Source organism: Citrobacter sp. Awk 2, from assembly GCF_028069815.1.
Classification (GTDB): domain Bacteria; phylum Pseudomonadota; class Gammaproteobacteria; order Enterobacterales; family Enterobacteriaceae; genus Citrobacter.
In genome coordinates this window covers 1-45,262 of record NZ_JANEWL010000031.1, presented here as the reverse complement: position 1 = coordinate 45,262, position 45,262 = coordinate 1, and the positions used below count along the sequence as shown (strand labels likewise).

The 45,262-nt window shown below is 51.4% G+C and carries 39 protein-coding genes; 20 read left to right on the top strand and 19 right to left on the bottom strand.

The annotated features are described in order from the left end of the window. The first annotated feature begins 103 nt into the window (after positions 1-103). Positions 104-874: a glycosyltransferase family 25 protein gene (locus NNO02_RS10405; RefSeq protein ID WP_271454741.1), complete on the top strand. Its 771-nt coding sequence runs from the start codon at positions 104-106 to the stop codon at positions 872-874. A 128-nt stretch (positions 875-1,002) separates the two neighbouring features. On the opposite strand, the gene rfaC is transcribed toward NNO02_RS10405, so the two are convergent. The 3 genes from rfaC to rfaD form a co-directional block, all read right to left on the bottom strand. After that, a complete protein-coding gene (gene rfaC, locus NNO02_RS10400) occupies positions 1,003-1,962 on the bottom strand; it encodes a lipopolysaccharide heptosyltransferase RfaC (RefSeq protein ID WP_271454740.1) in 960 nt (319 codons plus the stop codon). 3 nt (positions 1,963-1,965) lie between these two features. Further along, complete coding sequence (gene rfaF, locus NNO02_RS10395; protein WP_271454739.1) at positions 1,966-3,012, bottom strand: ADP-heptose--LPS heptosyltransferase RfaF; 1,047 nt, start codon at positions 3,010-3,012, stop codon at positions 1,966-1,968. A gap of 79 nt (positions 3,013-3,091) precedes the next feature. Continuing rightward, positions 3,092-4,072 (bottom strand): ADP-glyceromanno-heptose 6-epimerase, encoded by a 981-nt coding sequence (gene rfaD / locus NNO02_RS10390; RefSeq protein WP_048227317.1) that lies wholly within the window; start codon positions 4,070-4,072, stop codon positions 3,092-3,094. 303 nt (positions 4,073-4,375) lie between these two features. On the opposite strand from rfaD, the gene NNO02_RS10385 reads away from it, so the two are divergent. The 3 genes from NNO02_RS10385 (at position 4,376) to tdh (ending at position 7,899) form a co-directional block, all read left to right on the top strand. Continuing rightward, a complete protein-coding gene (locus NNO02_RS10385; protein ID WP_271454738.1) occupies positions 4,376-5,527 on the top strand; it encodes a glycosyltransferase in 1,152 nt (383 codons plus the stop codon). Positions 5,528-5,667: 140 nt separating this feature from the next. Next, the gene (gene kbl, locus NNO02_RS10380; protein ID WP_061066827.1) at positions 5,668-6,864 is read left to right on the top strand and encodes a glycine C-acetyltransferase; all 1,197 of its coding nucleotides are present in this window, start codon (positions 5,668-5,670) and stop codon (positions 6,862-6,864) included. Between the two features lie 9 nt (positions 6,865-6,873). Beyond that, positions 6,874-7,899 (top strand): L-threonine 3-dehydrogenase, encoded by a 1,026-nt coding sequence (gene tdh, locus NNO02_RS10375; RefSeq protein WP_005120462.1) that lies wholly within the window; start codon positions 6,874-6,876, stop codon positions 7,897-7,899. A 67-nt stretch (positions 7,900-7,966) separates the two neighbouring features. On the opposite strand, the gene rfaY is transcribed toward tdh, so the two are convergent. After that, a complete protein-coding gene (gene rfaY, locus NNO02_RS10370) occupies positions 7,967-8,653 on the bottom strand; it encodes a lipopolysaccharide core heptose(II) kinase RfaY (protein ID WP_271454737.1) in 687 nt (228 codons plus the stop codon). A gap of 247 nt (positions 8,654-8,900) precedes the next feature. Between rfaY and NNO02_RS10365 the strand changes: the two genes are divergently transcribed. Further along, positions 8,901-9,935 carry a glycosyltransferase gene (locus NNO02_RS10365; RefSeq protein ID WP_271454736.1) on the top strand — a complete coding sequence of 345 codons (1,035 nt, stop codon included), beginning with the start codon at positions 8,901-8,903 and terminating at the stop codon, positions 9,933-9,935. Here NNO02_RS10365 and NNO02_RS10360 read toward each other — a convergent pair. Genes NNO02_RS10360 through gpmM form a run of 3 tightly spaced genes read right to left on the bottom strand, consistent with a single transcriptional unit; the run spans position 9,922 to position 13,734 of the window. Beyond that, positions 9,922-10,893, bottom strand: a complete 972-nt coding sequence (locus NNO02_RS10360; RefSeq protein WP_271454735.1) for a divergent polysaccharide deacetylase family protein — start codon at positions 10,891-10,893, stop codon at positions 9,922-9,924. The two genes, NNO02_RS10365 and NNO02_RS10360, sit on opposite strands and share 14 nt — an antisense overlap. A gap of 3 nt (positions 10,894-10,896) precedes the next feature. Then, positions 10,897-12,156, bottom strand: a complete 1,260-nt coding sequence (gene envC / locus NNO02_RS10355) for a murein hydrolase activator EnvC (RefSeq protein WP_271454743.1) — start codon at positions 12,154-12,156, stop codon at positions 10,897-10,899. Positions 12,157-12,189: 33 nt separating this feature from the next. Beyond that, on the bottom strand, positions 12,190-13,734 hold the full coding sequence (gpmM, locus tag NNO02_RS10350; RefSeq protein WP_271454734.1) for a 2,3-bisphosphoglycerate-independent phosphoglycerate mutase: 1,545 nt from the start codon (positions 13,732-13,734) through the stop codon (positions 12,190-12,192). A gap of 249 nt (positions 13,735-13,983) precedes the next feature. On the opposite strand from gpmM, the gene NNO02_RS10345 reads away from it, so the two are divergent. The 5 genes from NNO02_RS10345 to cysE all read left to right on the top strand — a co-directional run bounded on the left by NNO02_RS10345 (position 13,984) and on the right by cysE (position 17,151). Then, complete coding sequence (locus NNO02_RS10345) at positions 13,984-14,415, top strand: rhodanese-like domain-containing protein (RefSeq protein ID WP_005120473.1); 432 nt, start codon at positions 13,984-13,986, stop codon at positions 14,413-14,415. A gap of 52 nt (positions 14,416-14,467) precedes the next feature. After that, positions 14,468-14,719: a glutaredoxin 3 gene (gene grxC / locus NNO02_RS10340; RefSeq protein ID WP_003024152.1), complete on the top strand. Its 252-nt coding sequence runs from the start codon at positions 14,468-14,470 to the stop codon at positions 14,717-14,719. A gap of 45 nt (positions 14,720-14,764) precedes the next feature. After that, a complete protein-coding gene (gene secB / locus NNO02_RS10335) occupies positions 14,765-15,232 on the top strand; it encodes a protein-export chaperone SecB (RefSeq protein WP_003024155.1) in 468 nt (155 codons plus the stop codon). Continuing rightward, a complete protein-coding gene (gene gpsA, locus NNO02_RS10330; RefSeq protein WP_137382092.1) occupies positions 15,232-16,251 on the top strand; it encodes an NAD(P)H-dependent glycerol-3-phosphate dehydrogenase in 1,020 nt (339 codons plus the stop codon). The genes secB and gpsA overlap by 1 nt, the downstream gene beginning before the upstream one ends. 78 nt (positions 16,252-16,329) lie before the next feature. Further along, the gene (gene cysE, locus NNO02_RS10325) at positions 16,330-17,151 is read left to right on the top strand and encodes a serine O-acetyltransferase (protein ID WP_003024160.1); all 822 of its coding nucleotides are present in this window, start codon (positions 16,330-16,332) and stop codon (positions 17,149-17,151) included. A 180-nt stretch (positions 17,152-17,331) separates the two neighbouring features. Here cysE and trmL read toward each other — a convergent pair whose 3' ends face one another. The 8 genes from trmL to NNO02_RS10285 all read right to left on the bottom strand — a co-directional run bounded on the left by trmL (position 17,332) and on the right by NNO02_RS10285 (position 29,229). Further along, complete coding sequence (gene trmL / locus NNO02_RS10320; protein ID WP_003827329.1) at positions 17,332-17,805, bottom strand: tRNA (uridine(34)/cytosine(34)/5-carboxymethylaminomethyluridine(34)-2'-O)-methyltransferase TrmL; 474 nt, start codon at positions 17,803-17,805, stop codon at positions 17,332-17,334. Between the two features lie 46 nt (positions 17,806-17,851). Then, positions 17,852-19,192 carry an MFS transporter gene (locus tag NNO02_RS10315; RefSeq protein WP_271454733.1) on the bottom strand — a complete coding sequence of 447 codons (1,341 nt, stop codon included), beginning with the start codon at positions 19,190-19,192 and terminating at the stop codon, positions 17,852-17,854. Between the two features lie 199 nt (positions 19,193-19,391). After that, entirely contained in the window at positions 19,392-20,582 is a 1,191-nt protein-coding gene (gene lldD / locus NNO02_RS10310) for a quinone-dependent L-lactate dehydrogenase (protein ID WP_271454732.1), read from the bottom strand. Further along, entirely contained in the window at positions 20,579-21,355 is a 777-nt protein-coding gene (gene lldR, locus NNO02_RS10305; protein ID WP_271454731.1) for a transcriptional regulator LldR, read from the bottom strand. Before lldR ends, lldD begins: the two co-directional genes overlap by 4 nt. After that, positions 21,352-23,007 (bottom strand): L-lactate permease, encoded by a 1,656-nt coding sequence (gene lldP / locus NNO02_RS10300; RefSeq protein WP_271440356.1) that lies wholly within the window; start codon positions 23,005-23,007, stop codon positions 21,352-21,354. Before lldP ends, lldR begins: the two co-directional genes overlap by 4 nt. Before the next feature lie 289 nt (positions 23,008-23,296). Further along, complete coding sequence (locus tag NNO02_RS10295; RefSeq protein WP_271454730.1) at positions 23,297-27,697, bottom strand: YadA-like family protein; 4,401 nt, start codon at positions 27,695-27,697, stop codon at positions 23,297-23,299. Positions 27,698-27,740: 43 nt separating this feature from the next. Next, complete coding sequence (locus NNO02_RS10290; protein ID WP_271454729.1) at positions 27,741-28,382, bottom strand: DUF3251 domain-containing protein; 642 nt, start codon at positions 28,380-28,382, stop codon at positions 27,741-27,743. Positions 28,383-28,866: 484 nt separating this feature from the next. After that, positions 28,867-29,229 carry a YibL family ribosome-associated protein gene (locus NNO02_RS10285; protein WP_271440359.1) on the bottom strand — a complete coding sequence of 121 codons (363 nt, stop codon included), beginning with the start codon at positions 29,227-29,229 and terminating at the stop codon, positions 28,867-28,869. Between the two features lie 292 nt (positions 29,230-29,521). Here NNO02_RS10285 and NNO02_RS10280 point away from each other — a divergent pair, with 292 nt between their 5' ends. After that, on the top strand, positions 29,522-29,728 hold the full coding sequence (locus NNO02_RS10280; protein WP_137382084.1) for a hypothetical protein: 207 nt from the start codon (positions 29,522-29,524) through the stop codon (positions 29,726-29,728). Between the two features lie 11 nt (positions 29,729-29,739). Here the strand turns inward: NNO02_RS10280 and mtlR are convergent, their stop codons facing one another. The 3 genes from mtlR to mtlA all read right to left on the bottom strand — a co-directional run bounded on the left by mtlR (position 29,740) and on the right by mtlA (position 33,527). Continuing rightward, positions 29,740-30,330: a mannitol operon repressor MtlR gene (gene mtlR, locus NNO02_RS10275; protein WP_271440361.1), complete on the bottom strand. Its 591-nt coding sequence runs from the start codon at positions 30,328-30,330 to the stop codon at positions 29,740-29,742. Next, complete coding sequence (mtlD, locus tag NNO02_RS10270) at positions 30,327-31,475, bottom strand: mannitol-1-phosphate 5-dehydrogenase (RefSeq protein WP_271454728.1); 1,149 nt, start codon at positions 31,473-31,475, stop codon at positions 30,327-30,329. The genes mtlR and mtlD overlap by 4 nt, the downstream gene beginning before the upstream one ends. Positions 31,476-31,613: 138 nt before the next feature. After that, positions 31,614-33,527 carry a PTS mannitol transporter subunit IICBA gene (gene mtlA / locus NNO02_RS10265; RefSeq protein ID WP_202037423.1) on the bottom strand — a complete coding sequence of 638 codons (1,914 nt, stop codon included), beginning with the start codon at positions 33,525-33,527 and terminating at the stop codon, positions 31,614-31,616. A gap of 529 nt (positions 33,528-34,056) precedes the next feature. On the opposite strand from mtlA, the gene NNO02_RS10260 reads away from it, so the two are divergent. From NNO02_RS10260 to NNO02_RS10220, 9 genes are all read left to right on the top strand, one after another. Continuing rightward, positions 34,057-34,419, top strand: a complete 363-nt coding sequence (locus tag NNO02_RS10260; protein WP_271448755.1) for a DUF3302 domain-containing protein — start codon at positions 34,057-34,059, stop codon at positions 34,417-34,419. A gap of 2 nt (positions 34,420-34,421) precedes the next feature. Then, entirely contained in the window at positions 34,422-35,558 is a 1,137-nt protein-coding gene (locus tag NNO02_RS10255; protein ID WP_137382079.1) for an HlyD family secretion protein, read from the top strand. Positions 35,559-35,656: 98 nt separating this feature from the next. Beyond that, positions 35,657-36,265 (top strand): glutathione S-transferase, encoded by a 609-nt coding sequence (locus tag NNO02_RS10250; protein ID WP_271454727.1) that lies wholly within the window; start codon positions 35,657-35,659, stop codon positions 36,263-36,265. 98 nt (positions 36,266-36,363) lie between these two features. Beyond that, on the top strand, positions 36,364-37,755 hold the full coding sequence (gene selA, locus NNO02_RS10245) for an L-seryl-tRNA(Sec) selenium transferase (protein ID WP_271454726.1): 1,392 nt from the start codon (positions 36,364-36,366) through the stop codon (positions 37,753-37,755). After that, positions 37,752-39,596, top strand: a complete 1,845-nt coding sequence (gene selB, locus NNO02_RS10240) for a selenocysteine-specific translation elongation factor (RefSeq protein ID WP_271454725.1) — start codon at positions 37,752-37,754, stop codon at positions 39,594-39,596. The genes selA and selB overlap by 4 nt, the downstream gene beginning before the upstream one ends. A gap of 188 nt (positions 39,597-39,784) precedes the next feature. Continuing rightward, the gene (gene yiaY, locus NNO02_RS10235) at positions 39,785-40,936 is read left to right on the top strand and encodes an L-threonine dehydrogenase (RefSeq protein WP_271454724.1); all 1,152 of its coding nucleotides are present in this window, start codon (positions 39,785-39,787) and stop codon (positions 40,934-40,936) included. Positions 40,937-41,028: 92 nt separating this feature from the next. Further along, positions 41,029-42,567 (top strand): aldehyde dehydrogenase AldB, encoded by a 1,539-nt coding sequence (gene aldB / locus NNO02_RS10230; protein ID WP_271454723.1) that lies wholly within the window; start codon positions 41,029-41,031, stop codon positions 42,565-42,567. A gap of 210 nt (positions 42,568-42,777) precedes the next feature. After that, positions 42,778-43,107 (top strand): DUF3302 domain-containing protein, encoded by a 330-nt coding sequence (locus tag NNO02_RS10225; RefSeq protein ID WP_271454722.1) that lies wholly within the window; start codon positions 42,778-42,780, stop codon positions 43,105-43,107. Positions 43,108-43,112: 5 nt separating this feature from the next. Next, positions 43,113-44,249: an HlyD family secretion protein gene (locus NNO02_RS10220; protein ID WP_271454721.1), complete on the top strand. Its 1,137-nt coding sequence runs from the start codon at positions 43,113-43,115 to the stop codon at positions 44,247-44,249. 16 nt (positions 44,250-44,265) lie between these two features. On the opposite strand, the gene NNO02_RS10215 is transcribed toward NNO02_RS10220, so the two are convergent. Then, a complete protein-coding gene (locus tag NNO02_RS10215; RefSeq protein ID WP_271454742.1) occupies positions 44,266-45,216 on the bottom strand; it encodes a LysR family transcriptional regulator in 951 nt (316 codons plus the stop codon). Positions 45,217-45,262 lie beyond the last annotated feature (46 nt).

The following is a 45,262-nucleotide window of genomic DNA, read 5'->3' as shown; positions in this document are numbered from 1 at the left end:
GCTACATAGAATAGTTAATTAAGTTTATTTAGCTGGCCAGTAATTGTTAATCTTTATTTCACGATGACTGTGCTGGCTTAATTATATTAGAGGGTTTGAACTCATGCACGTGCTGGTCATTTCGCTTCCTTTTGACGATGCCCGAAGAAAACGCGTATCAGATATAATGAATGAATTAAATATTGAGTATTCGTTCGTTGATGCTATCTATGGGAAAAATTTGTCTGCCGAAGAAAAGCGCAAGATACCGTTAACTGACTTTCAGCACAGGGAAAACCACACGCCTACTGATGGTGAACTGGGTTGCTCACTAAGCCATATGAAGGCTTTTAAACAGTTTGGGCAGAGTGGACAAGATTGGGTTTGTATTCTTGAAGATGACGCAATTATCGATCAGAATTTTAAGGAATTTATATCGACTGTCGATGAAAGTGTTCTCAATAAAGACGCGTTATATCTACTTGGTGGGCAGGATGGTTTAAGGTATAAGAATAAAGTTGTCTTAAATTTGCTTAAACTCAAGAAAATTGGTGACCAGACCTTCGGCAAAGTCATATTTGGTCATGGATATGTTTTGCGAGCCTGCGGTTATTTAATGAATTCTGTAACAGCTCAAAAACTTGTTTCCCGTTTTGAAAATAACTTTTTCATTATAGATGAATGGGCATATCTGATGCGCCAGGGCTATTTTTCTGATATATACCTGGCAAACTTTGTCCATCACCCTGAAGAGTTGTCCGGGAGCTGGTTAGAGAAAGAGCGTAAAGAGATAAAGAGTCACAAGAAAAAGCAGAAATCACTTTTCAGACGTAAAATTTCCTCTTCATATTGGCATGCCCGACGAATTATTCTTGGGTTATGTTGGTGGAAGTAGATGAATGCAGCAATGCTTAATCGTGGATGAAATACGATATAGAGCATAGTTTTAGTCAGCCGCAGATATGTTAAATAGCAAAGCGATTGTATAAGAACGAATTTAACATATCTCCGATACCTGAATAATTACAGCAGCGCTATGTGAGAATAAACCTGAGTGGGTTCAAGCAAAGCAAGCTTTCCTTCCGGGGCACGACATGTGACCTGATTCTTCCCGTATCCCCCAATCAACCCCGGGTCCGTAGGGCCATATAGCGTAACATTCGGCCGATCCAGTGCGGCGGTCAAGTGGCTTAATCCGGTGTCAACGGATACCACAAACTTAGCGCCGGCTAATATCCGGGCGACATCCCCAAGGCTCATTCGCGGTAAAACGTCTACGTAATCAAATCCCTCTGCCAGTCGTCTGGCTCGCGCTTCTTCATGCGGAGCACCCCAGGGGAGCTTAATACGTATTTCTGCATGATTGAATAAGCCAATGAGCTCCCGCCACTTCGCTTCCGGCCAGTGCTTGTCATCACGAGTGGTGGCGTGCAGGAAGACGGCATACTGCCCTGCATCGGCATCGCGTTCGCTCAGAAAATGCTGTGCAATTGCGTAATCACCCTGCGACTGGGGTTTGACATATCCCAGACTTTTCGCGAACAGCTCACGAGTACGTTCAACAGCATGCTGTTGTTTGGCGATATAATGCTTACGGTTATAAAACAGACTTGCCAGCGGTTCACGCGCGGTACTCCAGTCCATACCATGCTTAATGCCGTGTGCCAGACGTGTGACCAGCGCGGCGCTTTTTACCAGCCCCTGTGCATCGATAACCACGTCATAGTTCTGTAAACGCACCGCATCGCGAAAGGCTTTGCGCTCTGCTTTAATGGGGGCGGAAAACCAGGCTTTACGCCAGCGGCGAATCGCCACCGGTATCACACGGTTAACGGCCGGATGCCAGGAGGGGATTTGAGCAAACCCTTCTTCCACGACCCAATCAAACTGAATATCCGCAATGGCCTGCTGCGCATCTGTTAATGCGGGCAACGTATGCAGCACATCGCCCATTGACGATGTTTTAACGATCAGAACCCGCATCCGTCAGATTTCCTCTTGTAACAACAGGTCATTCAGTTCTTCCAGTACGCGCTGAGGCGTGATGTCAATCAGGCTCTGGTGATACCCTTGTGCAGAATCCCCCTTACGTACCTTGTGATACCCCGTAATCAGGCGAATCACGCGAGCTTTGTGGGAGAGTGGTGGAGTGAAATCCGGGCTGCTGGGGCCATACAGAGCGACCAGCGGACGATTTAGTGCGGCAGCCACGTGCATCAAACCGGAGTCATTGGTGACCACGGCTTTGCAGGCGGCGAGAAGAATAACGGCCTGCTCCAGTTGCGTTTCACCAGCCAGGTTCCGACACCATGCCTGCTGTTCAACGCTCAGCGCAGCCAGAATCTCATTGCCAGCTTCATGATCCTTAGCCGAGCCAAACAGGACAATCTGATGACCTTCGTCGATCAACTGCTTTGCCAGTTCAGCATAGTGGTAATGTGGCCAACGTTTCGCTGGACCAAATTCTGCACCAGGGCAGAAGCCGATGACTGGACGTTCAGCCGAGAGGGAAAATTGGCTACAGGTAAGTGACTTTTCGCCTTCACTGACCTGCAGTTGTGGCCACAGCAGCGGCTGTGGTAAATCTTTGGCTGTGAGCATCACGCCTTTATCGTACGCTAACGCGACATAGCGCTCGACCATCAGCGGCCAGGCTTCCTTATCCAGTACACGTGCATCGTTCAGCAGACCATAGCGCATCTCGCCACGCCAGCCGGTACGATGAGGAATACCCGCGAAGAAGGGTACCAGTGCGGATTTAAATGAGTTCGGCAGGACGTACGCGCGATCGTAGCGTTTATCACGCAAACTGTGGCCCAGTTTGCGGCGCTCGCCAATCTCCAGTGCGCCGTGTCCAAGCGGCATGGCGATAGCATCGTTGACTTCAGGCATGCGCGATAATAACGGACGGCACCATGCAGGTGCCATCACGTCGATTATTGCCTGGGGATAGCGCGCCTTGAGCGTGCGATAGAGACTTTGCGACATCATCATGTCGCCCACCCATGACGGGCCTACCACCAAAATCTTCATTCACTTCATCCTTCAAGCTGTCTCTGCGTTGGCTGCCTGCGTTCACTCCGGTCACTTACTCTTGTAAGTGACCGGAGATTCACTTAGTTGCCGCCTTGATACCGCTCGAATGATTTTGTGAATTTGTAGCGTTGTCGCGGTTCAGCCAGGCCATATATTCCGTCACGCCTTCGGCAACGGTCTTGAACGGTTTGTCATAGCCCGCAGCGCGCAGGTTAGTCAGATCCGCCTGAGTAAATGCCTGATAGCGTCCTTTCAGTTTTTCCGGGAACGGAATGTACTCAATGCTGCCTTTTTTGTGGTATGCCAGCGTGGCATCCGCGACGGCCTGGAAAGACTCTGCGCGACCAGTACCGAGGTTAAAGATGCCGGAAACGCCGTTTTCCAGGAACCACAGGTTTACTGCTGCAACATCGCCGACATAGACGAAATCACGTTTGAAGTTTTCACTGCCTTCAAACAGCTTGGGTGTTTCGCCGTTGTTGAGCTGAGTATTGAGATGGAAAGCTACGCTCGCCATGCTGCCTTTGTGACCTTCACGTGGCCCGTAGACGTTGAAATAACGGAAGCCAACGATTTGAGAATTTGCTTCTGGCAGGATCTGGCGTACATATTCGTCGAACAGGAATTTTGAGTAGCCATAGACGTTCAGCGGCTTCTCATATTCACGAGATTCGATAAAGTCAGAGGTACGACCGCCGTACGTTGCTGCAGAAGAGGCATACAGGAACGGAATTTCACGCTCCAGACAGTAGTGCAGCAGCTCTTTGGAGTACTGATAGTTGTTGTCCATCATATACTTGCCATCCCACTCGGTAGTGGAAGAGCATGCGCCTTCGTGGAAAATTGCTTCGATATCGCCGAAATCTTCTCCAGCCATAATCTGGATCAGGAAGTCTTCCTTATCCATATAGTCAGCAATATTCAGATCCACCAGATTCACAAACTTGGTGCCGTCTTTTAGGTTGTCCACCACCAGAATATCGGTGATGCCTTTGTCATTCAGGGACTTAACGATGTTGCTGCCGATAAAGCCCGCGCCGCCGGTAACGATGATCATAAATGTAACCTTCGAATTATGGAGTCAGAGACAATCTCAGACACGAATACCTCTAATCATATCACTACATGGCGTCGGCTTCAGCAGTACGTCGCGTCATGTGGCGTGCGGCATTTGTGTTGGGTATTGCTTTCGCTGTTTATATTCTTGATTGAAATGGTCTAGGCAGAGTGGTGTATGATTCCCGTTGTGAATGGGTGTTCAGGCGCGCGGTGCCGGCTTTTTCGGAGCCATCAACGAATGAATAAGCAAGGCAGAGCACGGTGTTGGGGCTGACAATAGTCATTGGAATGAAAATAACATATGCAACTTAAGAAGATAATTATTACAGGTTACGAGATCAGTGGACTTGGAGGGACAGAGACCGTTTGCCTTAATTTGGTGAAGCTGCTGCGAATGCAAAGCCCCGATATCGATATCTCTTTTGTTTTTCTTAAGAAAAATAATGGTGGTCATGTCAATGATGAGTGGCTTGCAGGGCAGCGCTATTGTCGTCTTTCTTCTAATATAAAAATAACGAAATTAAGACGGTTGAGTTTTGCTTACTCCTTGCGGAAAATCATCAATCGGGAATCTCCTGATATAATTATATCTCTGGATACACTTTCATGCTATATCAGCCACGTTGCAAGAAAATATACTCACAAGCAGGTTAAGATATTCTCATGGTTTCATTTTTCTATATTTGATTTTTATAAGAATAATTATAAGAAGAAAATAAAATATATAAATAAAGCTGATTATTATCTTTCCATCAGCTCTGGAATAACCCGACAACTTGTTGAAATGGGCATAGACAGACAGCGTATCGCGACGATATTCAATCCTGTTACTCGGCATGATGTCAGCATTCCTACTCCCAAGACTCATGCCCGCTTTGTCTATGTAGGTAGGGTTGTTGCCGATGGCCAAAAGAATATTCGAGGCCTTTTCAATGGATTGGCGGAGCTGCAAGGAGCATGGTCTTTGGACGTTATCGGCACCGGCCAGGATGTTGAGACACTAGTTGCACTGGCAAAAACACTGGGGATTAGCGAAAACATTCACTGGCATGGTTGGCAGAAATCACCGTGGGAATATATTCAAAATACGCTAAAAAATATTACCTGTTTATTATTAACTTCTCATTTTGAAGGTTTTGGTATGGTTTTGGCTGAAGCCAGCGCTCACGGTGTTTATGCCATTAGCTCTGATTGTGAAACGGGGCCTGCAGACATTATCAAAGAAGGGATAAACGGTAATTTATACCCGACTGATGAACCAGAAAAATTTGTTTCCTTGCTGCAGGAAATCGTTGATGGCAAAGCGTTGCCTGCCGGCGAGCAGATTCAGCAGGCGATTGAGGAATTCTACGAAGATAACTATATCATTAAGGTTAATAAGGCCTTTGCTATGGCAGGATTTACTCTGGCACCGTCATCAGCGTCTCAGGTCATTGATGACGGAACAACGTAAGCCAGGCCTGTCATTCCTGAAAGGTTATGTGGGTACACGTGATTTATGCTGCATTTTAGACAAGTCATGATGAGTCATCTCGTACAAACCAATAGCATTGGGTAATATGTGCTGAAATTTGCCCAGTCTGGAGAATTGCAATGCGTGGGAATTTTTATAAGCAGTTAACGAACGATCTGGAAACCGCACGCGCGGAAGGGTTGTTTAAAGAAGAGCGCATTATTACGTCTGCTCAGCAGGCTGATATCACCGTGGCTGACGGAAGCCATGTTATTAACTTTTGTGCGAACAACTACTTAGGGCTGGCTAACCACCCGGAACTGATTGCAGCGGCAAAAGCGGGTATGGATTCTCACGGATTTGGTATGGCCTCGGTGCGCTTTATTTGTGGCACTCAGGACACCCATAAGCAACTGGAGCAAAAACTGGCTGCGTTCCTGGGTATGGAAGATGCCATTCTTTACTCTTCTTGCTTTGACGCCAACGGCGGCCTGTTCGAAACGCTGCTGGGAGCAGAAGATGCCATTATCTCTGACGCCCTGAACCACGCCTCTATTATCGATGGTGTGCGCCTGTGCAAAGCGAAGCGTTTCCGCTACGCCAACAACGATATGCAGGAACTGGAAGCGCGTCTGAAAGAAGCGCGTGAAGCAGGTGCCCGCCACGTATTGATCGCCACCGATGGTGTGTTCTCAATGGATGGCGTTATCGCTAACCTGAAAGGCGTTTGCGATCTGGCAGACAAATATGATGCGCTGGTGATGGTAGATGATTCTCACGCGGTAGGCTTTGTGGGTGAGAACGGCCGTGGCTCTCATGAGTATTGCGACGTGATGGGTCGTGTGGACATCATCACCGGCACGCTGGGCAAAGCACTCGGTGGCGCATCGGGTGGTTACACTGCGGCACGTAAAGAAGTTGTTGAGTGGCTGCGTCAACGTTCTCGTCCGTATCTGTTCTCTAACTCACTGGCTCCGGCCATTGTTGCCGCTTCCATTAAGGTGCTGGAGATGGTTGAGGCGGGTAGTGACCTGCGCGATCGTCTGTGGGCGAATGCGCGTCAATTCCGTGAGCAAATGTCCGCAGCAGGCTTCACGCTGGCAGGGGCCGATCACGCGATTATTCCGGTAATGCTGGGTGATGCGGTTGTTGCGCAGGCGTTTGCCCGCGAACTGCAAAAAGAGGGGATTTACGTTACTGGATTCTTTTATCCAGTGGTTCCAAAAGGCCAGGCGCGTATTCGTACCCAGATGTCTGCGGCACATACCCCTGAGCAGATTACGCGTGCAGTCGACGCGTTCACACGCATTGGTAAACAACTGGGCGTAATTGCCTGAGGATGTGAAATGAAAGCGTTATCCAAACTGAAAGCGGAAGAAGGCATTTGGATGACCGACGTTCCTGAACCGGAAGTCGGCCATAACGATTTGCTGATTAAAATCCGTAAAACAGCCATCTGCGGGACTGACGTTCACATTTATAACTGGGATGAGTGGTCGCAAAAAACCATCCCGGTTCCAATGGTTGTAGGGCATGAATATGTCGGTGAAGTTGTTGGCATCGGTCAGGAAGTTAAAGGCTTCAAAATCGGCGATCGCGTTTCTGGTGAAGGCCATATTACTTGCGGACATTGCCGTAACTGCCGCGGTGGCCGTACTCACCTGTGCCGCAATACGACCGGTGTCGGCGTAAACCGTCCAGGCTGTTTTGCTCAATATCTGGTGATCCCTGCGTTTAACGCCTTTAAAATCCCGGACAATATCTCCGATGATTTAGCTTCCATATTCGATCCGTTCGGTAACGCAGTACACACGGCGCTGTCATTTGATTTAGTTGGCGAAGATGTGTTGGTTTCCGGTGCGGGTCCGATTGGCATTATGGCTGCTGCGGTAGCGAAGCACGTTGGTGCACGCCACGTAGTGATTACCGATGTTAATGAGTACCGTCTGGAGCTGGCGCGTAAAATGGGCATTACCCGCGCAGTCAACGTCTCGAAAGAGAACTTGACCGACGTGATGGCCGAACTGGGGATGACCGAAGGGTTCGATGTGGGTCTGGAAATGTCTGGGGCGCCGCCAGCGTTCCGCACCATGCTGGACACCATGAACCACGGTGGCCGTATTGCCATGCTGGGGATCCCGCCATCAGACATGTCGATAGACTGGACGAAAGTTATCTTTAAAGGTCTGTTTATTAAAGGTATCTATGGTCGCGAAATGTTTGAAACCTGGTACAAGATGGCGGCACTGATCCAGTCCGGTCTTGATCTGTCGCCGATCATTACCCATCGATTCTCGATTGATGAGTTCCAGCAGGGCTTTGATGCCATGCGTTCAGGCCAGTCCGGGAAAGTGATTCTGAGCTGGGATTGAGTGCGCAGCGTGCATTCAATGTTAATTACGGCCAGATATCGCTATCTGGCCGTATAAACCATAGATTTTATTTTCCGCGGATCTTTCTGGATAACGATCTTATATTTTCTTTAAGCAGGATGAGTTTATAAATTAACCCTCTGCCTTTAACGTTAATATTATATTTTCGTTGTAATGCCAGAATGTCATTAGCCTGACAAACCTTCATATTTCCCTTACAGGACAGGTCAATAATCCTTAACTCACCCGTTGGCGTGCGAATGAAATTCCCTGGGTGAATATCATTTGATGCCAGTCCTGCCTTGTGAAGACGCAGCACGCATTGCTTTACCTCGTCAGCATTCTTCTGGTTAATTTCCCTTAAAGGAACCCCTTCAATATATTCATGAATAGTATAAACATCATGGCACTGGCGAAAACGTGTTTTCTCAGCAGCATAGTAGAGATCGGCAGTACAGATGCGCATTTCCGGCGGGAGCTTGTCCAGTTTCCTGATCAGCCGGGAATAGAAAGGGCCGGAGGTAAAGTTCTGTAATTTTTTCTCAAATCGAGGATCAACTTCACGGTCATTTTTGATGATAAATTTTTGTGAGTTGTACTCGACCAACTCCACGCTGCGCAATGCGTTACCACTGCTCAGCGGTTTGCCACTGATTTCTTTTTTGATGTATTTATTCATCAGTGACTTAAGGTCTTTTCTAGTCTCTTTGCAATAGACCGTATAACCTTTTTCGTGTGTCTTACTGATGGCCATCTTTTCCCTCAATATCAGCCTATAGAGTACGTTAATTCATAGGGATAGAGTATACAGGTTGTGCACCCCGATATGTAGACGATCTGAGCTATCATCAACCTGCTAAACGCAGGCGTGGCAGGGTATCTTTCTCAAATCGGACGCTTTCGCTGCAGCGTTTCTGCCCATAAATACGTTCTAACCTTAATAATTCCTTAATGAAACTGTAGTAAAAGTCATCAGCGTAATGACAAACCTGGGTTAGCTGATGAGAAACCGCACAAGTATGTTGAGTGTTATTATTCCGTTGTATAACGTGGGTGATAGTTTTCGGGATTGCATGGAATCGTTGATCGCACAGACATGGACTGCGCTAGAGATCATCATTGTGAATGATGGTTCAACGGATAACTCTGTTGATATTGCACAACATTATGCGGATAACTATTCCCACGTGCGGTTGTTGCATCAGGCTAACGCAGGGGCATCTGTAGCGCGTAACCGTGGCCTGGAAGCGGCCAAAGGGGATTATGTTGCATTTGTCGATGCCGATGACCAGGTTTATCCCAATATGTACGAAACCCTGATGACCATGGCAATTCAGGATGACCTGGATTTAGCCCAGTGTAATTCCGACTGGTGCATTCTCGAAACGGGACACACCTGGCAATCAATACCGACGGATCGTCTTCGGTCTACGGGAGTGTTGACCGGCCCTGACTGGTTACGTATGGCGTTGGCTTCACGCCGCTGGACACATGTGGTGTGGATGGGAATTTATCGCCGGGATGTTATTGAGAAAAATAAAATAACGTTTATTCCGGGGTTACATCACCAGGATATTGTCTGGACGACGGAGTTTATGTTTAACGCTGTACGCGTGCGATATACCGAACAATCTTTATATAAATACTTCTTACATGATCAATCAATCAGCCGTCTTAAACGACAAGGTTTAAAAAATCTCAACTACCAGCGACACTATATTAAAATTACGCGGTTATTGGATAGGCTGAATCGTGAATATGCCGATCGGATTACTATTTATCCGGAATTTCATCAGCAAGTCACCTATGAAGCATTACGCGTATGCCATGCGGTCCGTAAAGAACAGGATGTGCATATTCGTCAGCGTATGATCGCAGAGATTTTTGTCTCGGGTATGTATAAGCGCATGATAACTAACGTACGCAGTGCCAAAGTATTGTATCAGGCACTGCTATGGTCATTCCGTCTATGGAAATGGCGTGATAAAACATCAACGCCTTCGCGTATTGCCCGAAAAGCGCTTAATCTACGTTAGCATTCATGGTGCTGGGTGAAGATGTGTTCCCCCAGCCTTGCCACTGCAGTCTCATATATTGCACCAGCGTGCTTTGTGTGATGCTTTCCCCTAGCACGCTAAAGAATCGGTTGGCGTAAACCGGCTCCAGAGGTTGCTTCGGTTTGCACAGTTTCACCCCACGGAAAGGATTACGAGGCGCATCTGGCGTACCGCTTCTCGGTGGAGTGAGATTAGGCCTGGAGGTATCGACCTGCGGCTCATTGAGCAGACTGCTCGGACGAACCAGCGTAATATCGGCTGGCAGGCTATACAGCATCTGCTGCAGTACGCGTACCGTAGAAGGGTGAGGGTGACCGATGGCAATCGCTGACCCGTTACGGCGAGCAAGATCGACTGCACGATTAAACTGACGGCGAATATCCGCTTCGTTTTGTGTATCGTCGAGGAAGACTTTGCGTTTGATGACCTTCACCCCGGTTCCTGCCGCTGCGCGCAGGGCCTGGCTGTTGCCGATGGTCATACTGTCGAGGAAGTAGAAGTCGTAGCGTTCCAGAGCTTGCATCACTTTCTGCATGCCGAACAGGCTGGACGTCATCGCACTCCCCATGTGGTTGTTCAGTCCCACTGCATACGGCACTTTGCTTACCGCGTCGCGAATAATCCGTTCAATTTCTTCGCTGCTCATCTCCGGGCGTAACGTGTCTTTCTCCAGCGGTTGCTTACTCAGTGGAGCCATCGGCAGATGGATCAACACTTCATGTCCACTGTTATGCGCTTTAGTCGCCATTTCACGTGCATGTGGCGCGTTTGGCAGAACGGCAACGGAGACAGTGGAAGGCATTGCCAGCACCTGGTTTTCCGTTTGCGGACGATAACCGAAATCATCAATGACGATAGCAAGTTTGCCGGCGAAAACAGGTGTTGCGAATGCCAGCAGGCTGGCGAGTGAGAGCAAAGTACGACGAAACTGAGGCAAAACTTATCTTCCCAACCACGGCTGTGGATTGACCGCCTGACCCTGGCGACGAATTTCGAAATAGAGTGCTGGCCTGCCCTGACCACCGCTGCTACCCACAAGTGCAATAGGCTGCCCGGCGCGAACCTGCGTACCCACGCTGACCAATGCGCTTTGGTTGTAACCGTACAGGCTCATATCGCCTTTACCGTGTTCAACCACGACGACCAGTCCATAGCCCTGCAACCAGTCTGCCAGAATGACGCGACCATCGGCGATGGCTTTGACTTCAGTACCTTCGGAGGCACCAATAACCATCCCTTTCCAACGTAGCTCACCTTGCAGCTGTTCGCCATAGCGATGCAGTGTTGGACCACGCACGGGCCAGAACGCCTGACCGCGTGGTGAGCCCAACCCGCCGGTACGAGACATCAGTGATTTCTCGCTTTCAGTTGGCTTATAGGTCGAGCCTTTGCGTGATGCTTCCTGCTGCTTATCACGCACAGCCTGCGCTTCACGCGCTTCACGCTCTGCGCGGGCTTTCGCGGCGGCTTCGGCTCGCGCAATACTGTTGCGCAGACGGGATTCGTTGGCTCGCATCTCGCCTAACTGTTGCTGACCCTGCTGAATGGATGATTCCAGGCCCGCGAGCGTTTTTTGGCGTTCATTACGCGCCTGCTCTAGTTTTGCTTGCTGAGCACGCTGTTCGTACAGCAGGGTCTGCTGTTCGCTTTGCTTATCTTCCAGCTCAGCTTTCTGCGAATCGACCTCTTCGCGGGTTTGCTTCAGTTGTGCGATTGTCTCCTGGCGTGCCTGGTTCAGATAGCCGAAATAGGCCTGCAGGCGTTGTCCGCGCTGAGTCTCTTCACCGCTGAGGATCAACTGGATACCAGTATGTTCACCCTGGCGAAACGCGGCGTCTAACTGGGCTGCCAGGCTGCGCTCTTGCGCTGCCCGCTGCTTTTCCAGCTTCGCGAGCGCGGCGTTCATCTCAGCGATTTGTGCGTTCAGCTGTGCCAGTGAGTTTTGCGTTTCGCGCAGTTGCCTTGCGGCGACGGCGATAGCCTGTTCCTGAGCTTTAAGCTGAGCGAGGAGAGTGGAACGTTGTTGTTGCTGTTGGCGTACCGCGCGTTCTTTTGCCGCGATATCGGCCTGAATTGATTTGAGCTGATCGCGTTCGTCCGCGTGGGCGGAAAAGGCGCACAGCAATACGCCAGCGCTAAGCGCGCTGGCGTAGAACAAGGGCCTGACTGAAAACTTTGGCAGTTTCACGGCCCGAGTGATGGTATTAATCGCCTTTCCCCTCATGGGGAGGGATTATTCCACGATGAACAGCGGCTTACCAGTCATCTCTTGCGGGATTTCCATACCCATCAGCGTCAGCATAGTTGGGGCGATATCAGAAAGTTTACCGCCTTCGACTGCTTTGACGTTTTTACCACCAACATAAATCAGTGGAACCGGCAGGTTGGTATGCGCGGTATGCGCCTGACCAGTAGACGGATCGCGCATCTGCTCAGCGTTACCGTGGTCTGCGGTGATCAGCAGTTGGCCGCCAACGGATTCAACAGCTTTAGTCACTTGTTCAACGCAGTGATCCAGCGCTTCAACCGCTTTAACTGCCGCTTCCATCACCCCGGTATGGCCAACCATGTCGCCGTTCGGGTAGTTACAGATGATGGTATCGTATTTACCGCTTTCAATCGCAGCAACCAGCTTCTCAGTCAGTTCTGCAGAGCTCATTTCTGGCTGCAGGTCGTAGGTGGCGACTTTTGGCGAGTTGATCAGGATGCGGTCTTCGCCTTTGAACGGTTCTTCTACACCGCCATTAAAGAAGAAGGTCACGTGCGCGTATTTTTCTGTTTCAGAAATACGCAGCTGGGTTTTGTCATTCTTCGCCATCCACTCACCAAGGGTGTTGGCCAGAGACGCTGGTGGGTAAGCCACCGCGGTTTTGATGTCGGCTGCGTATTCAGTCAGCATCACAAAGTTGAGGTTAACGACTTTTTTACGTGCGAAACCATCAAAATCAGCGTTTACAAACGCACGGGTAATTTCACGCGCACGGTCAGCACGGAAGTTCATGAAAATCAGCGTATCGCCGTCTTCCATTGCGGCATCAGCCTGGCCTTCAGCGCGGATCACGGTCGCTTTTACGAATTCGTCGTTTTCGTCGCGAGCATAGGCAGCCTGCAGACCTGCTACTGCGGTATCGGCCTGGAATTCACCTTGTGCCAGCGTCATCAGGTCATAAGCCTGCTCAACGCGATCCCAACGGTTGTCGCGGTCCATGGCGTAGTAACGACCGATGATGGACGCTACACGGCCTTTACCCAGCGCGGCAAATTTCTCTTCGAATTTTTGCAGTGAATGTTCAGCGCTGCGCGGCGGGGTATCACGGCCATCAAGGAAAGCGTGCAGATAGATTTTTTCCGCGCCGCGTTCAGCCGCCAGTTCAACCATCGCCATGATGTGATCTTCGTGGCTGTGTACGCCACCGGCAGACAGCAGGCCCATGATGTGTACCGCTTTGCCGGCATTTTTTGCCTGGTCAACTGCGGCGGTCAGCACCGGGTTAGCGAAGAAAGTACGTTCTTTAATTTCTACATCCAGACGGGTCAGATCCTGATACACGATGCGGCCCGCGCCCAGGTTAACGTGACCCACTTCGGAGTTACCCATCTGGCGATCGGGCAGGCCGACTTCCAGGCCAGACGCATCAATCAGGGTATGCGGACGTTTTGCCCACAGGGCATCCATTACCGGGGTTTTGGCATTAAAAATAGCGTTATCCTGGCTGTCTTCACGATAGCCGTAGCCATCCAGAATCACCAGTACCATAGGCTTTTTAGAAACCGACATTGCGACAACCTCACACTTAATAGATAAAAAATAATTGCGTAATTTTACTACAGCTGAATCGATAAAGTAGCCCCAGAAGATCAAATAATCGACCAGAGCGGTTCGGGTAGGGGGGCGATTTGTGTTTTTTTTTCCGTAGCGCCCCGCAAAAATGCAATCCAATGCATGCTCTGGCTGTATTTGCGCCAACGCGCAGGTATACTCCTTTCCTGGTTTTTTTAATCACTGAGTCGGGAGTTGTTACCCCCCATGCAAGAAATTATGCAATTTGTTAGCCGCCACCCTGTCTTGAGTATCGCCTGGATTGCGTTACTGGCGGCGGTATTGTTTACCACGTTTAAGAGCCTGACCTCAAAAGTGAAGGTAATTACACGCGGCGAAGCGACACGTCTAATCAATAAAGAAGATGCGGTGATTGTGGATTTACGTCAGCGCGACGACTTCCGCAAAGGTCATATCGCAGGCTCCACGAACCTGCTGCCGAGCGAAATCAAAGCCAATAATTTTGGCGAGCTGGAAAAACACAAAAACAAACCTGTTATTGTGGTTGATGGCTCAGGCATGCAGTGCCAGGATTCCGCAACTGCGCTGATTAAAGCCGGTTTTGAGCAGGTATCTGTACTGAAAGATGGCGTAGCGGGCTGGAGTGGCGAGAATTTGCCACTGGTTCGCGGCAAGTAATTTACCCGTCTTCTTTCGTACCGCAGGGTAAAAAGAACACTGGAGATAAGTCATGGCCAATATTGAGATCTATACCAAAGCAACCTGCCCGTTTTGCCATCGCGCAAAGGCGCTGTTGAACAGTAAGGGTGTGAGTTTCCAGGAACTTCCGATTGACGGCGATGCCGTGAAGCGTGAAGAGATGATCAAGCGCAGTGGCCGTACGACGGTTCCGCAGATTTTTATTGATGCACAGCACATTGGCGGTTGTGACGACTTGTATGCGTTGGATGCGCGTGGTGGACTGGATCCCCTGCTGCGTTAAGGCGTACCGAAGTATTTAAAGGACAACACTAAGGGTTTTCTAAACATGTCAGAACAAAATAACACTGAAATGGCTTTCCAGATCCAACGTATTTATACCAAGGATGTGTCTTTCGAAGCGCCAAATGCACCGCATGTTTTCCAGAAAGATTGGCAGCCAGAGGTTAAACTGGATCTTGATACCGCATCTACCCAACTGGCAGATGATGTGTATGAAGTAGTGCTGCGTGTCACCGTTACGGCTTCTCTGGGCGAAGAAACTGCGTTCCTGTGCGAAGTTCAGCAGGGCGGTATTTTCTCCATCAGTGGTATTGAAGGGACTCAGATGGCGCATTGCCTGGGTGCATACTGCCCGAACATCCTGTTCCCGTATGCCCGCGAATGCATCACTAGCCTGGTTTCACGCGGTACGTTCCCGCAACTGAACCTTGCGCCGGTCAACTTTGATGCGCTGTTCATGAACTATTTACAGCAGCAGGCTGGCGAAGGTACTGAAGAACATCAGGATGCCTGATGAACCAAAGTAATGCTTCAATGACTGTGATTGGTGCCGGCTCGTACGGCACCGCTCTTGCTATCACCCTGGCAAGAAACGGCCACCAGGTTGTCCTGTGGGGCCATGATCCAAAACATATCGCGACCCTTGAGCACGATCGCTGCAACGTCGCGTTCCTCCCTGATGTGCCTTTTCCCGAAACGCTGCGCCTGGAAAGTGATTTAGCTACTGCGCTGGCCGCCAGCCGTAACATTCTGGTGGTGGTGCCGAGCCATGTCTTTGGTGAAGTGCTGCGCAAAATTAAACCGTTGATGCGTGCTGACGCGCGATTGGTTTGGGCGACAAAAGGGCTGGAAGCAGAGACGGGACGCCTGTTACAGGATGTCGCGCGTGAAGCGCTGGGGGATGAAATTCCGCTGGCCGTTATCTCCGGTCCAACATTTGCCAAAGAACTGGCGGCGGGCATGCCTACAGCCATCTCCCTGGCCTCAACGGACGAGACCTTTGCTGATGATCTTCAGCAGTTACTGCACTGTGGCAAAAGCTTCCGCGTCTACAGCAACCCGGATTTCATTGGGGTGCAGCTTGGTGGTGCGGTGAAAAACGTGATTGCGATTGGCGCGGGGATGTCTGACGGTATCGGCTTTGGTGCAAACGCACGAACAGCATTGATCACCCGTGGGCTTACCGAAATGTCGCGGCTTGGTGCGGCGCTGGGCGCTGATCCTGCCACCTTTATGGGGATGGCAGGTTTAGGCGATCTGGTGCTGACCTGTACCGACAACCAGTCGCGTAACCGTCGTTTTGGCATGATGCTCGGTCAGGGTATGGATGTGCAGGGCGCGCAGGACAAGATTGGTCAGGTAGTTGAAGGCTACCGTAATACAAAAGAAGTTCGTGAATTGGCGCACCGTTTTGGTGTCGAAATGCCAATAACCGAGGAAATTTATCAAGTATTGTATTGCGGAAAAAACGCGCGCGAGGCAGCATTGACGTTACTAGGTCGTGCACGCAAGGACGAGCTGAGTCGCCACTAGCTGCAAGGAAACTGTTGAATATAACGACCCGACCCGCGAAGAACGGGTCGGTCGTTTTGCTACCTTCTGGAGTACGCAATGCCGTGTGAAGAACTGGATATTGTCTGGAAAAATATTAAAGCGGAAGCCCGGGCACTGGCGGAATGTGAGCCAATGCTGGCCAGTTTTTACCACGCAACGCTGCTCAAGCATGAGAATCTCGGCAGTGCGCTGAGCTATATGCTGGCGAACAAACTTGCTTCTCCGATCATGCCCGCCATTGCGATTCGCGAAGTTGTGGAAGAGGCTTATGCAGCCGATCCTGAAATGATTGCCTCGGCGGCCTGCGATATCCAGGCTGTGCGTACGCGTGACCCGGCAGTCGATAAATATTCCACCCCACTTCTGTACCTGAAAGGTTTTCATGCGCTGCAGGCCTACCGCATCGGCCACTGGCTATGGCATCAGGGGCGTCAGGCATTGGCGATCTTCCTGCAAAATCAGGTCTCTGTTACCTTCCAGGTGGATATCCACCCGGCGGCAAAAATTGGTCGCGGTATTATGCTCGACCACGCTACAGGCATTGTCGTGGGTGAAACGGCGGTCATTGAAAACGACGTATCTATTCTGCAATCCGTCACGCTTGGCGGGACCGGTAAAGCAGGCGGCGACCGTCATCCGAAAATTCGTGAAGGCGTGATGATTGGCGCTGGCGCGAAAATCCTTGGCAATATCGAGGTTGGACGTGGGGCGAAGATTGGCGCAGGCTCTGTCGTTCTCCAGCCTGTACCGCCGCACACTACCGCCGCAGGCGTTCCGGCGCGTATTGTCGGCAAGCCCGACAGCGATAAACCGTCCATGGATATGGATCAGCATTTCAATGGGATACACCATACGTTCGAATACGGCGATGGCATCTGATTTCGAGCTATCTTACTTGCCATATTGAACCTGGGCTGTGCTCGTCATCCTCACGTACTGCGTGTACGCTCCGGTGACTGTGCGCAGTCCGTGTTCAATCTGTCTGCGCCGATAACGCTCGAAACGAATAACATCAAATTAATGTAGGTCGGATAAGGCGCTAGCCGCATCCGACTAAAATCAACTACGTAATACCGCGCCAGGATACCCCAACTGGCGCCAGGCCTCATACACCACCACCGACACTGCATTTGACAGGTTCATGCTGCGGCTGTCCGGCATCATCGGAATACGAATTTTTTGTTCGGCAGGCAAGGCATCAAGAATGCTGGCTGGAAGACCGCGCGTTTCCGGGCCAAACATCAGGTAATCACCATCCTGATAGCTTACTGCACTGTGTGCAGGCGTACCTTTGGTCGTCAGGGCGAACAGACGTTGCGGATTTTCTGCGGCGACGAAGGCGGCATAATCAGGGTGGCGCAGCACGGCGGTAAACTCATGGTAATCCAGCCCCGCGCGACGCAGGCGCTTGTCGTCCCAGGTAAAGCCCATTGGCTCAATAATATGCAGACGAAAGCCGGTATTGGCGCAAAGACGGATAATATTGCCGGTATTTGGCGGGATTTCTGGTTCGAATAAAACGATGTTAAGCATACTGCCCCCTTGATAACGGGGGGCAGAATAGCAGAAAGAGCGGGTACTATGCGACGGTCAGCGCGTGCGGTTTATAGCGTTGCAGCTTGTAAATCGTTGCGGCAGCCGCGACCAGCGCCGGAAGGCTGAGGAACATTAAGATACTGTCTGCCTGCCATTGCAGGGAAAGCAGCTGGGCGCTCATCATCGTTCCGGCTACACCACCGAAGCGGCCCACACCTTGCATCCACGCAATACCCGTCGCGCGGCAGTGGGTAGGATAAAACGTTGCGGCCAGCGTCTGCAGTCCGGACTGTGCGCCGTTCATGGTAATCCCCATCAGGAAGATCAGTGCGCCGAACAGGACGATGTGGTTATGCTCAAAGCCGAGCGCGAGGGCAAACAGCATCGTCAGCATAAAGCCGAGTGAAACCACTTTGTGTGCTTCCCAGCGATCCATCAACCAGCCGGCCAGCAGGATCCCTGCCGTGCCACCGAAGGTGAATAGTGATGTCAGCCAGGCGGACTCTGCCAGCGGGTAGCCCATTCCCAGCATCAGCGTTGGCATCCAACTGAGCAGTACGTAATAGATCACCAGCCCCATAAAGTAGGTCATCCACAGCATCAGCGTGCCCGGTAGCCAGGGGATACTGAATAGCTGCGCTACGCTGCCTTTTTTCACCGCCATCCGATCTTCTTCCAGGTAAAACTGGGTGACCTGCTCCAGGCTCCCCGACATAAAGCGTTGGGCTATGCGTTTGATTTTCGCGATCTCTTTGCCACGGTGAACCAAATACTTCACCGATTCTGGCAGGAACAGTACCAATAACACGGTGAGTGCCAACGGGGCGATTGCACCAGCCAGCAGTACGCTGTGCCAGCCGTAGCTGGGAATGAGCCAGGAGGAGATCACTCCGCCACCCGCAGCACCAAGAGGGAAGCCGCAGTACATGGTGTTAATGGCCATTGAACGGCAGCGTTTAGGGGCAAATTCTGAGACCAGTGTGATGGCGTTTGGCATTGCTGCACCGAGTCCAAGACCGGTGAGAAAGCGCCAAAATGTGAGCATATTCAGCGTCTGTGCATAGGCGGTGCCCAGACTGGCGAGTCCAAAGAACAGGCAGGAAAAGACCAGTACGCGCTTACGGCCCATACGATCGGAAATTGGACCGGCCAGCAATGCGCCAAATGAGAGTCCCAATAGCGCGGCACTCAATACTGGCCCAAGATCTTGTTTCTTGATACCCCAGTCGGCAGAGAGCGTGGGGGCAATGTAACCCATTGCCGCCGTATCGAAGCCGTCAATGGCTAAAACCAGAAAGCCCAGGACAATAATGACCCAGTGAAACCGTGAAAAACGACTGTCATCTATCGCCTGCTGGATATTCACTTTTCCGGAATAAGCCATGTTACCCTCGCCCGTTATGATGGTTGTTATCGGTATAAATTACCCTTGTATTAGCTTGTATATACATTTGGCAGGTGGATAAAAAGTTGTCAAATATATTGGTTGTAAATGTTAACTGGTCGTTATTTTTTTTGAATAAAAAATGGTCGGGCTGAAAACAGGCCGACCATGCAGAAAACGCAATTTACGGGAGAGAGTGTTACGCAGCGCTACCCTGAGCCAGAGGAGCCAATGCAGCAGGCAAGCTCTTACCCAGCTCCTGCACCAGAGAATCGCGGCTGATTTCGCTAATCGATTTCGCGCCAGTCAGCGTCATTGCCACCTTCATCTCTTTTTCGATCAGGTTCAGCAGATTCGCCACACCAGCCTGTCCGTGTGTCGCCAATGCGTACAGGTAAGCGCGACCCAAAAGGACGCTATCAGCACCCAGCGCAATCATACGCACGACGTCCAGACCGTTACGTATCCCGCTGTCGGCCAGGATAGCGATATCCCCTTTGACCGCATCGGCAATGGCGGGCAGCGCACGAGCAGAAGACAGTACACCATCCAACTGGCGACCACCGTGGTTAGAAACAACAATGCCATCTGCGCCAAACCGCACGGCGTCGCGGGCATCCTCCGGATCGAGGATCCCTTTGATCACCATCGGGCCGTCCCAGAATTCGCGGATCCACTCGAGGTCTTTCCAGGAAATAGACGGATCGAAGTTATTTGCCAGCCAGCCGATGTAATCTTCAAGACCGGTAGGTTTTCCAAGATAAGTTGAGATATTGCCTAAATCATGCGGACGACCATTCAGACCAACGTCCCATGCCCACTGTGGATGGGTGACCGCTTGCCAGTAACGGCGCAGCGCCGCATTCGGGCCGCTCATACCGGAATGGGCATCACGATAGCGGGCGCCGGGCGTGGGCATGTCGACAGTAAAGACCAGTGTGGAGCAGCCTGCCGCTTTGGCGCGCTCCAGGGCATTACGCATAAAGCCGCGATCGCGAAGGACGTACAGCTGGAACCACATTGGGCGTTTGATGGTCGGGGCGACTTCTTCAATCGGGCAGACGGAAACCGTAGAAAGCGTAAATGGAATACCTTTGGCGTCGGCGGCGGCGGCGGCCTGAACTTCACCCCTACGCGCATACATGCCACACAAACCGACCGGGGCTAATGCCACCGGCATCGACAATTTTTCGTTGAACAGGGTGGTTTCCAGACTCAGGTCGGACATGTTCTTCAGCACGCGCTGACGAAGTGCCACCTCCGATAAGTCTTCCACGTTGCGGCGCAGGGTGTGCTCAGCATATGCGCCGCCATCAATGTAGTGGAACAAGAAGGGGGGCAGAATGCGTTGGGCTGCGGCGCGATAATCGCTGGCTGCTGAAATAATCATGTGTTGTTCTCCCTGCTAATCTCAATAGGGTCACCGGGCAGGCGGGTGATACGCGCCTGGCGGGCCTGGTCTTCATCAAATCGTTTAATCGTGGTGTGGACGAAACTAAGGTGTGCCATCATGGCCTTCCGTGCGCCGTCGGCATCCCCGGCAACGATGGCATCCAGTACGGCCTGATGTTGCTCCGTCAACTGTGAAAAGACGGGCGGTACCAGATACATACGTTGGCGGCTCTGTTTTACCGAAGACTGCAGGACGTCGAAGAAACCGCGCATAGTTTGTAGTAGCACCACGTTGTGCGACGCTTCGGCAATGGCGAGGTGAAAGCGCACGTCTGCCTGCGAGGCGAGATCGGGGTCTTCGCTTTGCGTGGCGTCGAAACAGAGTCTGATCTTCTCTTTGTCGGCGCTGGTGGCCCGCATGGCGGCATGCCAGGCGGTGCTGGCTTCGATGGCGTGACGGGCTTCCAGAATATCGAAACTGTAATCGGGATCGTCTGCCATCAGCGTTTTCAGCGGCTGAACGATGTTCTGTTCAGACCAGGCTTCATGCTGCCAGCGAACAAACGTCCCACCGCCGCGACGGCTAATCAGTACGCCTTCACTAACCAGCTTTGCTAACGCCTCGCGCAGCGAGTTGCGCGACACGCCCAGTTGTACGGCCAACTGGCGCTCAGCGGGCAACTTCATGCCCGCCTCCAGTTGTTGTTCTTCAATCAGCGCCCGCACACGAGATGCGACCTCGTCGGACAGGCGTCTGGGCATCACAATCATGGAATCATCCAGGTTAAGACATAGGCCTGCAGTGTGGTGATCACACCCACCATGCAGGTGAAAATCAGGCTGTGTTTGACGGTGAAGCGGAACAGATCAGATTCTTTGCCAACCAGTCCCACTGCCGCACAGGCGATGGCGATAGACTGCGGAGAGATCATCTTGCCGGTTACGCCGCCAGTGGTATTTGCCGCTACCATCAGTACGTCAGAAACACCGATTTGCTGCGCCGCCGTTGCCTGTAGCGCTGCGAACAAGGCGTTTGACGAGGTATCAGAGCCCGTCAGGAATACCCCCAACCAGCCGAGGAACGGCGAGAAGAAAGTGAACGCGCTGCCCGTGTGAGCCAGTGCTAACGCCAGCGTTGATGAAAGCCCGGAGTAGTTAGAGATAAACGCGAATGCCAGTACCATCCCGATGGAGTAAATAGGCAGCGCCAGATCTTTCAGTGTGCTGCCAAAGGTCTGCAGAGCGGCAGAGGGTTTCATCTTCAGCCAAACGATAGACAGCAGGGCGGCAAACAGGATGGCGGTGCCGGTCGCTGAGAACCAGTCAAATTTGTACACTGCGGCATACGCTGTGGCCTCGTGTACTACCGGTGGCATACGAGCAACCAGCTTATCGAGGAACGGAACCGGAATGTTGACGACCCAGTGGTACATCGCCCCGCCAGGTGCAAACAGCGCTTTAAACGGCGGTACGCTCCACAGTGTGACGGTGGCGGTCAGGAACAGGAACGGAGACCAGGCGCGGATGATTTGCCCTGCGGTGTAGCGGGTGCGCGACAGGTCCATATCGACCTGCGAAGCGCCCATATCGCCAAAACGGAAGATGCGTACCGGCTGCCAGCGCTTCAGGAACAGCGTCAGACACACCAGCGAAACCAGAGAAGAGATGATGTCCGGCAGTTCTGGCCCGATAAAGTTAGAGCTGAGGTACTGCGCGATAGCGAACGAACCGCCAGCGACCATTACCGCAGGCCAGGTTTCTTTCACGCCGCGCCAGCCATCCATAATCGCCATAATCCAGAACAGTACGATAATCGTCAGGAACGGCAGTTGGCGGCCAACCATCTGGCCAATCTCGAAGCTGTCCAGTCCGGTAACCTGACCGGCAACCAGAATCGGAATACCCATCGCGCCAAAGGCGACCGGCGCGGTATTCACGATCAGGCACAAGCCTGCTGCATACAGTGGGTTAAAACCAAGACCCACCAGCAGTGCGGCGGTAATGGCAACCGGTGCACCAAAGCCCGCAGCCCCTTCGAGGAATGCCCCAAAGGAGAAACCGACGATCAGCATTTGCAGACGCTGGTCAGGGGTAATTGAGAGAATGGATGAGCGGATGATGTCGAACTGCCCGGTTTTAACCGAGATTTTATAGACGAATACCGCGGCGATGATTATCCAGGCAATCGGCCACAGACCATAAAAGAAGCCGTACACCACCGAGGCCAAAGCGTGATCGACCGGCATTTTGTAGAACAACAGGGCGACCGCCAGAGCGATCACCACCGTCCAGGACGCCGCAACATAGCCTTTTAGCTTGAGCTTAATCAGCGCGAAGAAAAAGAACAGGATAGGTAGCGATGCTATCAGGCTGGAAAGCCAAATGTTACCCGCCGGGTCGTAGTTTTGTTGCCAGAGATTCATTGCAGGTCTCCTGAGGGCCTTCAACATAATGGAATGAGTCTTTGCTCATCTCTTCGTCACATTATGTGTAAAAGTGGCCCTGCCAATATTGTTGTGTAGGGATAATGACAACGAATGGTTAACCAGATGTTATTTATTGGCAACGGTATTGTAGGCTAATTTTAACGAAATGTGAGGGGGTATTCGGATCTGGTGATAATTGGTAGGGCCAATAACAGGAGTGTGAAGAAAATAAAAAGGCAATGGCGGCGTGGCCATTGCCTTTAGCATCGGTGATGTCGTTAACGGATTACCACTGGAAACCCATACCAATGGCCGCCGAGTAATCACCCTGGCTGTTGCTGGTTCCTTGTAATTTATAGACCCAGCCACCACTTTCGCTCACCATGGAGACACCAAGCGCGATTGCGCTCTCGCCATTAAATGTGCCTCCCGCAATCGAGGTCATGTTGGCGCCAGGCGCGTAGGCCTGTGGAAGACCTGCCATCGCCATGGCAGAAGCGATACCGCCGCTCATCTTGTTCTCTACACCTTTGATTTTACTATTCATCTCACCCATTTTCTGGTCGGTGTAGGTATTTGCTTCTTCTACGCTCTTTTTCAATTGCGCATAGTTAACCGCATCTGTGTCATTCACCGCGGCAGAAACATTGCCGATGCGTGTCGTGCCGCCGCTGCCGTCTCCGAGGTTGAGCGTACTGTAGTTTATCGACCCATCAGAATTGGTTTCATAACGGACGGAACCCGCTTCGGAGGCTTTCAACTGCGCCACGTTAACCGCATCGGTGTTATTGACCCCAGCGGCGACGTTGGTAATACGGCGTTGCTGTGTGGATGAACCAACAGAAACGGTATTGGCTTCATCGGCCACGGAGTTAGTCCCCAGGGCGACGCTATTATCAGCAGAAGCGATAGATCCAGAGCCAATCGCGACGCTGTCCGCGCCCTGAGCATTGGCATCGTCACCCGTTGAGCTGGTCTTGAAGTACTTGGTATTACCCGTTGTCACAATATCGCCAACAGAGTTTTCAATATTCGTGACCCGGGTATCAAGGCTGCTCACCTGCGTATTCAGATTGGTGATACTTTCGGTATTGGCGGCAACGCGGCTATCGGTGGCTTTCAACTGCGCAACGTTAACGGCATCGGTATCTTGCGTACCCGCAGCAACGTTGGTGATTTGCCTCTGGCCGGATGCGCTGCCTACAGACACTTCTCCGCTTGAGCTTTGCGCGGTATCCAAATTGTAAGCGGTATAGCTGCTTTGCGCGCCTACGGTGGTTTGTGAATTGCTCCCAAGCGCAACGCTATCAGCATGGTTTGCCTGTGCGTTTGTTCCAAAAGCTATGCCATTGCTGGCCGTTTGCGCAACCGTCGCGCCATAGCCAATGCCTACGCCCGTATCGCCATTGACGACGGTTTTCGGGCCGACGGCAATGGAGTTAGCGCCAACCGCCAGCGCGTCTTCTTCGTCCGAATTCGCATGGAAGTATTGTGTTGGCGTGGTCGATACGGCGGAAATCGCGTTTTGCAGCTGGCGTACCGTGACGGCGTCTTGTGCTTCAGAACCATCCGCAACGTTGGTGATTTGACGATAGCTTTCACCATCGGTACCCAGGGACAATGCGCCAAGCAGAGTTCTGTCCGTGGTGTCATAGCCGATAACGACGCCATCGCTCGTCACGCTGGTTGCCTGTTTGTCTGAGGAGACTATACGGTTTGATACTGACCCGCTGCCCAGCGCAATCCCCGTATCGACGATGCTTTGGCTGTTTTGACCTAAAGCCAGGCTGCTGGCGCCTGATGCGACGGCGTTATAACCGACGGCCGTCGCGCCAATGCCGGAGGCGTGCGCGTCATCTTCGGTGAGCCCGGTGTCGTTAGTGCGGACGTATTTCATACCCGTCCCGTTGTTGGTGATGTAGGTGTCGCTGGTATCGCCGGCTAAGTTGTTAATAACTTCGCTATTCAGGGCGATTAGCTGATTTGTCTCATACAGTTGAGCGCCGTTGACGGCATCAGTGCTGTCTGCGGACAGGGTGCCTGCGGCGACATTGGTAATTTTGTTGGTGGCGTTAGTACCGTGACTGGCGCTAAATGCCTCTGCTGTGTCATCCCATTTCAACGCGTCGCCGCTAAGGTTGGTGATTGAAGTGTTGATCTCCTCAATATCCGTGGTGTTTTGCGCTACGTTTTGATTGGTTTCATACAGTTGAGCACCGTTAACCGCATCGGTGCTGTCTGCGGACAGGGTGCCGGCCGCTACGTTAATTATCTTGCTGGTGGCGTTGGCGCCGTGGCTGGCGCTAAACGCGCCTGATGTTGCATCCCACAGCAGGGCATCGTCCGAGAGGCCGGTGATGGTGGTGCTCATGTCGGAAATAGACGTGTTCAGTTCGGCAATATCGGTGGTGTTCGTCGTGATATTGGTGGTGTTCTGCGCCACATTCTGGTTGGTTTCATACAGCTGAGAACCGTTAACCGCATCGGTGCTGTCTGCGGACAGGGTGCCTGCGGCGACATTGGTAATTTTGTTGGTGGTGTTAGTACCGTGACTGGCGCTAAACGCGCCTGCGGCCGCATCCCACAGCAGAGCATCATTGGTGAGATCCGTTACGGTGGTGTTGATGTCGGAAACCGAGGTATTAAGGTTGGCGATATCGGTTGTGTTGGTCGCGATATTCGTCGTATTGGTCGCGATGTCAGTGGTGTTTTGCGCCACGTTCTGATTGGTTTCAAATAGCTGAGAACCGTTAACCGCATCGGTGCTGTCTGCGGACAGAGTACCGGCCGCCACGTTGGTGATCTTACTGGCGGCGTTGGCGCCATGACCGGCGCTAAACGCGCCAGCGGTCGAATCCCACAGCAGGGCATCATTGGTGAGATCCGTCACGGTGGTGCTGAGGTCGGAAACCGAGGTATTCAGATTGGTGATGTTGGTTGTGTTGGTTGCGATATTGCTGGTATTGGTCGCAATATCCGTGGTGTTGGTCGCGATATTGCCGGTATTTGTTGCAATGTCCGTGGTATTGGTCGCGATATTTGTCGTGTTTGTTGCGATATCGGTTGTGTTGGTCGCGATGTTGGTCGCATTGGTCGCGATGTCAGTGGTGTTTTGCGTCACGTTCTGATTGGTTTCAAATAGCTGAGAACCGTTAACCACATCGGTGCTGTCTGCGGACAGAGTACCAGCCGCCACGTTGGTGATCTTACTGGTGGTGTTGGCACCATGACCGGCGCTAAACGCGCCAGCGGTCGCATCCCACAGCAGAGCATCATTGGTGAGATCCGTCACGGTGGTGCTGAGGTCGGAAACCGAGGTATTCAGATTGGTGATGTTGGTTGTGTTGGTTGCGATATTGCTGGTATTGGTCGCAATGTCCGTGGTGTTGGTCGCGATATTGCCGGTGTTTGTTGCAATGTCCGTGGTATTGGTCGCGATATTTGTCGTGTTTGTTGCGATGTCGGTGGTGTTTTGCGCCACGTTCTGATTGGTTTCAAATAGCTGAGAACCGTTAACCGCATCGGTGCTAGATGCGCTCAATGCACCCGCTTTTACATTAGTAATTGTGCTGGTGGCATTGGAGCCGTGTGCTGCACTGTAGACGTTTTTAAGCGAGTCCCATTGTAATGTATTATCGTCAATTCCCTTTAACGCGTCGCCAACATTATTAAAGCTACCACTTTGCAGTTTGTAGCTAGGGGCGTTAACAACTCCGGCAGTACTCACTGAGGCACCACCGCCCAGACGGTCTGCAACTGACTTACTGATATCATAAAGCTGTGAACCATTGATGGCATCAGTACTGGTACTGCTGATATCGCCTTTTGCCATATGGACAATTTTACGCTGCTGCGTATCGTTACCCACTGAAACAGTATTATCTTCTGCGGCAGTAGACTCTGTGCCCAGAGCAACGGAGTTGACACCAGTTACATTGGACAGGCTACCAATCGCAATACTTTTTTCACTACTAGAATAGCTTTCTTGTCCAATCGCAATACTGTCTTCGCTGCTTGCCTGACTTTTATTACCTAACGCAATAGAATTTAAACCATCTGCTTTTCCAGCCTGACCGAAAGCCATTGCTCCAGTTTTGGTTGCACTGGCACCATATCCAAACGCAACGGTATTGTCCGCGTTAGCTATGCTGTTTGCGCCGAATGCCAAACTATATAATCCGTTGGCTTCGCTTTTCTCACCCATTGCAATGGAACCTGTGCCATTGCCCAAGGCCGCTCTACCTAATGCCAGGCTATAGTCGCCAGCGGCACTAGCGCCACTTCCGATAGCAACCCCCCTGCTCCCTGCGGCTGTCGATAGCTGCCCCAGTGCTACTGAACTTTGTCCAGTAGCACTACTCTGAAAACCCACTGCAGTAGCCCCCGCATCAGATAATGCATTTACCCCAATAGCAATACTTGCTGAGCCACCGGATGCAGAGGAAGCCTTCGCACCTTGACCAATAGCAATCCATCTGTCACTTATTTCGGTGCCATCAGAATATGTACCACCATCGAGACTGACAGAAGCACTTGCCCCAAACGACGACATCAGCCCACCGGCGACTAATGCAGATACTAACAGCTTCCTGCGCCCAGATTTCTTGCCACGACCTTTCGCTGTTTCACTGGCGACAGTGAAGTTGCCAGTTGCAGGGTTCCAGATAACTTTAAAAATTTTGTTCATTGTTGGTGCTCTCTATTCCTTGTTATAAGTGCAATAACTGCATTTATTTTTTGCTTTTTTTCTGCCTGGTATCAGCAGGGGGAAGATTGTCGAAGTTGATATTCTGCATATTAATCGCCAACTTGAGGTATTTCAGGTTATTGGGCGACACCCCTTTTAACGTTAAGTTAATGTCTTGCCATTGACCTGGTAATAATTTCAGCGTGGAGTTCATGGCGGTGCTAAATAGCAACTGTTGCCATTTGGCATATTCTTTTAGATCAATAGGTTTTTCACCGCCCCAGGTGGCATGAAAACCAACGTTAGAAACAGGTACGCTTAATAAATTAACCAGCGAAATATGAATAACGCTGCCATCATCAATGGGTTCAATAGATAGAATGCGTCCCGCTAACCCGACATTGCCGTTATTAATGACAAAGTAGCGGGTTTGTGATGGGTCCAATTCCGTGTATTCGAACAAGCGTTGTTTACGTTCGATACGGCCAACGACATGAGCGAGTTTTGTCGTCGCCGAGATAACGCTAGTTTGCTGTTTTTCCAGTAGGTTTATCTTTGCTTCTTGCTCTTGCTGCTGTTTCTTCAGCGTTTCGATAAGGCCTTTATCGGCCGTGTAATCGCAGGCCGAGAGCAAAAATGAAAATCCTAAGATGACGGGGGGAATAAACCTTCCATATTTGTGCATATAAAAATCCTTATTTATATGATGTAAAAATAACTGCTTGCTCATCTATTCATATGGCGAAAATATATGTTTACCTCTGGCCGATATATAGGTGATGAGAACAATAAAAATATTCATCACCGTTATGTAATCAGCTGGTCGCTGATGCTAATAATGAATTTTAAACGGTGATATTTTACTGAGAACTAATCACAATACATATATGTCGGGTGCGGGTGTTTGCGGATGATAATATTATTTAATTTTGTTGGTCAATTATGTTCTGCGGAAGAGGGAAGAGACAGAGAGGAAAAAATTCATTGTATGAATGTAACTGAATATTGCGGCTCGTTCTGTTGGTCTATAACGTAGAGCAACACGATTGAAATAAATTTATATATGGAAGGTGTGATTATATTTTAGGAAAAATTCGGATTTTAGCCCGAGCATGCCGTACCCCCACCTGTTACGTAGGGGTACGGAAAATCCAACGTTGCGTGAGCGATTAGAACTCGCTCTTCGCGAAGCCCGTCATCTCTTTCAGGCCCATTTCACGGCCTAGTTCGGTCATCGGGTGGACAACAATCAGGCCGCGCACGCTTTTCTTCAGCTTACCCATGTCTGCTTGTTCTTTTTTGGTGATGGCGCGACGGAAGGGGAGCTTAGAGAGCTTTTGTGCTTCTTTGCTCAGCTTCTTACCATGCACTTCACGCAGACGCGCAATCTCTGCTTCCAGCGTTTCTTTCTCTTTTTCCAGCTCGGCATATTTGTCGGCGGCTTCAACCAGCGAGAGGTCAGCCTGCTGGTGGCGGATAGCGTCCAGACGATCGCTGAGACGTTTAATTTCGTTTTTTTCGACTTCTTTCATAGGATAGCTTCTGATAAAAATAGGATGAATATCCTATAGTATGCGCGCAGAGCGGGATTATTCACAACTAATCGAAGATAAATAATCAAATACCGCAAGTATTACTCCGCTAATGATAATGCTAGTGTTTTGATTAATATGGAATTTTAAGCGATAAGATCGGTGGCGGTGCTTTTTATTTGCGGGTTTATAGTGAAGCACGTTTTCCTCAATATAATCGCCCACCTGATCCTAAACTTAAATCATCGACCGCGTAGGCCGTACGCGGAGAATACATGGAGGATTGGTCATCATGGCGAAAATAGGTGAGAACGTTTCTATTCTTATTGATAAAACTATCGATTTTATGGCTTCAAGCCAGGCTTTCCGCGAGTATTTGAATAAAACACCGCCGCGCAACGTTGTCCCTTCTGAAGTGCCGCAAGAGAATGCCGAGCTGTATCTGCAACGCCTGGCGTACTATCGACAGCTGTACCGGCCACAGCAGGAAGAGAAGTAAAGCGCACCGCTTTATTTTTGAAAGGCTTTTTTTAAGCTGATTTTAGAAATCAGCTCGGTCAGGGAAAGCACCATCGTGGAGCGTACCATTTGCTGGTAGCGCTGGATTTGCATGGCGTGCAGACCCGAGTCTGAGGTATCAAACTGCGGGGGTGGCGGGAGCGCCGTCACGCAGTGCAGCTCACCAAATGGCCCAAGAATTTCGTCATCGGTGAACGCATATTCATTGCCGTCGTGATTTAACTCTTCACGCAGTGCCATCAACAGTTCCGCATCTTCATATTCCGGACGACTGAGTACGCCCAGGCCGTAGATGAGCTTCAGACGCACTGAAAGATCGCCCAATGGGCCATCGCCGTCGAGTAACGGTTCTACGGCATATTTCACCGCATAGTCGTCTTTGCGAAATACCTGAAGCACCAGGATATTCACCGCCTCGGTGAGTAATTCTACGGCGGTGATGAGGAAGCTGCGTACGGTTTTGCCAGCATTCAGACGCTCAAGCACACGATTTTCAAAGGCCTGTGTTTGTTCCATTATTGCCTGCATATCTGACAATCTGTCATGTCGGCGCAGGATGACCTGCGCCGTATTCTGTATCATTTGGTTGCGTTATATGCGTTAACCGCCTCCGCAACCACATCACTGTTGGCATCCAGTCCGGACACTTGCGCCAGAGCGGCCTGTGGGCCTTTTTCGTCAATCAGTGCAGCCAGTTCCTGCGCCTGCGGATCTTCTGCACTGCGATAATGCATCGCAGCGGCAATACCCTGAACCAGATTAACGTGCGGCAGACCATATTCCAGCGTGCCCAGCAGGGGTTTAATCAGACGGTCGCCTGAGCTTAGTTTACGCAGCGGCTGACGGCCCACGCGCTCAACGTCATCTTTCAGGTACGGGTTTTCAAAACGACCGAGGATTTTCTGAATGTATGCCGCATGTTTTGCTGCATCAAAGCCATAGCGTTTGATCAGTACCGCGCCGCTCTCTTCCATTGCACCTTTTACCACTGCGCGGATTTTCTCGTCTAGAATCGCGTCACGGATGGTCTGATGACCGGTCAATTTTCCGAGGTACGCGGTTATAGCATGCCCGGTGTTCAGCGTGAAGAGTTTACGTTCGACAAATGCCATCAGGTTATCAGTTAATTCCATTCCTGGGATGTTCGGCAGCACGCCTTTGAACTGCGTTTTGTCGACAATCCACTCACTGAAGGTTTCCACGGTCACTTCCAGCGGATCGTGGGTCGCAGAAGCAGATGGCGGCACGATGCGATCCACGGCGGAATCGACAAAACCAACATGCTCTTCAACCCAGGTTTTGTCAGCGTCTGCCAGTGCGTTCATCACGTGGCCTTTCAACTGTGTGGTTCCGCGTACCATGTTTTCACAGGCGATGATATTCAGCGGAGTGGTGATGCCCTGAGCTTTGCGTTTGCCCAGCCCTTTGGCGATGGCCGGTGCGATACGCTCAAGCACAACCGGACCCACAGCCGTGGTGATTAAATCAACGTGGGCAATCAGGTCGACGACATCATCACCGATGCTGCTAACGGCGTTGACGCCTGAAACAGTATCGACCTGCTCGTTTTCACCTACGACATGAACCTGATAGCTATGACGGGCATTCAGGGCATCAAGGACTACCTGATTTACATCCGCAAAGGTGAGTTGTATCCCCGCGTCAGCCAGCAGTTTGCCGATAAAGCCACGACCGATATTACCTGCGCCAAAATGTAATGCTTTCATAGTATTAACCTTCATTAATGTTTTTACCCAAGAGGGCTGGGGTGAGGGACCGCATAGATTTCCCCTCAACCTAACCCTCTCCTTTGCGGAGAGGATTTTGTAGGCCCGGTAAGCGTGAGCGCCACCGGGCAATAACGCTTACTTACGACCCGCCAGCAGTTCCAGAACTTCATCCACGCTGGTGGTATGTGCCAGCCGTTCGATGACAGATTCATCATCCAGCGCGTTGGTCAGGCTGGTGATCACCTGGATATGCTCATTGTTACGCGCAGCGATACCAATGACCAGGCGGGCAATATCATCTTCTTCTTCACCGAAGCGCACACCTTCCGGGTACTGGCAGAATACGATACCCGTTTTCAGCACGCGATCTTTCGCTTCGATGGTGCCGTGCGGTACCGCAATGGACTCACCCAGGTAGGTAGAGGTCAGTTTTTCGCGGTCCAGCATTGCCTGGACGTATTCCGGCTCAACGTAGCCGCCTTTCACCAGTTGCTCACCAGCAAACAGAATGGCTTCTTCTTTGTTGGTGGCTTTACGGCCAAGGAAGATGTTCTCCGCACCCAGTTTGAACAGGTTGTTATCACCTTCATCAAAGCTGTCTTTCAGGTGATCGCGTACTTTTTCTTCGTTGACGTTGTGGCGTTGCGCCGCGACCAGACGCTCAGTCAGGCTGGTGTAAAGGCCGCTGTCGAGGAAGTTGGTCAGCGAAATGTGCTGAGCCTGCGGAACCTGGCGCATCGCACGTTCGGTCAGATCACGGTGAGTAATAACCAGATCCACATCCGGCGGCAGATTGTTAATTGCGCTGTTGGTAACGGAAATCTGCGACAGACCGGCATCCTGTACTTTCTTACGCAGTACGCCTGCACCCATAGCACTGGAACCCATGCCAGCATCACAGGCGACGATGATTTTACGCACGTGGCTCAGGTCGTTGGTGACATCGCCAGCAGACAGCGGAGAAGCGCCTTTAGATTCTGCTTTCATGTCCTGCATACGACGGGTTGCCGCATCAATATCATCTTCTTCTTTCACTTTGCTGGTTTTCAGCAGAATCGCCGAGACCACAAAAGAGACCGCCATTGCCGCACAGATTGCCGCGATGTTAGCGAAGTAAGCCCCTTTCGGCGTCATTGCCAGCACGGCCAGGATTGAACCCGGAGAAGCCGGAGACACCAGACCACCGTTCAGGATTGTCAGGGTGAATACACCAGTCATACCGCCGAGGATAACGGCCAGGATCAGGCGTGGGTTCATCAGCACGTATGGGAAGTAAATTTCGTGAATACCACCCAGGAAGTGGATGATAGCCGCACCGCCCGCAGACTGTTTAGCGCTACCGCGACCGAAGAACATGTACGCCAGCAGAACACCCATACCCGGGCCTGGGTTTGCTTCAATCAGGAAGAAGATGGATTTACCCATCTCATGGGACTGCTGAATGCCCAGCGGTGAGAAAATACCGTGGTTGATGGCGTTGTTGAGGAACAGGATTTTCGCCGGTTCAACGAAGATAGACGCCAGCGGCAGCATGTCATGGACAACCATGAAGTTAACGCCGGCCGCCAGAATTTTGGACAGGGCTTCAACCAATGGGCCAATGCCGAGGAAGGCCAGAATGGCGAGGATCATACCGATGATGCCAGCGGAGAAGTTATTCACCAGCATCTCAAAACCGGATTTGATCTTACCGTCTACCCAGCCGTCGAAATGTTTGATTGCCCAACCGCCCAGCGGGCCTGCAATCATCGCACCAAGGAACATCGGCATATCAGCACCGACGATCACGCCCATGGTGGTAATCGCACCCACTACGCCGCCGCGTTCGCCACCTACCAGCTTACCACCGGTATAACCGATCAGCAGTGGCAGTAGATAGGTGATCATCGGGCCGACCAGCTTCGCCAGCGTTTCGTTCGGCAACCACCCTGTTGGAATGAATAATGCGGTGATAATACCCCACGCGATAAACGCGCCGATATTTGGCATCACCATGTTGCTGAGGAATCGACCAAAGCTTTGCACCTTGATCTTAATATCGGATGACATAAAAACACCCCTTCTTATGTTTGCTATCGCGCAGGCTGAAAGCCCGAGGTTTGTTAATGTAGCGGCAGGAGGTAGCCGGACCCTGTAGATACTGCGAAATCTGGCACTGAATCGTTCAACTGTCCAGTCGATGGCCTTTTATGTGACTTGTGTCACGTAAATATAGGGTGTGTGGCGTTAGTTAATGTGATTTAAGTCACAAAATTTCGGTACAAAAAAACATCGGCACCCAGTAATTTGCTAAAAATGGCGATTAAATGTGAATTGGTTCACGTTTTGTAATTCACTGTTTGTTGGATTTTTGTGAAGTAGATCGCAAAGTATTTTCATTGGAGATTCCCTGGATGTGATCTTCAACAGCTTCTACCCTGGCACTTTTTTTCGCACAAGAGAGCAATTTCTCACCAGAAAAAATATTTATTTTGTGGTATGGCGAAAACCCCGATCTCCAGTTATGTTCAAAATATCAGCCAGGAAGCATACGGCTGCCGGCACAAAAAACTCTAATTAGCGTGAATTCGAGGCAGGTATGTTTCTAAATTATTTCGCATTAGGCGTGCTGATCTTCGTTTTTCTGGTTCTGTTTTACGGAATCATTGCCATCCATGACATTCCCTACAACATGGCTAAAAAGCGTAACCACCCGCATGCGGAAGCCATTCATACCGCTGGGTGGGTAAGTTTGTTTACGCTGCATGTTATCTGGCCGTTTCTGTGGATCTGGGCCACGCTCTACCAGCCTGAAAAGGGCTGGGGGATGCAGTCACATGTCGCGCCGACCGGAAAGGAACAGGACCCTGAAATTGCCGCGCTGGCAGCGCGCATTACCCAGTTGGAACAAAGGCTGGCTGGGGAGAAAAAAACTGATGACTCCACTTTCCCGGAGATTTAATCATGGATTTGTTGATTGTTCTGACCTACGTGGCGTTTGCCTGGGCCATCTTCAAGATATTCCGTATTCCGGTAAACCAATGGACACTGGCGACTGCCGCATTAGGCGGGGTGTTTATTGTGGCGGGACTCATCTTATTAATGAATTATAACCACCCCTATACGTTTACCGCGCAAAAAGCCGTTATTTCAATTCCTATTACCCCGCAGGTCACGGGAATTGTGAGTGAGGTAACCGATAAAAATAACCAACTGATTAAAAAAGGCGAAGTGCTTTTTAAGCTCGATCCGGTACGTTACCAGGCGCGGGTCGACAGGCTACAGGCCGATCTGGTGACGGCAACGCATAATATTGAGACCTTAAAAGCGCAATTGTCAGAGGCGCAGGCCAATACCACGCGTGTTTCAGCCGAACGTGACCGTCTGTACAAAGATTATCAGCGCTACCTGAAAGGCAGCCAGGCGCGAGTCAATCCATTCTCTGAAAGCGATATCGATAATGCACGCCAGAACTACCTGGCACAGGATGCGTTGGTCAAAGCGTCGGTCGCTGAACAATCGCAAATTCAAAGCCAGTTAGACAGCATGGTCAACGGTGAGCAATCACAGGTTGTTAGCCTGCGCGCGCAACTGACAGAGGCGAAATACAATCTGGATCAGACCGTGGTGCGGGCGCCCAGCAACGGTTACGTGACGCAGTTACTCATCCGTCCGGGGACCTATGCTGCTGCGCTACCGCTGCGACCCGTAATGGTATTTATACCTGAACAGAAACGGCAAATTGTGGCGCAGTTCCGCCAGAACTCTCTGCTCCGTCTGGAGCCGGGTGATGAAGCGGAGGTGGTGTTTAACGCGCTGCCGGGTCAGGTATTCACCGGTAAGCTGACCAGCATCCTGCCGGTTGTGCCGGGAGGGTCTTATCAGGCGCAGGGGGCATTGCAGTCCTTAACCGTTGTTCCGGGAACGGATGGTGTACTGGCGACGATTGAACTGGAACCAAATGCTGATGTGGATGCTTTACCTGATGGGATCTACGCACAGGTGGCGGTCTATTCCGACCATTTCGCCCATGTCTCGGTGATGCGTAAAGTGCTGCTGCGTATGACCAGTTGGATGCATTATCTTTATTTAGATCATTGAGACCAGCATCACCTGCCATTTGTCGTGGCCTGAGCCATACTAAGCGGTGTCCAGATAGTCGTTGGACATCGCTTTTTTGTTGGCAAAAAGGACACGGCATGAAACTCATTGGCAGCTATACCAGCCCTTTTGTGCGTAAAATTTCTATTCTGTTGCTGGAAAAGGGCATCACCTTCGAATTCGTTAATGAACTCCCCTATAACGCGGAAAACGGCGTGGCGCGATATAACCCGTTAGGCAAAGTGCCCGCACTGGTCACCGATGAGGGAGAGTACTGGTTTGATTCACCGATCATTGCTGAATATATAGAGCTGTTGGATATTGCACCCGCTATGCTTCCGCGTGAGCCGTTGGCGGCACTGAAAGTACGGCAACTGGAAGCACTGGCGGACGGTATCATGGATGCCGGGTTGGTGTCGGTACGTGAGCAGGCGCGCCCCGCTGCGCAGCAGTCAGAAACTGAATTGCTACGCCAGCGCGAAAAAATTACCCGCAGCCTGGATGTGCTGGAAGGTTATCTGGCGGACGGTACGCTGAAAACGGATACGGTTAATCTGGCAACGATTGCGATTGCCTGTGCCGTGGGCTATCTCAATTTTCGTCGGGTTGCACCTGGCTGGTGTGTTGACCGACCACGTCTGGTCAAACTGGTGGAAACACTCTTTCAACGAGAAAGCTTCGCCCGCACAGAACCGCCAAAGGCTTGATGCGTATTATGTCCGCCTGAGTAAAGTCACGGTACAATCCTCTGCATATCGATATCCCTCTCCACGGTGGAGAGGGCCACCAACAGCCAGGCCCTTTCATGACAACCGACATGCGTTCACTCTACAGCCAGCTTCCTGCTATCGATCGTTTACTGCGCGATAGCGCCTTCCAGGTCTTACGTGAGTCCCACGGTCATACCCGCGTGGTGGACCAGCTGCGTCATATGCTCGATGAAGCCAGAGAGGCGATTCGCGACACGCAGGCGCTTCCAACATGGAGCGAAGACTGGGCGCAAGAGGCCAGCGCCCGGCTGGAACGAGAATCGCAAAGTGCACTGCGTCCGGTAATTAATCTGACGGGGACTGTGCTGCATACCAATCTTGGGCGTGCATCACAAGCTGAGGAGGCGATTGCTGCGGTGGTGCAGGCGATGCGTACGCCGGTGACGTTGGAATACAGCCTGGATGACGCCGGGCGTGGACATCGCGACCGTGCGCTGGCGGATTTACTCTGCCGCCTGACCGGCGCGGAAGATGCCTGTATCGTCAATAACAATGCCGCTGCGGTTCTGTTGATGCTGGCGGCCACCGCGGCGGGCAAAGAGGTGGTGGTATCACGCGGCGAGCTGGTAGAAATTGGCGGCGCGTTTCGTATTCCCGATGTGATGTCTCAGGCTGGATGTATCCTGCGCGAAGTTGGCACCACCAACCGTACCCATGCCAGTGATTATCGTCAGGCGGTTAATGAAAATACGGGCCTGCTGATGAAGGTGCATACCAGTAATTACAGCATTGAAGGCTTTACGAAAGCGGTGGATGAAGCTGAGCTGGCCGCCATTGGTCAGGAGCTGGATGTGCCGGTCGTGGCGGATCTGGGTAGCGGCTCGTTGGTCGATCTCAGTCAGTATGGTTTGCCGCAGGAACCGATGCCGCAGCAGCTCATTGCCGCAGGTGTGAGCCTGGTGAGTTTCTCTGGTGACAAGCTGTTGGGCGGGCCACAGGCTGGCATTATTGTGGGTAAAAAAGAGATGATCGCCCGCTTACAACGACACCCACTGAAACGAGCGTTACGGGCTGATAAAATGACGCTGGCAGCGCTGGAAGCAACGCTGCGGCTCTATCTGCACCCAGAAGCGCTGGCGGAGAAATTGCCAACGCTACGCCAGCTCACCCGCACGAAAGAGGCGATCCACGAGCAGGCGCTACGATTACAGGCACAACTGACAGAACATTATGGTGCCGAGTTTGCGTTGAATGTCATGCCTTGCCTGTCGCAGATTGGCAGCGGCTCGTTACCGGTTGATAGGCTGCCGAGCGCGGCATTAACCTTTACCCCACATGATGGGCGTGGAAGCCGCCTCGAAGCGCTGGCCGCCCGCTGGCGTCTGCTGCCCGTGCCGGTCATTGGGCGAATTTATGATGGTCGCTTGTGGCTGGATCTGCGCTGCCTTGAAGACGAGACCCGGTTTATGGAGATGATGCTGAAATGATTATTGCAACCGCCGGACACGTTGACCACGGAAAAACAACGTTATTACAGGCGATTACCGGCGTGAATGCCGATCGACTGCCGGAAGAAAAAAAGCGCGGCATGACTATCGACCTCGGCTATGCCTACTGGCCGCAGCCGGATGGGCGGGTACTGGGATTTATCGATGTCCCTGGCCACGAAAAGTTTCTGTCCAACATGCTGGCGGGTGTCGGTGGTATCGACCACGCGCTGCTGGTGGTGGCCTGTGATGATGGCGTGATGGCGCAAACGCGTGAACACTTGCAAATCCTGCAACTGACAGGCAGCCCACAACTTACCGTGGCGCTCACAAAAGCCGATCGCGTCGATGAAGCACGCATTGACGAAGTACGTGCCGAGGTGCAAACCACGCTGGGTAACTATGGTTTTGCCGATGCGATACTGTTCGTGACTGCCGCCAATGAAGGCCGTGGTATCGAAGCGCTGCGTGACCACTTGCTGCAGTTGACGCCGCGTGAGCTGGCCCGCGATCACACCTTCCGCCTGGCAATTGACCGCGCTTTCACGGTAAAAGGCGCAGGTCTGGTCGTAACGGGAACAGCGCTCAGCGGAGAAGTGAACGTCGGGGATGCGTTGTGGCTGACCGGGGTTAACAAACCGATGCGCGTACGTAGCCTGCATGCGCAAAACCAGCCGACCGAACACGCTCATGCCGGGCAGCGAATTGCGCTGAACATTGCCGGTGATGCGCAAAAAGAAGAGATTAACCGTGGTGACTGGCTGCTTGCTGATGCGCCGCCGGAGGCCTTCTCACGCGTCATTGTCTCTTTAGAACACTCGGCCCCCCTGATGCAGTGGCAGCCGCTACATATCCACCACGCAGCCAGCCATGTGACCGGGCGCATTTCACTGCTCGAAGGGACGCTGGCGGAACTGGTGTTTGATACACCGCTGTGGCTGGCCGATAACGACAGGCTGGTGCTGCGTGATATTTCTGCCCGTACGACGCTGGCAGGCGCACGTGTCGTGACGCTGAATTCGCCGCGTCGTGGGAAGCGTAAGCCGGAGTATTTACAGTGGCTGTCGGCGCTGGAAAGTGCGCAGAATGATGGTGAAGCGCTGGCATTGCATCTGACACGCGGCGCGGTGAACATTCCCGATTTCGCGTGGGCACGCCAGCTCAATGGCGACGGCATGCGTCCGTTGATTGAGCAACATGGATTTATTCGCGCCGGGTATAGTCTGTTGAATGCGCCCGTTGCTGCACGCTGGCAACGTAAGATTCTGGATACGCTGGCGACCTACCATGAGCAACATCGTGATGAGCCAGGACCTGGACGTGAACGCCTGCGTCGTATGGCCCTGCCAATGGAAGATGAAGCGCTGGTCCTGCTGCTGATTGAAAAGATGCGCGATAGCGGCGCGATTCATAGCCATCATGGCTGGCTGCATTTGCCGGATCATAAGGCCGGTTTCAGCGATGAGCAGCAGGCTATCTGGCAAAAAGTAGAACCGCTTTTTGGTGATGAGCCGTGGTGGGTGCGAGATCTGGCGAAAACCACGGCTACGGACGAGCAGGCGATGCGTCTGGCGCTACGGCAGGCGGCGCAACAGGGCATTATTACGGCGATCGTCAAAGATCGTTATTACCGTAACGATCGGATTGTGGCCTTCGCGAATCTGATCCGCGAACTGGATCAGAAGAGAGGGTCGACCTGCGCTGCCGATTTCCGCGACAGGCTCAATGTCGGACGCAAACTGGCTATCCAGATTCTGGAATATTTTGACCGTATCGGCTTTACTCGTCGTCGGGGAAATGATCATTTATTACGCGATGCATTACTGTTCCCTGAAAAGTAATGAAACAATTAATTCAGGAATAGAATGAATTAATACAAAATAAATATTGATTTAAAAAAGCACATTGGATTATGAACCTAATGTGCTTTTTAATCTCTGATGTTATTAAAATAACAATCACGATCATATTTTGTTGGGATTATCACTCGTATGCTTCCTGCCTCTTTTGAGTAATTAAGGATCGTACAATGGCTGCTTCAACATTTTTTATTCCTTCCGTGAATGTAATTGGCTCTGGTTCATTAAAAGATGCAATGAATACAATGGCGGAATATGGATTTCGTCGTACGTTAATTGTCACGGATGCCATGCTGGCGAAATTAGGTATGGCGAGTGAAATTCAAAAAGCGCTGCAGGAACGTGATATTTTCAGCGTAATTTATGATGGTACGCATCCTAATCCGACAACCAGCAACGTTGCCGCAGGTCTGCAAATGCTGAAAGAAAATGCCTGTGATAGCGTAATTTCCCTCGGCGGCGGTTCCCCACACGATTGTGCGAAAGGGATTGCGCTGGTGGCGGCTAACGGCGGCGATATTAGTGATTACGAAGGCGTTGACCGTTCTGCAAAACCACAGTTGCCGATGATTGCCATTAACACGACGGCAGGAACGGCATCTGAAATGACCCGTTTTTGCATCATTACCGACGAAGTACGCCATATCAAAATGGCGATTGTGGATAAGCACGTTACGCCGCTGCTGTCCGTCAATGATTCTTCGCTGATGGTCGGTATGCCGAAGTCCCTGACTGCGGCAACCGGTATGGATGCGCTGACTCACGCGATTGAAGCGTATGTCTCCATTGCGGCAACGCCGATCACCGATGCATGTGCGCTTAAAGCTGTGACGATGATTGCAGAGAACCTGACGATCGCCGTGGATGATGGTGCCAATGCTCAGGCGCGTGAAGCGATGGCTTATGCGCAGTTCCTCGCGGGTATGGCATTCAACAACGCCTCTCTTGGTTACGTTCACGCGATGGCGCATCAGTTGGGTGGTTTCTACGACCTGCCACACGGTGTCTGCAACGCAGTACTGCTGCCGCACGTTCAGGTGTTCAATAGCAAGGTTGCCGCAGCGCGTCTGCGCGATTGCGCTGCGGCAATGGGCGTCGACGTGGCTGGATTGAACGAAGCGCAAGGCGCCGAAGCCTGCATCGCGGCAATCCGTGAACTGGCCCAGAAAGTGAATATTCCGGCAGGTTTGCGTGAGCTGAACGTTAAGGAAGAAGACTTTGCTGTTCTGGCTACCAATGCCCTGAAAGATGCCTGTGGCTTTACTAACCCGATCCAGGCGACCCATGAGGAAATCATGGCGATCTACCGCGCGGCAATGTAATTCGTGATATCTGTCGTAAAGCAGTAAAAGGCTGGCGAATAATTCGCCAGTCCCGTCTACCTTTGTAATACCCCTACAGCAAGGAGACGGTCATGACCAATAACCCCCCTTCAACGCGTATTTATCCCGGCGAATATGGTTACCCTCTGAAGTTAAAGGCCCGATACGATAACTTTATCGGCGGCAACTGGGTCGCACCGGTGGACGGTGAGTATTACCAAAATCTGACGCCAGTCACCGGGCAATTACTGTGCGAAGTGGCCTCTTCCGGCAAAAAGGATATCGACCTGGCACTGGATGCTGCGCACAAAGTTAAAGAGCAGTGGGCGCATACCTCGGTGCAGGACAGGGCGGCGATTCTGTTCAAAATTGCCGACCGTATGGAGCAAAACCTGGAGCTGTTGGCCACCGCAGAAACCTGGGATAACGGCAAACCTATTCGCGAAACCAGCGCCGCTGACGTGCCGCTGGCCATTGACCATTTCCGCTACTTCGCCTCCTGTATCCGCGCACAGGAAGGGGGAATCAGTGAAGTTGATAGCGACACTGTGGCGTATCACTTCCACGAACCTCTTGGCGTGGTAGGACAAATTATTCCGTGGAACTTCCCACTGCTGATGGCGAGCTGGAAGATGGCGCCTGCGCTGGCGGCGGGGAACTGCGTAGTGCTCAAACCTGCGCGTCTGACACCGCTTTCTGTGCTGCTGCTGATGGAAGTGGTCGGTGACCTGCTACCGCCTGGCGTGGTGAACGTGGTGAACGGCGCGGGTGGGGAAATCGGGGAGTATCTGGCGACGTCAAAACGCATTGCGAAAGTGGCGTTTACCGGTTCGACGGAAGTCGGGCAGCAGATCATGCAGTACGCAACGCAAAACATCATCCCGGTGACGCTGGAACTGGGCGGTAAGTCGCCAAATATCTTCTTCGCTGATGTGATGGATGAAGAAGATGCGTTCTTCGACAAGGCGCTGGAAGGCTTTGCGCTATTTGCATTTAACCAGGGTGAGGTATGTACCTGCCCAAGCCGCGCACTGGTACAGGAATCCATTTACGAACGTTTCATGGAAAGAGCGATTCGTCGCGTAGAGAGTATCCGCAGCGGCAACCCGTTGGACAGCATCACACAAATGGGGGCGCAGGTTTCCCATGGTCAACTGGAAACCATTCTGAATTACATCGATATTGGTAAGAAAGAAGGGGCGGATGTGCTGACCGGCGGACGGCGTAAGCAGCTGGAGGGTGAGCTAAAAGAAGGCTACTACCTCGAACCTACCATTCTGTTCGGTAAGAACAACATGCGTGTTTTCCAGGAGGAGATCTTTGGCCCGGTACTGGCGGTCACCACCTTTAAAACCATGGATGAGGCGCTGGAAATCGCCAATGACACGCAATATGGGCTAGGTGCCGGCGTCTGGAGTCGTAACGGTAATCTGGCATACAAGATGGGGCGCGGTATTCAGGCAGGCCGTGTCTGGACCAACTGTTACCACGCTTACCCGGCCCACGCCGCGTTCGGCGGCTATAAGCAGTCGGGCATCGGGCGCGAGACACACAAAATGATGCTCGAGCATTATCAGCAAACCAAGTGCCTGTTGGTGAGCTACTCGGATAAACCGCTAGGGCTGTTCTAATATCCCGTCACTTACTGCCCGGGCGCGTTTAGCGTACCGGGCATCAAGTTATGTCCTGCCACTCGAAAGACGACGGGTATATATAGAAACCCATATATCGTTATATAAATAACACCATTGCATCCAATCTGGTCATTCCACTACTATTATCAACGCTATTGTTTAAATCAAACAGCAGCCGATTATTTAATTTAAATCCCTGAGGCAAATATGTTCCTTGATTATTTTGCATTAGGAGTGCTTATTTTTGTATTCCTGGTCATTTTTTACGGGATTATTATTCTGCATGATATTCCCTATCTAATTGCAAAGAAACGTAACCATCCACATGCTGACGCAATACACGTTGCGGGTTGGGTTAGTTTGTTTACCTTACATGTTATTTGGCCCTTTTTATGGATCTGGGCAACGCTTTATCGCCCGGAGCGTGGGTGGGGCATGCAGAGTCAGAGTGCTGACTCTTCCCTGACCCAGCTTCAAGCGCGGGTAGCAGATTTGGAAAAGAAACTGGGTGAGGCGAAGACCTCTCCGGCGGAGTAATATCGATGGATTTACTGATTATTCTGACCTATGTGGCATGTGCCTGGTCGATATTTAAGATTTTTAAAATTCCTGTCAATAAATGGACCGTACCTACAGCGGCATTGGGTGGCATATTTATTGTGTGTGGTCTTATATTACTGATGAATTATAACCACCCGTATACATTTAAAGCACAAAAGGCGGTAATTTCTATTCCCGTCGTGCCACAAGTAACGGGAGTGGTAACGGAAGTCACGGATAAGAAGAACACGCTGATCAAAAAAGGCGAAGTTCTGTTTAAACTGAATCCGGGGCGTTATCAGGCGCGGGTTGACCGCCTGAAAGCCGATATTGTCACGGCCCAGCATAAAGAGCAGGCTCTTGCTGCGCAGCTGGATGAAATGGCTGCAAATACGCAGCGGGCAAAAGCCACACGTGACAAGCTGGCGAAAGATTACCAACGCTATGCGCAGGGGAGTCAGGCGAAGGTGAATCCTTTCTCTGAACGCGATATTGATGCGGCGCGGCAAAACTATCTGGCGCAGGAAGCGTCGGTGAAATCCTCGATTGCCGAACAACAGCAAATACAGAGTCAGTTAGACAGCCTGGTGTTGGGTGAAAATTCGCAAATTGCCAGCCTGAAAGCACAGCTGGCTGAAGCGGAGTTTAATCTTGACCAAACCGTGGTTCGCGCACCCAGTGATGGTTACGTTACGCAGGTATTGATGCGGCCGGGAACCTATGCCGCTGCGCTGCCGATGCGCCCGGTAATGGTGTTTATTCCGGATCAAAAACGGCAAATTATCGCCCAATTCCGCCAAAATTCGTTGCTGCGACTGGAACCCGGCGATGAAGCCGAAGTGGTGTTTAATGCACTACCGGGTAAAGTGTTTAGCGGTAAGCTGGCGGCTATTAGCCCAGCCGTTCCGGGAGGGACGTATCAGTCGAATGGGGCGTTGCAATCGTTGAATTCTACGCCTGGTTCAGAAGGGGTGATTGCCACAATCGAATTGAATGAAAATGCGGATGTGAGCGCGTTACCTGATGGGATTTACGCCCAGGTCGCCGTTTATTCTGACCACTTCGAACATGTGTCGGTCATGCGCAAGGTCTTGCTGCGGATGACCAGCTGGGTGCACTACCTGTATCTCGACCACTAGACGCCGGCTATTTGGCCTACTCAGGCTGTCGTAGCGCCTGAGTAAGCTGCTGGCGTATCTCTGCCAACATCTCATCAAGAATAAACTGCACTCGCCAGGGCTGATATTCACGCTTGCGGAAGATCGCGACCAAATCCAGCCACCATTCATGTTGTTCAGAGAAACACGGAACCAGCAGCCCGGCCTGAACATCCTTTTGCATGCTCGTATTCGGCGCAAAAACAATGCCCAGATGGTTTCGAGCCAGCGCCAGTGCAGACTGCGTGTTGTCGCAGACGTAATTTCCCGTCACGCGGTAGTCGTGCATCTCTTTGCCATCGGTGGAGGTAAATCGCCAAATATTGGCATCGTCGATCATCATGGAATCAATCAGAATACAAGAGTGTTGTTCAAGATCTTCAGGGCCACTTATAGGATGAGTGCTAATATATTCCGGGCTGGCAAAGGCCGTTACTGCATATTTAGTAATAAAACTGGCGACCAATGATTCGTCTTTGGGATGCGCATAAGTGATTAAAACGTCACAGTCATCGGGAAACTCTACGCCTTCATAAAATGCTTTCCGTTCCAGATTACATGTTTTTAGCGAAAGACTAATATCACCAATATCATGGATTTTAGCAATAACATGTTGTGATAAGTAAGCGATAATCCCCGTTGGGGCATATACCGTTACCCGGCCGCGTTTCTCGTGCTTATAATCAGCAATGAAATTATTCAACTGATCGTTTCGATCTAACATGTCATTGATGTAAGGGAGCAGCGCAGTACCAAACGGCGTGAGGGTCAGCTGCCGGGTGGTTCGGTCAAACACCTTTAGCCCTACTTTTGATTCAAAATCAGCAAGATATTTGCTGACATTGGCCTGTGCAATGCCGAGAACTGTGGCAGCGTGACTGATGTTTTCACTGGCAGCAATGACCGAAATAATCTTCAGTTCCCGGTGTTTGAGTTGTAATTTATTCATCGCCAAGCCCGATATATATAATTTTTTATATATTACTATATAAATA

Bases quoted from the DNA above. Each gene is read 5' to 3' on its own strand.
- secB (WP_003024155.1), top strand. From the start codon at position 14,765: ATGTCAGAACAAAATAACACTGAAATGGCTTTCCAGATCCAACGTATT.
- rfaD (WP_048227317.1), bottom strand. From the start codon at position 4,072: ATGATCATCGTTACCGGCGGCGCGGGCTTTATCGGCAGCAACATCGTT.
- gpsA (WP_137382092.1), top strand. From the start codon at position 15,232: ATGAACCAAAGTAATGCTTCAATGACTGTGATTGGTGCCGGCTCGTAC.
- lldR (WP_271454731.1), bottom strand. From the start codon at position 21,355: ATGATTGTGATGCCCAGACGCCTGTCCGACGAGGTCGCATCTCGTGTG.
- grxC (WP_003024152.1), top strand. From the start codon at position 14,468: ATGGCCAATATTGAGATCTATACCAAAGCAACCTGCCCGTTTTGCCAT.
- NNO02_RS10215 (WP_271454742.1), bottom strand. From the start codon at position 45,216: ATGAATAAATTACAACTCAAACACCGGGAACTGAAGATTATTTCGGTC.
- NNO02_RS10365 (WP_271454736.1), top strand. From the start codon at position 8,901: ATGAGAAACCGCACAAGTATGTTGAGTGTTATTATTCCGTTGTATAAC.
- NNO02_RS10260 (WP_271448755.1), top strand. From the start codon at position 34,057: ATGTTTCTAAATTATTTCGCATTAGGCGTGCTGATCTTCGTTTTTCTG.
- rfaY (WP_271454737.1), bottom strand. From the start codon at position 8,653: ATGGCCATCAGTAAGACACACGAAAAAGGTTATACGGTCTATTGCAAA.
- lldD (WP_271454732.1), bottom strand. From the start codon at position 20,582: ATGATTATTTCAGCAGCCAGCGATTATCGCGCCGCAGCCCAACGCATT.
- mtlA (WP_202037423.1), bottom strand. From the start codon at position 33,527: ATGTCATCCGATATTAAGATCAAGGTGCAAAGCTTTGGTCGATTCCTC.
- NNO02_RS10285 (WP_271440359.1), bottom strand. From the start codon at position 29,229: ATGAAAGAAGTCGAAAAAAACGAAATTAAACGTCTCAGCGATCGTCTG.
- gpmM (WP_271454734.1), bottom strand. From the start codon at position 13,734: ATGTCGGTTTCTAAAAAGCCTATGGTACTGGTGATTCTGGATGGCTAC.
- NNO02_RS10255 (WP_137382079.1), top strand. From the start codon at position 34,422: ATGGATTTGTTGATTGTTCTGACCTACGTGGCGTTTGCCTGGGCCATC.
- NNO02_RS10225 (WP_271454722.1), top strand. From the start codon at position 42,778: ATGTTCCTTGATTATTTTGCATTAGGAGTGCTTATTTTTGTATTCCTG.
- NNO02_RS10220 (WP_271454721.1), top strand. From the start codon at position 43,113: ATGGATTTACTGATTATTCTGACCTATGTGGCATGTGCCTGGTCGATA.
- tdh (WP_005120462.1), top strand. From the start codon at position 6,874: ATGAAAGCGTTATCCAAACTGAAAGCGGAAGAAGGCATTTGGATGACC.
- rfaF (WP_271454739.1), bottom strand. From the start codon at position 3,012: ATGAAGATTTTGGTGGTAGGCCCGTCATGGGTGGGCGACATGATGATG.
- NNO02_RS10290 (WP_271454729.1), bottom strand. From the start codon at position 28,382: ATGCACAAATATGGAAGGTTTATTCCCCCCGTCATCTTAGGATTTTCA.
- mtlD (WP_271454728.1), bottom strand. From the start codon at position 31,475: ATGAAAGCATTACATTTTGGCGCAGGTAATATCGGTCGTGGCTTTATC.
- yiaY (WP_271454724.1), top strand. From the start codon at position 39,785: ATGGCTGCTTCAACATTTTTTATTCCTTCCGTGAATGTAATTGGCTCT.
- cysE (WP_003024160.1), top strand. From the start codon at position 16,330: ATGCCGTGTGAAGAACTGGATATTGTCTGGAAAAATATTAAAGCGGAA.
- aldB (WP_271454723.1), top strand. From the start codon at position 41,029: ATGACCAATAACCCCCCTTCAACGCGTATTTATCCCGGCGAATATGGT.
- mtlR (WP_271440361.1), bottom strand. From the start codon at position 30,330: ATGATACAGAATACGGCGCAGGTCATCCTGCGCCGACATGACAGATTG.
- NNO02_RS10385 (WP_271454738.1), top strand. From the start codon at position 4,376: ATGCAACTTAAGAAGATAATTATTACAGGTTACGAGATCAGTGGACTT.
- NNO02_RS10295 (WP_271454730.1), bottom strand. From the start codon at position 27,697: ATGAACAAAATTTTTAAAGTTATCTGGAACCCTGCAACTGGCAACTTC.
- selA (WP_271454726.1), top strand. From the start codon at position 36,364: ATGACAACCGACATGCGTTCACTCTACAGCCAGCTTCCTGCTATCGAT.
- NNO02_RS10315 (WP_271454733.1), bottom strand. From the start codon at position 19,192: ATGGCTTATTCCGGAAAAGTGAATATCCAGCAGGCGATAGATGACAGT.
- NNO02_RS10280 (WP_137382084.1), top strand. From the start codon at position 29,522: ATGGCGAAAATAGGTGAGAACGTTTCTATTCTTATTGATAAAACTATC.
- trmL (WP_003827329.1), bottom strand. From the start codon at position 17,805: ATGCTTAACATCGTTTTATTCGAACCAGAAATCCCGCCAAATACCGGC.
- kbl (WP_061066827.1), top strand. From the start codon at position 5,668: ATGCGTGGGAATTTTTATAAGCAGTTAACGAACGATCTGGAAACCGCA.
- NNO02_RS10405 (WP_271454741.1), top strand. From the start codon at position 104: ATGCACGTGCTGGTCATTTCGCTTCCTTTTGACGATGCCCGAAGAAAA.
- NNO02_RS10250 (WP_271454727.1), top strand. From the start codon at position 35,657: ATGAAACTCATTGGCAGCTATACCAGCCCTTTTGTGCGTAAAATTTCT.
- rfaC (WP_271454740.1), bottom strand. From the start codon at position 1,962: ATGCGGGTTCTGATCGTTAAAACATCGTCAATGGGCGATGTGCTGCAT.
- NNO02_RS10345 (WP_005120473.1), top strand. From the start codon at position 13,984: ATGCAAGAAATTATGCAATTTGTTAGCCGCCACCCTGTCTTGAGTATC.
- lldP (WP_271440356.1), bottom strand. From the start codon at position 23,007: ATGAATCTCTGGCAACAAAACTACGACCCGGCGGGTAACATTTGGCTT.
- selB (WP_271454725.1), top strand. From the start codon at position 37,752: ATGATTATTGCAACCGCCGGACACGTTGACCACGGAAAAACAACGTTA.